General features: G+C 72.4%; 39 protein-coding genes and 1 pseudogene. 35 read left to right on the top strand and 5 right to left on the bottom strand.

The window, feature by feature from the left end; translation table 11 throughout:
* Both IE321_RS26950 and IE321_RS26945 read left to right on the top strand, forming a co-directional pair.
* A partial coding sequence (locus IE321_RS26950) for an AAA family ATPase (RefSeq protein WP_190224851.1) occupies positions 1 to 957 on the top strand: 957 nt, incomplete at its 5' end.
* 106 nt (positions 958 to 1,063) lie between these two features.
* On the top strand, positions 1,064 to 2,497 hold the full coding sequence (locus IE321_RS26945; protein ID WP_043229356.1) for a sugar porter family MFS transporter: 1,434 nt from the start codon (positions 1,064 to 1,066) through the stop codon (positions 2,495 to 2,497).
* Between the two features lie 12 nt (positions 2,498 to 2,509).
* On the opposite strand, the gene IE321_RS26940 is transcribed toward IE321_RS26945, so the two are convergent.
* Positions 2,510 to 3,481 (bottom strand): LLM class flavin-dependent oxidoreductase, encoded by a 972-nt coding sequence (locus tag IE321_RS26940; protein WP_043229358.1) that lies wholly within the window; start codon positions 3,479 to 3,481, stop codon positions 2,510 to 2,512.
* A gap of 150 nt (positions 3,482 to 3,631) precedes the next feature.
* Here IE321_RS26940 and ftsY point away from each other — a divergent pair, with 150 nt between their 5' ends.
* Positions 3,632 to 4,858 (top strand): signal recognition particle-docking protein FtsY, encoded by a 1,227-nt coding sequence (ftsY, locus tag IE321_RS26935; protein ID WP_043229359.1) that lies wholly within the window; start codon positions 3,632 to 3,634, stop codon positions 4,856 to 4,858.
* A gap of 72 nt (positions 4,859 to 4,930) precedes the next feature.
* On the opposite strand, the gene IE321_RS26930 is transcribed toward ftsY, so the two are convergent.
* Complete coding sequence (locus IE321_RS26930; RefSeq protein WP_043229360.1) at positions 4,931 to 5,584, bottom strand: bifunctional DNA primase/polymerase; 654 nt, start codon at positions 5,582 to 5,584, stop codon at positions 4,931 to 4,933.
* A gap of 438 nt (positions 5,585 to 6,022) precedes the next feature.
* On the opposite strand from IE321_RS26930, the gene nsdA reads away from it, so the two are divergent.
* From nsdA to ftsH, 6 genes are all read left to right on the top strand, one after another.
* Positions 6,023 to 7,492, top strand: a complete 1,470-nt coding sequence (gene nsdA, locus IE321_RS26925) for a transcriptional repressor NsdA (protein WP_043229362.1) — start codon at positions 6,023 to 6,025, stop codon at positions 7,490 to 7,492.
* Positions 7,493 to 7,850: 358 nt separating this feature from the next.
* On the top strand, positions 7,851 to 9,197 hold the full coding sequence (locus tag IE321_RS26920; protein WP_043229363.1) for an ammonium transporter: 1,347 nt from the start codon (positions 7,851 to 7,853) through the stop codon (positions 9,195 to 9,197).
* Entirely contained in the window at positions 9,194 to 9,532 is a 339-nt protein-coding gene (locus IE321_RS26915) for a P-II family nitrogen regulator (protein ID WP_015036464.1), read from the top strand. Before IE321_RS26920 ends, IE321_RS26915 begins: the two co-directional genes overlap by 4 nt.
* 174 nt (positions 9,533 to 9,706) lie before the next feature.
* Positions 9,707 to 12,097 carry a [protein-PII] uridylyltransferase gene (locus IE321_RS26910; RefSeq protein WP_051842640.1) on the top strand — a complete coding sequence of 797 codons (2,391 nt, stop codon included), beginning with the start codon at positions 9,707 to 9,709 and terminating at the stop codon, positions 12,095 to 12,097.
* A gap of 102 nt (positions 12,098 to 12,199) precedes the next feature.
* Complete coding sequence (gene ffh / locus IE321_RS26905) at positions 12,200 to 13,753, top strand: signal recognition particle protein (protein WP_043229395.1); 1,554 nt, start codon at positions 12,200 to 12,202, stop codon at positions 13,751 to 13,753.
* Positions 13,754 to 13,922: 169 nt separating this feature from the next.
* A complete protein-coding gene (gene ftsH / locus IE321_RS26900) occupies positions 13,923 to 15,881 on the top strand; it encodes an ATP-dependent zinc metalloprotease FtsH (RefSeq protein ID WP_051842639.1) in 1,959 nt (652 codons plus the stop codon).
* A gap of 237 nt (positions 15,882 to 16,118) precedes the next feature.
* Here the strand turns inward: ftsH and IE321_RS26895 are convergent, their stop codons facing one another.
* The gene (locus IE321_RS26895; protein ID WP_190224850.1) at positions 16,119 to 16,844 is read right to left on the bottom strand and encodes a class I SAM-dependent methyltransferase; all 726 of its coding nucleotides are present in this window, start codon (positions 16,842 to 16,844) and stop codon (positions 16,119 to 16,121) included.
* 364 nt (positions 16,845 to 17,208) lie between these two features.
* Between IE321_RS26895 and IE321_RS26890 the strand changes: the two genes are divergently transcribed.
* The 17 genes from IE321_RS26890 to IE321_RS26810 all read left to right on the top strand — a co-directional run bounded on the left by IE321_RS26890 (position 17,209) and on the right by IE321_RS26810 (position 30,202).
* Positions 17,209 to 17,802 (top strand): hypothetical protein, encoded by a 594-nt coding sequence (locus tag IE321_RS26890; RefSeq protein WP_043229367.1) that lies wholly within the window; start codon positions 17,209 to 17,211, stop codon positions 17,800 to 17,802.
* Between the two features lie 154 nt (positions 17,803 to 17,956).
* Complete coding sequence (rpsP, locus tag IE321_RS26885; protein WP_043229369.1) at positions 17,957 to 18,388, top strand: 30S ribosomal protein S16; 432 nt, start codon at positions 17,957 to 17,959, stop codon at positions 18,386 to 18,388.
* A 2-nt stretch (positions 18,389 to 18,390) separates the two neighbouring features.
* Positions 18,391 to 18,630, top strand: coding sequence for an RNA-binding protein (locus IE321_RS26880; RefSeq protein ID WP_005311361.1), 240 nt, complete (start codon positions 18,391 to 18,393; stop codon positions 18,628 to 18,630).
* A gap of 77 nt (positions 18,631 to 18,707) precedes the next feature.
* On the top strand, positions 18,708 to 19,265 hold the full coding sequence (rimM, locus tag IE321_RS26875; RefSeq protein ID WP_190224849.1) for a ribosome maturation factor RimM: 558 nt from the start codon (positions 18,708 to 18,710) through the stop codon (positions 19,263 to 19,265).
* Positions 19,262 to 20,083: a tRNA (guanosine(37)-N1)-methyltransferase TrmD gene (trmD, locus tag IE321_RS26870; protein ID WP_190224848.1), complete on the top strand. Its 822-nt coding sequence runs from the start codon at positions 19,262 to 19,264 to the stop codon at positions 20,081 to 20,083. Before rimM ends, trmD begins: the two co-directional genes overlap by 4 nt.
* A 127-nt stretch (positions 20,084 to 20,210) precedes the next feature.
* The gene (gene rplS, locus IE321_RS26865) at positions 20,211 to 20,561 is read left to right on the top strand and encodes a 50S ribosomal protein L19 (protein WP_043229374.1); all 351 of its coding nucleotides are present in this window, start codon (positions 20,211 to 20,213) and stop codon (positions 20,559 to 20,561) included.
* A gap of 69 nt (positions 20,562 to 20,630) precedes the next feature.
* Complete coding sequence (gene lepB, locus IE321_RS26860; protein ID WP_190224847.1) at positions 20,631 to 21,506, top strand: signal peptidase I; 876 nt, start codon at positions 20,631 to 20,633, stop codon at positions 21,504 to 21,506.
* Complete coding sequence (gene lepB, locus IE321_RS26855) at positions 21,499 to 22,509, top strand: signal peptidase I (protein WP_043229377.1); 1,011 nt, start codon at positions 21,499 to 21,501, stop codon at positions 22,507 to 22,509. The genes lepB (IE321_RS26860) and lepB (IE321_RS26855) overlap by 8 nt, the downstream gene beginning before the upstream one ends.
* Complete coding sequence (lepB, locus tag IE321_RS26850) at positions 22,445 to 23,434, top strand: signal peptidase I (RefSeq protein ID WP_190224853.1); 990 nt, start codon at positions 22,445 to 22,447, stop codon at positions 23,432 to 23,434. The genes lepB (IE321_RS26855) and lepB (IE321_RS26850) overlap by 65 nt, the downstream gene beginning before the upstream one ends.
* 53 nt (positions 23,435 to 23,487) lie before the next feature.
* Positions 23,488 to 24,243 carry a signal peptidase I gene (gene lepB / locus IE321_RS26845; RefSeq protein ID WP_190224846.1) on the top strand — a complete coding sequence of 252 codons (756 nt, stop codon included), beginning with the start codon at positions 23,488 to 23,490 and terminating at the stop codon, positions 24,241 to 24,243.
* A gap of 116 nt (positions 24,244 to 24,359) precedes the next feature.
* Positions 24,360 to 24,872 (top strand): NUDIX hydrolase, encoded by a 513-nt coding sequence (locus IE321_RS26840; protein ID WP_226651384.1) that lies wholly within the window; start codon positions 24,360 to 24,362, stop codon positions 24,870 to 24,872.
* A gap of 55 nt (positions 24,873 to 24,927) precedes the next feature.
* Positions 24,928 to 25,236: a DUF2469 domain-containing protein gene (locus IE321_RS26835; protein ID WP_005311352.1), complete on the top strand. Its 309-nt coding sequence runs from the start codon at positions 24,928 to 24,930 to the stop codon at positions 25,234 to 25,236.
* A gap of 114 nt (positions 25,237 to 25,350) precedes the next feature.
* Positions 25,351 to 25,716 carry a YraN family protein gene (locus IE321_RS26830; protein ID WP_043229399.1) on the top strand — a complete coding sequence of 122 codons (366 nt, stop codon included), beginning with the start codon at positions 25,351 to 25,353 and terminating at the stop codon, positions 25,714 to 25,716.
* A gap of 1 nt (position 25,717) precedes the next feature.
* Positions 25,718 to 27,331, top strand: a complete 1,614-nt coding sequence (locus IE321_RS26825; protein ID WP_190224844.1) for a YifB family Mg chelatase-like AAA ATPase — start codon at positions 25,718 to 25,720, stop codon at positions 27,329 to 27,331.
* Positions 27,328 to 28,506, top strand: a complete 1,179-nt coding sequence (gene dprA / locus IE321_RS26820; protein WP_190224843.1) for a DNA-processing protein DprA — start codon at positions 27,328 to 27,330, stop codon at positions 28,504 to 28,506. The genes IE321_RS26825 and dprA overlap by 4 nt, the downstream gene beginning before the upstream one ends.
* 239 nt (positions 28,507 to 28,745) lie before the next feature.
* Positions 28,746 to 29,582 (top strand): RNA polymerase sigma factor WhiG, encoded by an 837-nt coding sequence (gene whiG / locus IE321_RS26815; RefSeq protein ID WP_043232705.1) that lies wholly within the window; start codon positions 28,746 to 28,748, stop codon positions 29,580 to 29,582.
* A 53-nt stretch (positions 29,583 to 29,635) separates the two neighbouring features.
* On the top strand, positions 29,636 to 30,202 hold the full coding sequence (locus IE321_RS26810) for a TetR/AcrR family transcriptional regulator (RefSeq protein ID WP_043232703.1): 567 nt from the start codon (positions 29,636 to 29,638) through the stop codon (positions 30,200 to 30,202).
* Positions 30,203 to 30,312: 110 nt separating this feature from the next.
* Here IE321_RS26810 and IE321_RS26805 read toward each other — a convergent pair whose 3' ends face one another.
* Entirely contained in the window at positions 30,313 to 30,780 is a 468-nt protein-coding gene (locus IE321_RS26805; RefSeq protein WP_190224842.1) for a M23 family metallopeptidase, read from the bottom strand.
* Between the two features lie 257 nt (positions 30,781 to 31,037).
* Between IE321_RS26805 and rpsB the strand changes: the two genes are divergently transcribed.
* From rpsB to IE321_RS26760, 9 genes are all read left to right on the top strand, one after another.
* On the top strand, positions 31,038 to 31,946 hold the full coding sequence (gene rpsB / locus IE321_RS26800) for a 30S ribosomal protein S2 (RefSeq protein ID WP_043226948.1): 909 nt from the start codon (positions 31,038 to 31,040) through the stop codon (positions 31,944 to 31,946).
* A gap of 111 nt (positions 31,947 to 32,057) precedes the next feature.
* Positions 32,058 to 32,894, top strand: a complete 837-nt coding sequence (tsf, locus tag IE321_RS26795) for a translation elongation factor Ts (protein WP_043226949.1) — start codon at positions 32,058 to 32,060, stop codon at positions 32,892 to 32,894.
* Between the two features lie 165 nt (positions 32,895 to 33,059).
* Positions 33,060 to 33,827, top strand: a complete 768-nt coding sequence (pyrH, locus tag IE321_RS26790) for a UMP kinase (RefSeq protein WP_043227002.1) — start codon at positions 33,060 to 33,062, stop codon at positions 33,825 to 33,827.
* A gap of 46 nt (positions 33,828 to 33,873) precedes the next feature.
* Positions 33,874 to 34,431 carry a ribosome recycling factor gene (frr, locus tag IE321_RS26785; RefSeq protein ID WP_043226950.1) on the top strand — a complete coding sequence of 186 codons (558 nt, stop codon included), beginning with the start codon at positions 33,874 to 33,876 and terminating at the stop codon, positions 34,429 to 34,431.
* Positions 34,431 to 35,540, top strand: coding sequence for a phosphatidate cytidylyltransferase (locus IE321_RS26780; RefSeq protein ID WP_079022233.1), 1,110 nt, complete (start codon positions 34,431 to 34,433; stop codon positions 35,538 to 35,540). Before frr ends, IE321_RS26780 begins: the two co-directional genes overlap by 1 nt.
* 208 nt (positions 35,541 to 35,748) lie before the next feature.
* Complete coding sequence (rlmN, locus tag IE321_RS26775) at positions 35,749 to 36,861, top strand: dual-specificity RNA methyltransferase RlmN (protein WP_190224841.1); 1,113 nt, start codon at positions 35,749 to 35,751, stop codon at positions 36,859 to 36,861.
* A gap of 211 nt (positions 36,862 to 37,072) precedes the next feature.
* Entirely contained in the window at positions 37,073 to 38,158 is a 1,086-nt protein-coding gene (locus tag IE321_RS26770) for a thiamine ABC transporter substrate-binding protein (protein ID WP_190224840.1), read from the top strand.
* Between the two features lie 38 nt (positions 38,159 to 38,196).
* Positions 38,197 to 39,810, top strand: a complete 1,614-nt coding sequence (locus IE321_RS26765) for an ABC transporter permease (RefSeq protein WP_190224852.1) — start codon at positions 38,197 to 38,199, stop codon at positions 39,808 to 39,810.
* Positions 39,810 to 40,847, top strand: a complete 1,038-nt coding sequence (locus tag IE321_RS26760; protein ID WP_190224839.1) for an ABC transporter ATP-binding protein — start codon at positions 39,810 to 39,812, stop codon at positions 40,845 to 40,847. The genes IE321_RS26765 and IE321_RS26760 overlap by 1 nt, the downstream gene beginning before the upstream one ends.
* Here the strand turns inward: IE321_RS26760 and IE321_RS26755 are convergent.
* Positions 40,832 to 41,289, bottom strand: a pseudogene (locus IE321_RS26755) (hypothetical protein); the annotation flags it as partial. The gene IE321_RS26760 and the pseudogene IE321_RS26755 sit on opposite strands and share 16 nt — an antisense overlap.

Raw genomic sequence — 41,289 nt, 5'->3', positions numbered from 1 at the left:
GCCGCCGCCGCCGCCGCCGTCCGGGCCGCCGCCGAGGAGGGCCTCGGCGCCGCCCGCGCCCGGGGCCGCGAACTCAAGGCCGCGCTCGACAAGCTCACCGACTCCGTCCACCGCGGCGAGGTCCTCGGCGCGGAGAAGCGGCTGCGGATCGAGCAGCTGGAGGCGAAGGCCCTGGAGGAGTTCGGGGTCGAGACCGGCGCGCTCACCGCCGAGTACGGCCCCGACCAGCCCGTCCCGCCGTCGCCGCCCGCCGAGGGGGAGACGCTGCCGGAGGACCCGGACGACCCCCGCAACCAGCCGCGCCCGTTCATCCGTTCGGAGCAGGAGAAGCGACTGAAAGCGGCCGAGCGCGCCTTCCAGCAGCTCGGCAAGGTCAACCCGCTCGCCCTGGAGGAGTTCGCGGCCCTGGAGGAGCGGCACCGCTTCCTCTCCGAGCAGCTGGAGGACCTGAAGAAGACCCGCGCCGACCTCCTCCAGGTCGTGAAGGAGGTCGACCAGCGGGTCGAGCAGGTCTTCACGGAGGCGTACCACGACACCGCCCGCGAGTTCGAGGGCGTCTTCTCCCGCCTCTTCCCCGGCGGCGAGGGCCGGCTGGTCCTCACCGACCCGGACTCCATGCTCACCACCGGCGTCGACGTGGAGGCCCGCCCGCCCGGCAAGAAGGTCAAGCGGCTCTCGCTGCTCTCCGGCGGCGAGCGCTCGCTGACCGCCGTGGCCCTGCTGGTCTCGATCTTCAAGGCCCGGCCGAGCCCCTTCTACGTCATGGACGAGGTCGAGGCGGCGCTCGACGACACCAACCTCCAGCGCCTGATCCGGATCATGCGGGAGCTCCAGGAGTCCTCACAGCTCATCGTGATCACCCACCAGAAGCGGACGATGGAGGTCGCGGACGCGCTGTACGGGGTCTCCATGCAGGGCGACGGCGTCTCGAAGGTGATCAGCCAGCGGCTCCGCTGAAGTGGTGGCGGGACCGAAGGTGTGCGCCACTGGGGATCCTGGGTAACCGGAAGCCTCCCGGACATCCGGGAAGAGGACCGAAGGACCGCCACACCGAGGAGTCGATGTGACCGACACCGCGCACGCCCCCACGCCGCCCCCTTCCGAAGGCAGGGCGGCGCACCCGGACCACCTCGGCCACGTCATCTTCATCACCGCCTCCGCCGCGATGGGCGGCTTCCTCTTCGGCTACGACAGCTCCGTCATCAACGGCGCCGTCGAAGCCATCCGCGACCGCTACGACATCGGCTCCGCGACCCTCGCCCAGGTCATCGCCATCGCCCTGATCGGCTGCGCCATCGGCGCCGCGACCGCCGGCCGGATCGCCGACCGCATCGGCCGCATCCGCTGCATGCAGATCTCGGCCGCCCTCTTCACCGTCAGCGCCGTCGGCTCCGCACTGCCCTTCGCCCTCTGGGACCTCGCCTTCTGGCGGATCATCGGCGGCTTCGCCATCGGCATGGCCTCCGTCATCGGCCCCGCCTACATCGCCGAGGTCGCCCCCGCCGCCTACCGGGGCAGGCTCGGCTCCTTCCAGCAGGCCGCGATCGTCATCGGCATCGCCATCTCCCAGCTCGTCAACTACGGCATCCTCCAGCTCGCCGACGGCGACCAGCGCGGGGAGATCGGCGGCCTGGAGGCGTGGCAGTGGATGCTCGGCGTGATGGTCGTCCCCGCCCTCCTCTACGGGCTGCTCTCCTTCGCCATCCCCGAGTCCCCCCGCTTCCTCATCTCCGTGGGGAAGACCGACCGGGCCAAGGAGGTCCTCGCCGAGGTCGAGGGCAAGGGCGTCGACCTCGACCACCGCGTCGCCGAGATCGACCGGGCCATGCGCAGCGAGCACAAGTCCACCTTCAAGGACCTGCTCGCCCCCGGCAGCCGCTTCCGCCTGCTGCCCATCGTCTGGGTCGGCATCGGACTCTCGGTCTTCCAGCAGCTCGTCGGCATCAACGTCGCCTTCTACTACTCCTCGACGCTCTGGCAGTCCGTCGGCATCGACCCGTCGAGCTCGTTCTTCTACTCGTTCACCACGTCGATCATCAACATCATCGGCACCGTGATCGCGATGGTCCTGGTCGACCGGGTCGGCCGCAAGCCGCTCGCCCTCGTCGGCTCCGTCGGCATGGCGATCGCCCTCGCCTTCGAGGCGTGGGCCTTCTCCGCCGACCTCGTCGACGGCAAGCTCCCCGAGACCCAGGGCGTGGTCGCCCTCGTCGCCGCCCACGTCTTCGTGCTCTTCTTCGCCCTCTCCTGGGGCGTGGTGGTCTGGGTCTTCCTCGGCGAGATGTTCCCCAACCGGATCCGCGCCGCCGCCCTCGGCGTCGCCGCCTCCGCCCAGTGGATCGCCAACTGGGCCATCACCGCCAGCTTCCCGTCCCTCTCGGACTGGAACCTCTCCGGCACCTACATCATCTACACCGTCTTCGCCGTGCTCTCCATCCCCTTCGTGCTCAGGTACGTCAAGGAGACCAAGGGCAAGTCGCTGGAGGAGATGGGCTGACCGCCCCGGCGGCTACGCCCCGAGGCGGGGCAGCACCTCGTCGCAGAAGAGGCGCAGGCTCCGCCACCCCTCCTCCACCGGCATCCCGCCGCACAGCGGGTGCAGCACCAGGCTCTCCAGGCCGAGCTCCGCGCACTCCCCGGGCGTCACCACCCGGTACACCCCCTCCGCGCGGAGCTCCGCCACGCTCGTCGCCGCCGACCGCACCGCCGAGCGGATGTCCTTCGACTGCCAGGAGGCGTAGGTCCGCGCCTCGTGCAGGAAGTGCTCCCCGTACTCCGCCCAGGTCCGGTCCGGGTCCTCCGACACGTGCAGCAGCGGGGTCTCCCGCCCCGGCATCATCGTCCAGCCGTCGGTGCCGTACTCCGCGCACCGCTCCCGGTAGTACGCCTCCAGCTCCGGCAGGTGCGCCGACGGGAAGAAGGGCAGCCCCAGCCGGGCCGCCCGCCGCGCCGCCGCCTTCGACGAGCCGCCGACCAGCAGCAGCGGGTGCGGCCGGGTGAAGGGCCGCGGGGTGACCCGTACGGTACGGCCCCGGTAGGTGAAGGGCTCGCCGGTCCAGGCGGCCAGCAGGGTCTCCAGGAGCTCGTCCTGGAGCTTCCCGCGCCGCCCCCAGTCGACGCCGCGCTCCTCGTACTCCTCCGGCCGGTAGCCGATCCCCGCCACCGTCATCAGCCGGCCGCGGCTCAGCAGGTCGAGCACCGCGATGTCCTCCGCCAGCCGCAGCGGGTCGTGCAGCGGGCCGATGATCGCGGAGACCGTGACCGCGATCCGGCGGGTGGCGCCGAAGACCGCGCCCGCGAAGACGAAGGGGGAGGGGAGCCAGTTGTTCTCCACCCCGTGGTGCTCCTCGGTCTGCACGGTGTCCACCCCGTGCCCGTCGGCGTAGGCCGCCATCTCCAGGGCGGCGCGGTAGCGGTCCGCGAGGGACTCGGGGGTGGCGCGCGGGTCGACCAGGTTGAGACGAACGACGCTGAAGGCCATGGGGTCCCCTCCGCGGGTGGGCTGCCGGCGAGGGGCGACCATAGCTGACGGGGCGTCAGATGAGAACGCCCCGGACGGCCCCCGACCCGCGACCCACGCTGCGTGCGTACGGTGTCACCGGGCGGCTCGTGTCCGATACTGGTGGACGTTATGGAACTCATCCTTGCTGTAGTCATCGCTCTGGTCGTCGCGGTCGCCGTGACGAGCGGGCTCGTGATCAGCGGTCGCAAGAAGAAGCAGCTGCCGCCGGCCGAGCCGCCGTCCACCACGCCGACCATCACCGCTCCGCCCGCCGAGCCGCACGTCGGCGACGAGGCGGAGACACCGCGGGAAGAACCACGCCGCACCGTCGAGGAGGTCGACCTCCCGACCGCCGAGGAGGCGGTCGAGACCCCCGCCGCCCTTGAGGACCCGGTCGTCGCCGAGGCCCCGCCCGCACCCGAGATCGAGGTGCCCGAGCCCACCGCCGGACGCCTCGTCCGCCTCCGGGCCCGGCTCGCCCGCTCCCAGAACTCGCTGGGCAAGGGGCTGCTGACCCTGCTCTCCCGCGAGCACCTCGACGAGGACACCTGGGAGGAGATCGAGGAGACCCTCCTCACCGCCGACGTCGGCGTCGCCCCCACCCAGGAGCTGGTCGACCGGCTGCGCGAGCGGGTCAAGGTGCTCGGCACCCGCACCCCCGACGAGCTGCGCGACCTGCTCCGCGAGGAGCTCGTCGCCCTGCTCGGCGACTACGACCGCACCGTCCACACCGAGAGCCCCGAGGACGTCCCCGGCGTCGTCATGGTCGTCGGCGTCAACGGCACCGGCAAGACCACCACCACCGGCAAGCTCGCCCGCGTCCTGGTGGCCGACGGCAAGTCCGTCGTCCTCGGCGCCGCCGACACCTTCCGCGCCGCCGCCGCCGACCAGCTCCAGACCTGGGGCGACCGGGTCGGCGCCCGCACCGTCCGCGGCCCCGAGGGCGGCGACCCCGCCTCGATCGCCTTCGACGCGGTCAAGGAGGGCATCGCCGAGAAGGCCGACGTCGTCCTGATCGACACCGCCGGCCGCCTGCACACCAAGACCGGCCTCATGGACGAGCTCGGCAAGGTCAAGCGCGTCGTCGAGAAGCACGGGCCGCTCGACGAGATCCTCCTCGTCCTCGACGCCACCACCGGGCAGAACGGCCTCATCCAGGCCCGCGTCTTCGCCGAGGTCGTCGACATCACCGGCATCGTCCTGACCAAGCTCGACGGCACCGCCAAGGGCGGCATCGTGGTCGCCGTCCAGCGCGAGCTCGGCGTCCCCGTCAAGCTCGTCGGCCTCGGCGAGGGCCCGGACGACCTGGCCCCCTTCGAGCCGGGCGCCTTCGTCGACGCCCTGATCGGCGACTGACCCCGCGCGACGACACACCGGGAACACGGAAGGGCCCCCGCTCCTCACGAGCGGGGGCCCTTCTCCGTACCGTCAGCCGTGCGTCCGATGGCACATGTACGCCAGCGTGCCGAGCAGCAGCCGGGCCTGCGGCGGCGCTCCCGCCGTGTCCAGCGTCGGCGGCCGCAGCCAGCGCACCGGCCCCAGCCCGCCCAGGTTCGACGGGGGAGCGGTGATGTGGCTGCCCGGCCCCAGGCAGTGCAGGTCCAGATCCGCGTCGTCCCAGCCCATCCGGTACAGCAGCCGCGGCAGCTCCTCCGCCGCGCCCGGCGCCACGAAGAACTGCGCCCGGCCGCTCGGCGTCGCGCACACCGGACCCAGCGGCAGCCCCATCCGCTCCATCCGGACCAGCGCCCGCCGGCCCGCCGCCTCGGCCACGTCGATCACGTCGAAGGCGCGGCCCACCGGCAGCAGCAGCGCCGCCCCGGGGTACTCCGCCCACGCCTTGGTCGCGTCGTCGAGCCCCGCGCCGGCCGGTACCGGCGACGCGAAGGAGAGGGGGTGCGCGCCCGGGGCCGCGCAGGCCCGGTCGCCGCAGGAGCACTGGCCGGAGACGGCCCGCGCGCCGGGCTGGACGTCCCAGCCCCAGAGTCCGGTGTACTCGGCCACCGCCGTGCACTCGGTGGTGCGCGCGCGGCGCCGTGTGCCGGCCCGCATCTCACGAATGCCGCCGATCGTGAAGCCCATGCCCCCTCCAACGGGTCGGACGCGCCGGTGGTTACGACCCGAAGCACCCTCGTGACGGACGGTGACGCCTCGCCCGGGGTTCGTCGCCCAGGGTGGCGCACGGTCGTGCGTGGGGTGGTGCGCACGGTGGCGCGCGCCTCTTCGCGCTTCCGTCCGCCGACTCCGGTTCGTCGCATGTCAAGTGAATCGTGTGGAGCGCCCGGCGAGTTCATTCGAAGGGGTGGCGAATGGTGGCGTTTCTTGTCACGCCCTCACGACAGGGGTGATCGTAGGATTACTTTCGGTACCCGGAGCCCGGAGGGGCATGCGCGGGTGGGTATGCCGGAGGCAAGCCGGTTTCCCGTTCGAAGGAGTCGGAACACCGAGCGGGGAGCCGCGGGACGCGGCATTCTGATAGGGGTTCGCACGACAGGCAATCAGGTGGATGGGGGCGTTCCAGTGGGCGGCAGCGGCACAGACGGTACGAATGCCGGCAAGCGCCCCAACGAGCGGCTCGGCTCGTGGTTCGTGCGCAGCGGCTGGTCCAAGGGCGAACTCGCCCGCCAGGTCAACCGCAGGGCACGCCAGATGGGCGCCCACCACATCTCCACCGACACCTCCCGGGTGCGCCGCTGGCTCGACGGCGAACAACCCCGCGAACCCATCCCGAGAATCCTCTCCGAGCTGTTCTCCGAGCGCTTCGGCTCCGTCGTCGCCATCGAGGACCTCGGACTGCGCACCGCCCACCAGACGCCCTCCGTCTCCGGAGTCGACCTGCCCTGGGCCGGACCGCAGACCGTCTCCCTGCTCAGCGAGTTCTCCCGCAGCGACCTCATGCTCGCCCGGCGCGGCTTCCTCGGCTCCTCGCTCCAGCTCGCCGCCGGACCCGCCCTCATCGAGCCCATGCAGCGCTGGCTGGTGCCCACCCCCACCGGCGAACCCGCCGCCGACCCCTCCGACGGCCGCCGCCCGCGCCGGCTCTCCGAGATCGAGCTCGACCTCCTCGAATCCACCACCGCCATGTTCCGCAAGTGGGACGCCCAGTGCGGCGGCGGGCTGCGCCGCAAGGCCGTCGTCGGCCAGCTCCACGAGGTCACCGACCTCCTCCAGGAGGCCCAGCCGGCCCCCACCGCCCGGCGCCTGTTCACCGTCGCCGCCGAACTGGCCGAACTCGCCGGCTGGATGAGCTACGACGTGGGCCTCCAGCCCACCGCCCAGAAGTACTTCGTCCTCGCCCTGCACGCCGCCAAGGAGGCCGGCGACAAGCCGCTGGGCTCGTACATCCTCTCCTCCATGAGCCGGCAGATGATCCACCTCGGCCGCCCCGACGACGCCCTCGAACTCATCCACCTCGCCCAGTACGGCAGTCGGGACTGCGCCACCCCCCGCACCCAGGCCATGCTGTATGCGATGGAGGCCCGCGCCTACGCCAACATGGGCCAGCCCTCCAAGTGCAAGCGGGCCGTCCGGATGGCCGAGGACACCTTCGCCGACGCCACCTTCGAAGGCGGCCCCGAGCCCGACTGGATCCGCTTCTTCACCGAGGCCGAACTCAACGGCGAGAACTCCCACTCCTACCGCGACCTCGCCTACGTCGCCGGCCGCTCCCCGACCTACGCCTCGCTGGCCGAGCCCGTCATGGAGCGGGCCGTCGAGCTCTTCGAGAAGGACCCCGACCACCAGCGGTCGTACGCCCTCAACCTCATCGGCATGGCCACCGTCCACCTGCTCAAGCGCGAGCCCGAGCAGTCCGTCGTCCTCGCCGAGAAGGCCCTCGGGGTCGCCCGCTCGATCCGCTCCGAGCGGGTCAACAACCGGCTCCGCAAGACCGTCGACACCGCCGCCCGCGACTTCGGCGACGTCGCCGAGGTCGTCGACCTCACCGACCGGCTCACCCTGCTCCTGCCCGAGTCCGCCGAGGCCGTCTGACCGCCCCGCCGGCTCCCGCGAGCCCCACGACCCCGGCCGCGCCGGACGTCCCGTACTGCCCGACTCGGCTCCCCCGCCGCACAGGTCACACGGACGCCGGCGCGGCCGGTCCGCGTCCCGGCCCCCGCCCCGCCCCCGGCGGCCCGAGCCGGGAGCGTACGCCCGTTACCTCCCCGTGACCCGGGTGTTCACGGTCACGTAACACGCCCCCTCCCTTCGTCACTGCCCCGAAACATCGAGCGGCATCGTCGGAAACCGCGCTGCGCGAATCTCTGGCCCATAACCGGCCACCCCTCAGGCCGCCGCTCACCGCCGGCCCCGCCCCGCACAGGCCGCATCCGACGACGAGGAGACGCCGATGGCACCAGCCATCACGACCCTGGCAGCAGACGCCCCCGAGCTGTCCGCCGCCAACACCGGGTTCATGCTCATCTGCTCCGCCCTGGTCATGCTGATGACCCCGGCCCTGGCCTTCTTCTACGGAGGCATGGTCCGCGTCAAGTCCACCCTCAACATGCTGATGATGAGCTTCATCAGCCTCGGGATCGTCACGGTCCTGTGGGTGCTCTACGGCTTCAGCCTCGCCTTCGGCACCGACTCCGGCGGCCTCGTCGGCTGGTCCTCCGACTACCTCGGCCTCAGCGGCATCGGCGTCACCGAACTCTGGGACGGCTACACCATCCCGGTGTACGTCTTCGCCGTCTTCCAGCTGATGTTCGCCATCCTCACCCCCGCCCTGATCAGCGGCGCCCTCGCCGACCGGGTCAAGTTCACCGCCTGGGCCCTCTTCATCACCCTCTGGGTCACGGTCGTCTACTTCCCCGTCGCCCACTGGGTCTGGGGCGCCGGCGGCTGGCTCTTCGAGATGGGCGTCATCGACTTCGCCGGCGGCACGGCCGTCCACATCAACGCCGGCGCGGCCGCCCTCGGCGTCATCCTCGTCATCGGCAAGCGCGTCGGCTTCAAGAAGGACCCGATGCGCCCGCACAGCCTCCCGCTGGTCATGCTCGGCGCCGGCCTCCTCTGGTTCGGCTGGTTCGGCTTCAACGCCGGCTCGTGGCTCGGCAACGACGACGGCGTCGGCGCCGTGATGTTCGTCAACACCCAGGTCGCCACCGGCGCCGCCATGCTCGCCTGGCTCGCCTACGAGAAGCTCCGCCACGGCTCCTTCACCACCCTCGGCGCCGCCTCCGGCGCCGTCGCCGGCCTCGTCGCCATCACCCCCTCCGGCGGCTCCTGCTCCCCGCTCGGCGCCATCGCCATCGGCGCCGTCGCCGGCCTCGTCTGCGCCATGGCCGTCGGCCTCAAGTACAAGTTCGGCTACGACGACTCCCTCGACGTCGTCGGCGTCCACCTCGTCGGCGGTGTCATCGGCTCCCTCCTCGTCGGCTTCTTCGCCACCGGCGGCGTCCAGTCCGAGGCCAAGGGCCTCTTCTACGGCGGCGGCCTGGAGCAGCTCGGCAAGCAGGCCGTCGGCGTCTTCGCCGTCCTCGCCTACTCCCTGGTCGTCTCCGCGATCCTCGCCCTCGTCATCGACAAGACCATGGGCATGCGGGTCAGCGAGGACGACGAGGTCTCCGGCATCGACCAGGTCGAGCACGCCGAGACCGCCTACGACTTCAGCGGAGCCGGCGGCGGCGCCTCCGGGCGCAGCACCGCCGTCGCCGCGCCGGTTGTCACGGAGAACAAGAAGGTGGACGCATGAAGCTCATCACCGCGGTCGTGAAGCCGCACCGGCTCGACGAGATCAAGGAGGCCCTCCAGGCCTTCGGGGTCCACGGCCTCACCGTCACCGAGGCCAGCGGGTACGGACGCCAGCGCGGCCACACCGAGGTCTACCGCGGAGCCGAGTACACCGTCGACCTCGTCCCCAAGATCCGCATCGAGGTGCTGGTCGAGGACGAGGACGCCGAACAGCTCATCGACGTCGTCGTGAAGGCCGCCCGCACCGGCAAGATCGGTGACGGAAAGGTCTGGAGCGTCCCGGTCGAGACCGCCGTCCGCGTCCGCACGGGCGAGCGCGGACCGGACGCCCTCTAGGAGCACGGCCCGACGGACCCCACCGGTCCGCCGGGCCGTTTCCGCACCCCCGCCGCACAGAAGGAGCCGCCGGTGACCACCCTCGAACCGCAGGACGCGACCGAAGGCCAGGAGTGGGGCTCCCCCCCGGTCGAGCGGGGCCGAGAGGTCGGGGGAGGCTACGCGGCGGCCCGGCTGCGGCTCCTCCAGGAGAAGCCGCCGTCCGGCCCCGAGCGCCGCACCGCCCTCGCCCGCCTCACCGACGAGTGGCTCGCCGCCCTCTTCGCCGCCGCCGCACCGCCCAAGGGGGTCGCCCTCGTCGCCGTCGGCGGCTACGGCCGCGCCGAGCTCTCCCCGCGCAGCGACCTCGACCTCCTCCTGCTGCACGACGGCAGCGCCCCCCAGGAAGCCGTCGCCGCCCTCGCCGACCGCCTCTGGTACCCCGTCTGGGACCTCGGGATCGCCCTCGACCACTCGGTCCGCACCCCCGCCCAGGCCCGCGCCACCGCCGCCGAGGACCTCAAGGTCCAGCTCGGCCTCCTCGACGCCCGGCCGCTCGCCGGGGACACCGCCCTCGCCGCCGCCCTGCGCTCCACCGTCCTCGCCGACTGGCGCAACCAGGCCGTCCGCCGCCTCCCCGAACTCGCCGAACTCTGCCGCGACCGCGCCGAACGCGCCGGCGAACTCCGCTTCCTCCTCGAACCCGACCTCAAGGAGGCCCGCGGCGGCCTCCGCGACGCCCAGGCCCTGCGCGCCGTCGCCGCCTCCTGGCTCGCCGACGCCCCCCGCGACGGCCTCGACACCGCCCGCCGCCGCCTCCTCGACGCCCGCGACGCCCTCCACCTCGCCACCGGCCGCGCCACCGACCGCCTCGCCCTCCAGGAACAGGACGCCGTCGCCGCCGAACTCGGCCTCCTCGACGCCGACACCCTGCTCCGCGAGGTGTACGAGGCCGCCGGCATCGTCACGTACGCCTCCGACGTCACCTGGCGCGAGGTCGGCCGCGTCCTCAAGGCCCGCTCCGCCCGCCCCCGGCTCCGCACCCTCCTCGGCGGCCGCGCCGGCGAGCGGAAGCAGCCCGTCGAGCGCACCCCGCTCGCCGAGGGCGTCGTCGAGATGGACGGCGAGGCCGTCCTGGCCCTCTCGGCACGGCCCGAACGCGACCCCGCCCTCCCGCTCCGCGCCGCCGCCGCGGCCGCCCAGCACGGCCTGCCGCTCTCCCCGCACGCCGTCCGCCGCCTCGCCGCCACCGCCAAGGCGCTGCCCGTGCCCTGGCCCGCCGAGGCCCGCGAGGCCCTCGTCACCCTCCTCGGCGCCGGCGCCCCCGCCGTCCCCGTCTGGGAGGCCCTGGAGGCCGAGGGACTCGTCACCCGCCTGCTGCCCGACTGGGAGCGCGTCCGCCACCGCCCCCAGCGCAACCCCGTCCACACCTGGACCGTCGACCGCCACCTCGTCGAGACCGCCGTCCGCGCCGCCTCCCTCACCCGCCGCGTCGGCCGCCCCGACCTCCTCCTCGTCGCCGCCCTCCTCCACGACATCGGCAAGGGCTGGCCCGGCGACCACTCCGTCGCCGGCGAGACCATCGCCCGCGACCTCGCCGCCCGCATCGGCTTCGACCGCACCGACACCGCCACCGTCGCCACCGTCGTCCGCCACCACCTGCTCCTCGTCGAGACCGCCACCCGCCGCGACCTCGACGACCCCGCCACGGTCGAGTCCGTCGCCGCCGCCGTCGGCACCGTCGGCACCCTCGAACTCCTCCACGCCCTCACCGAGGCCGACGCCCTGGCCACCGGACCCGCCGCCTGGTCCGCCTGGCGCGCCTCCCTCGTCGCCGACCTCGTCAAACGCGTCACCGGCGTCCTCGCCGGAGAGCCGCTGCCCGACCCGGAGGCCGCCGCCCCCAGCGCCGAACAGGAACGCCTCGCCGTCGAGGCCCTGCGCACCGGCGAACCCGTCCTCGCCCTCCACACCCAGGGCGAACAGCCCCTCGACCCGGACGAGCCCGAACCCGTCGGCGTCGAACTCGTCATCGCCCTGCCCGACCAGCCCGGCGTGCTGCCCGCCGTCGCCGGCGTCCTCGCCCTCCACCGGCTCACCGTCCGCGCCGCCGACCTGCGCGCCGTGGAACTCCCCGCCGAACTGGGCCCCGGCCCCGGCTCCGTCCTCGTCCTCGACTGGCGGGTCGCCGCCGAGTACGGCTCCCTGCCCCAGGGCCACCGGCTCCGTGCCGACCTGCTGCGCGCCCTCGACGGCACCCTCGACATCCCCGCCCGCCTCGCCGAACGCGAGGCCGCCTACCCGCGCCGCCGCGGCGTCCAGGCCCCGCCGCCCCGCGTCACCGTCGCCCCCGCCGAATCCCGCCTCGCCACCGTCCTGGAGGTCCGCGCCCAGGACGCCCCCGGCCTGCTGCACCGGATCGGCCGCGCCCTGGAGGGAGCGGCCGTACGCGTCCGCAGCGCCCACGTCTCCACCCTCGGCGCCAACGCCGTCGACACCCTCTACGTGACCCGTCCGGACGGCTCCCTCCTCCCGGACGAGGAGGCCGTCGACCTGGCCCGGACGCTGGAGGCGGCGCTGGGGTGAGCAGGGCCTCTCCGGCCGATCCGACCGGAGAGGACAGGGCCCGCCCGGCTCCGGATACCCTGGGTGGCGACCATCCGCCCCGACCCGAGGATCGCGACCACCGTGTTCGATACGCTTTCCGACCGCCTCAGCGCGACTTTCAAGTCCCTCCGGGGCAAAGGCCGCCTCTCCGAGCAGGACATCGACAGCGCGGCCCGGGAAATCCGTATCGCCCTCCTCGAGGCCGACGTCGCCCTGCCCGTCGTCCGCGCGTTCATCAAGAACGTCAAGGAGCGGGCCCTCGGCGCCGAGGTCTCCAAGGCGCTGAACCCCTCCCAGCAGGTCATCAAGATCGTCAACGACGAGCTGGTGTCGATCCTCGGCGGCGAGACCCGGCGGCTGCGGTTCGCCAAGACCGCGCCGACCGTGATCATGCTCGCCGGTCTCCAGGGTGCCGGTAAGACCACCCTCGCCGGAAAGCTCGGCCTCTGGCTGAAGGGTCAGGGGCACTCGCCGCTGCTCGTCGCCTGTGACCTCCAGCGCCCCAACGCCGTCAACCAGCTCTCGGTCGTCGCCGACCGCGCGGGCGTCGCCTTCTACGGCCCGCAGCCGGGCAACGGCGTCGGCGACCCGGTCCAGGTCGCCAAGGACTCGATCGAGTACGCGCGCTCCAAGGTCTTCGACGTCGTCATCGTCGACACCGCCGGCCGCCTCGGCATCGACCAGGAGCTGATGCAGCAGGCCGCGGACATCCGCGACGCCGTCAGCCCCGACGAGATCCTCTTCGTCGTCGACGCCATGATCGGTCAGGACGCGGTCAACACCGCCGAGGCCTTCCGCGACGGCGTCGGCTTCGACGGCGTCGTGCTCTCCAAGCTCGACGGCGACGCCCGCGGTGGTGCCGCGCTCTCCATCGCGCACGTCACCGGCAAGCAGATCATGTTCGCCTCCAACGGCGAGAAGCTGGACGACTTCGACGCGTTCCACCCGGACCGCATGGCGTCCCGCATCCTCGGCATGGGCGACATGCTGTCGCTCATCGAGAAGGCCCAGCAGACCTTCGACGAGGAAGAGGCCGCCAAGATGGCCTCGAAGCTCGCGTCGAAGAAGGGCCAGGACTTCACCCTGGACGACTTCCTCGCCCAGATGGAGCAGGTCCGCAAGATGGGCTCCATCTCCAAGCTCCTCGGCATGCTGCCCGGCATGGGCCAGATGAAGGAGCAGATCGCCAACATCGACGAGCGCGAGGTGGACCGCACCGCCGCCGTCATCAAGTCGATGACCCCGGCCGAGCGCCAGGACCCGACGATCATCAACGGCTCCCGTCGCGCCCGCATCGCCAAGGGCTCCGGCGTCGAGGTCAGCGCGGTGAAGAGCCTGGTCGAGCGGTTCTTCGAGGCCCGCAAGATGATGTCCCGGATGGCCCAGGGCGGCGGCCTGCCCGGCATGCCCGGGATGCCGGGCATGGGCGGCGGTCCCGGTCGGCAGAAGAAGCAGGTCAAGCAGGCCAAGGGCAAGCGCAAGAGCGGCAACCCGATGAAGCGGAAGGCCGACGAGCAGGCCGCCCAGGAGAAGCGGGAGCAGGCCCAGCAGGGCGGCGCCTTCGGTCTGCCGGGCGCCGGCCAGGGCCCGCAGGACTTCGAGCTGCCCGACGAGTTCAAGAAGTTCATGGGCTGACACCCGCTCGCGCGTCCCCGCGCGGACCGGGTGCAGACCGGAGGGGCCCGGGTCGGTTTCGCAGCGGCGAAACCGGCCCGGGCCCTTTCTCGTCCGCACGGCCCACCCGTAGTGCCGCATTTGTCATGATCTTCGATACTGAGGCCACTGCCGCCCCGAGGAGAGCCCAGTGGCCAACCCCGTACCCCCGCGCGACCGGACCGACCAGCCCTGGCGCTCGGAAGGGGCACCGCCGCCCCCCTCGCCGAAGAAGCGGATGCCGGGGGGCTGGGGCAGCCTCATCCTCACCGCCCTCATCGTGTACCTGATCGCCAACGTCGTGCTGTCGTTCTTCAACGACGGCGACGGGCCGACGATCTCGTACACCGAGTTCGACAAACAGGTCGCCGCCGGGAACGTCACCAAGATCTACTCCAAGGGCGACGCCATCCAGGGCCAGCTGAAGGAGAAGCAGCCGGTCCCCGACGGCGACGGCGACTACACCAAGTTCCAGACCCAGCGGCCCGCCTTCGCCGACGACGACCTGTGGGCGCAGCTGACCAAGCAGAAGGTGACCGTCACCGCCGAGCCCGTCGTACAGGAACGCTCCTTCCTCGCCAACCTCCTCCTCTCGCTCGCCCCGATGCTGCTCCTCGTCCTCCTCTGGGTCTTCATCGCCCGCCGGATGAGCGCCGGCATGGGCGGGGCCGGCGGCATGCTGGGCCGCAAGCAGCCGCCCAAACCCGTCGAGGTGGAGGGCGGCAAGCGCACCACCTTCGCCGACGTCGCCGGCATCGACGAGGTCGAGGGCGAGCTCAACGACGTCGTCGACTTCCTGAAGAACCCGCAGGCCTACCGCGAGATGGGAGCCAAGATGCCCCGCGGCGTCCTCCTCGCCGGACCTCCCGGCACCGGCAAGACGCTCCTCGCCCGGGCCGTCGCCGGCGAGGCCGGGGTGCCCTTCTTCTCCGCCTCCGCCTCCGAGTTCATCGAGATGATCGTCGGCGTCGGCGCCTCCCGGGTCCGCGAACTCTTCGCCGAGGCCCGCAAGGTCGCCCCCGCGATCATCTTCATCGACGAGATCGACACCATCGGCCGGGCCCGCGGCGGCGGCTCCGGCATGGGCGGCCACGACGAACGCGAGCAGACGCTCAACCAGATCCTCACCGAGATGGACGGCTTCACCGGCTCCGAGGGCGTCATCGTCCTCGCCGCCACCAACCGCGCCGACGTCCTCGACCCCGCCCTCACCCGCCCCGGCCGCTTCGACCGGATCGTCCACGTCAACCCCCCCGACCGGGGCGGCCGCGAGGCCATCCTCAGGATCCACACCCGGCAGATCCCGCTCGCCAAGGACGTCGACCTGGAGCAGGTCGCCCGCACCACTCCCGGCATGACCGGCGCCGAACTCGCCAACCTCGCCAACGAGGCCGCCCTCCTCGCCGTCAAGCGCGAGCAGCGGGCCGTCACCCAGTCCGACCTCTCCGACGCCCTGGAGAAGGTCCAGCTCGGCGCCGAGCGCCCGCTCGTCATGCCCGAGGAGGAACGCCGCCGCACCGCCTACCACGAGAGCGGCCACGCCCTCCTCGGCATGCTCCAGCCCGGCGCCGACCCCGTCCGCAAGATCACCATCGTGCCCCGCGGCCGCGCCCTCGGCGTCACGCTGTCCACACCCGACGCCGACAAGTACGCCTACACCGAGGAGTACCTGCGGGGCCGGATCATCGGCGCCCTCGGCGGCATGGCGGCCGAGCAGGTCGTCTTCGGCGTCATCACCACCGGCGCCGAGAGCGACCTCGAACAGGTCACCAACATCGCCCGCGGCATGGTCGGCCGCTGGGGCATGAGCGAGACCGTCGGCCGGCTCACCGCCATCCCGAGCGACGCCCAGCAGGCGTACGGCCTCTCCGCCGCCCCCGCGACCCTCGACACCGTCGACGCCGAGATGCGCCGGATCGTCGACGAGTGCTACGAGGACGCCCTCCGGCTCCTGCGCGAGCACCGCGACAAGCTCGACGCCCTCAGCGCCGCGCTGCTCAGCAACGAGACGCTGGAGGAGGCGGCCGCCTACCGCGCGGCGGGCATCGAACGCCCCGACCCGAACGCCCCCGAGCCGGGAGTCGGCCCCAACCCGGAGACGCCCGCCTGAGCGGTACGGACGCGGCCCGAGCGGGTACGGACGCGGCCCGAGCGGGTACGGACGCGGCCCGAGCGGCAAGGGCGCGGCCTGAGCCGTACGGACGCCGGCCGGGAGGCCGTGTCCCCGGGCCGGGGCCCGTGGGCACGGGCCGGGGAGCGGACGTCTCCCGGGGGAGCGGGGACGCCCGTACGGCCCCGGCCCGCGTCCGTACGGCAGTCGCCGGAGCCGTACGGCTCCCGCGTTCTCCTACGCGACGCGCGCGACGACGTACCGGAAGACGTTCGGCATCCACACCGTGCCGTCGGGGCGCCGGTACGGGGCCAGGGCCTCCTCGATCTCCTTCTCCACCTGCGCCGGGTCGGTGGCCCGCACGGCCGCGTCGAAGACGCCGGTGGACAGCAGCCCGCGCACCGCGCTGGCCTCGTCCGCGTAGCCGAAGGGGCAGGCCACCCGCCCCGCGCCGACCGGCCGCAGCCCGGCCCGCACCGCCAGCGCGCCCAGGTCGGTGCCGGGGGAGGGGCGCCGGTCCGCGAGCCGGTCCGCGAGCCGCAGCAGCGGTTCCGTCGCGCACCGCTCCGGCGGCCCCCAGCCGGCCAGCACGACCGCCGCGCCCGATTGGGCCACCCGGGTGAGGTCGGCCGGCCCGAAGGAGGTGCGGTCGGCCGCGTGGAAGGCGGTGACCACGTCGTAGGAACCGTCCGCCGGCACGTCCGGGGTGACCGTCACGGCGTCGGGGAGGCGGGTCCTGGCCAGCTCCACGCGCGCGTGGTCCCCCTCCGCCCCGGCGACCGAGGCGCCGCGGGCCGCCGCCATCAGCAGGGCCAGGCCGGTGCCGCAGTCCAGGCCCAGCAGGCGGGTGCCGGGGCCCACGCCGAGGCGCGCGTAGGCCGCCTCGTAGAGCGGGACGAGCATCCGTTCCTGGATCTCGGCCCAGTCGCGCGCGGGGTGGTGCGGGACGAGCGTAGGTGTCATGGATCAGGCCCCATTCCGTGCCGGACGACAGCCCCCCGTAGTCAGGGAACTGCGCTTCGCGCCCGGCGTCCAGTGCTCGCGCCGGACGACTCCGGACGAGTTCGGGCCACCCCGCGCGAGCCCCGGCGCGCAGGGGGCGCGAGCGCCGGTCCGTCGAGGAGGGGGCCGGTGCCCGAACTCGGGCACCGGCCCGGTAGTGTCCCCTCCCACACCGCTCCGGCGCGCGTGACATGACCGCGCGCCGGGGCGTATGCGCCGCTGTGCACCAGCTCCGGACGCCTGGGTACCGACTGACGGGTACGTGCAAAATATTTGAGTTGCCCCGGAATGGAACCCGGAGGGGATCCGGCTCGTTGTACCCGACGTGAGCACGACACCACCTGTCCTCGCCGCAGAGCTGGCGCAGGCGTGGGCCGACATTCAGCGGCACCACCCCGAGCTGCCGGACCTCGCCGCGCCCGAGTCCCTGATCGGAGAGTCCTCGTCCGCCTGCGGCGCCGAGCTCTCCTTCGAGCGACTGCTCCACGAGGCAGTCCACGGCATCGCCGCCGCCCGGGGTGTCCGTGACACCTCCCGCGCCGGCCGCTACCACAACCGCAGATTCCTCGCGATCGCCGAGGAGATGGGCCTCGACCATCCCGAGGAGCCGCACGCCAGCAGCGGCTTCTCCCTGGTCACGCTCAACCCCGAGGCGAAGCGCCGGTACCGGCCCACCATCGAGCGGCTCCAGCGCGCCCTCAAGGCGCACACGGTCGCCACGGCCTCCGACACCAAGCGCTCCTTCCGCGGACCGGCCGCCCGGCACGGCTCCTCGGGCGGCGGCGTCCGCGTCAAGGCCGTCTGCGACTGCGGGCGCAACGTGCGCGTGGTGCCCTCGGTGCTCGCGCAGGCCCCGATCGTGTGCGGCGGATGCGGCAAGCCCTTCCGGATCCCCGAGACGGTGGGCGCCGCCGGTTGACCTGGCGGGGTGTGGCACAATGGTCAGCTGTACTCGACAGTCGCACAGGACCCCTCTCTCCTCCGGCTGACGCGTCCATCGGGCACCCGAGTACCGCAACCCCACGTGGCATCTCAAGTGCCCCACCACGTCAAGACCAGGAGACACCACTCCAGTGGCAGTCAAGATCAAGCTCAAGCGCCTCGGCAAGATTCGCCAGCCGCACTACCGCATCGTCGTCGCCGACTCGCGCACCCGCCGTGACGGCCGCGCGATCGAGGAGATCGGCCTCTACCACCCGACGTACAACCCGTCGCGTATCGAGGTCGACTCCGAGCGTGCGCAGTACTGGCTCTCCGTCGGCGCCCAGCCGACCGAGCCCGTCCTCGCCATCCTGAAGCTCACCGGCGACTGGCAGAAGCACAAGGGCCTCCCGGCCCCGGAGAAGGCCCTGCTCTCCCCGGTGACCAAGGAAGAGAAGCGCGCTTCCTTCGACGAGTTCGCCAAGGCGCTTGAGGGCGCCGAGGACAAGGGCGAGGCCATCACCCCGAAGGCCAAGAAGGCGAAGGCGGACGAGGCCGAGGCCGAGTCCACCACCGAGGCCTGATCATGCTCGAGGAGGCTCTCGAGCACCTCGTGAAGGGCATCGTCGACAACCCCGACGACGTGCAGGTCGCCTCGCGCAACCTGCGTCGCGGCCGCGTGCTGGAGGTCCGGGTCCACCCCGACGACCTCGGCAAGGTGATCGGCCGCAACGGCCGCACCGCGCGTGCGCTGCGCACCGTCGTGGGCGCCATCGGCGGCCGTGGCATCCGCGTCGACCTCGTCGACGTGGACCAGGTCCGCTGAAAGTTTGACACCGGCACGGGCCGGGGAGGGCAGCCGCCCACCCCGGCCCGTTGCCGTACGACAGGAAGAGTTCACCAGTGCAGTTGGTAGTCGCGCGGATCGGCCGCGCCCACGGGATCAAGGGCGACGTCACCGTGGAGGTGCGCACCGACGAGCCCGAACTGCGGCTCGGCCCCGGCGCCGTCCTGCTCACCGACCCGGCCTCCGCCGGTCCGCTGACCATCGAGTCCGGCAAGGTGCACAGCGGCCGGCTGCTCCTCCGCTTCGAGGGCGTCCGCGACCGCAACGCCGCCGAAGCCCTCCGCAACACCCTCCTCATCGCCGAGATCGACCCCGAGGAACTCCCCGAGGAGGAGGACGAGTACTACGACCACCAGCTCGTCGACCTCGACGTGGTCCTCGCCGACGGCACCCTCGTCGGCGCGATCACCGAGATCTCCCACCTGCCCTCGCAGGACCTGTTCATCGTCGAGCGCCCCGACGGCACCGAGCTGATGATCCCCTTCGTCGAGCAGATCGTCACCGAGATCGACCTGGAGAACCAGCGGGCCGTCATCGACCCGCCGCCCGGCCTCATCGACGACCGCGCCGAGATCGCCTCCGCCCGCGACGCCGAAGAGGACGACCAGGTATGAGGCTCGACGTCGTCACGATCTTCCCCGAGTACCTCGAACCGCTGAACGTCTCCCTCGTCGGCAAGGCACGCGCGCGCGGCCAGCTCGACGTCCACGTCCACGACCTGCGGCAGTGGACGCACGACCGGCACAACACCGTCGACGACACCCCGTACGGCGGCGGCCCCGGCATGGTCATGAAGACCGGGCCCTGGGGCGAAGCCCTCGACCAGACCCTCGCCGACGGCTACGACGCCGGAGCCCACGGCCCCGTCCTCGTCGTCCCCACCCCCAGCGGCCGGCCCTTCACCCAGGAACTCGCCGTCGAACTCTCCGAGCGACCCTGGCTGATCTTCACCCCGGCCCGCTACGAGGGCATCGACCGCCGCGTCATGGACGAGTACGCCACCCGCATGCCCGTCTACGAGGTCTCCATCGGCGACTACGTGCTCGCCGGCGGCGAGGCCGCCGTCCTGGTGATCACCGAGGCCGTCGCCCGCCTCCTCCCCGGCGTCCTCGGCAACGCCGAGTCGCACCGCGACGACTCCTTCGCCCCCGGCGCCATGGCCAACCTCCTCGAAGGCCCCGTCTACACCAAGCCCCCCGAGTGGCGCGGTCACGCGATCCCCGACGTGCTGGTCAGCGGCCACCACGGCAAGATCGCCCGCTGGCGCCGCGACGAGGCCTTCCGCCGCACCGCCGCCCACCGGCCCGACCTCATCGAGCGCTGCGACCCCGCCGCCTTCGACAAGAAGGACCGCGAGACCCTTTCCATCCTCGGCTGGGCCCCCGAGCCCGGCGGCCGATTTTGGCGCAGGGTCGAGGGCGTGGAAGAATAGGCGACTGCCGTACGTCCGGCGCGCGCCCCTGCCACAGGGGGAGCCGCCCGCCAACGACCGTACGGCGCTCCCATGATTCGTACGTCACCGCTGATGACCTGTGGCATCGGCGAGGAAAGAGACCTCCATGGCCTCCCTGCTCGACCAGGTGAACGCGGCTTCCCTCCGCTCCGACCTGCCCGCCTTCCGTCCCGGCGACACCGTGAACGTCCACGTGCGCGTCATCGAGGGCAACCGCTCGCGTATCCAGCAGTTCAAGGGCGTCGTCATCCGCCGCCAGGGCTCCGGCGTCTCCGAGACCTTCACCGTCCGCAAGGTCTCGTTCTCCGTCGGCGTCGAGCGCACCTTCCCGGTGAACAGCCCGATCTTCGAGAAGATCGAGGTCGTGACCCGCGGTGACGTCCGTCGCGCCAAGCTCTACTACCTCCGTGAGCTCCGCGGCAAGGCCGCGAAGATCAAGGAGAAGCGCGACCGCTGAGCCACGGCTCACCGCTCGCGTGACGCTTCACGCTCCTCGTACAGGCGGGCCGGATAGGCTCACCCCCCGATGGACACCGAAGCACAGCACACGGAGCGCGACCCCTCCTCCCCGGCGGATCCCCAACCGGATCCCGCCTCGGACGACGGGTCGCGCTCCGTGCGCGTTTCCGGGGCACCCGAGGGCCCGGACACCAGCCCGGGACCCGGGACCGACGCCGAACCCGAGGCGGACCCCGACACCGGGCGCGGCCCCTCCTGGCGCAGGACGGGCCTGCTCGGCGCCGTCTGCGTGGTCTTCCTGCTCCTCCTCAGCCACTTCGTGGCCCAGCCGTTCCTGATCCCCAGCGGCTCCATGGAACCGACCCTCCAGGTCGGGGACCGGATCCTGGTCAACAAGCTGGCGTACCGTTTCAGCAGTGAGCCGCGCCGCGGGGACGTCGTCGTCTTCGACGGCACCGGATCCTTCGTCCAGGAGGAGCCCACCGGCGACCCCGTCACCGGCCTGCTGCACGACACCGCCGCCGCCCTCGGGCTCGCCGCCCCCGACGAGACCGACTTCGTGAAGCGCGTCGTCGGCGTCGGCGGCGACCGGGTCGTCTGCTGCGACGCGACCGGTCGGCTCACCGTCAACGGCGCCCGCGTCCAGGAGCCGTACCTCACCCCCGGCGACCGGCCCTCCGACGTGCCCTTCGACATCGTCGTCCCCCCGGGCACCCTCTGGGTGATGGGCGACCACCGCAGCCAGTCCAGCGACTCCCGCGACCACCTGGGCAACCCCGGCGGCGGCGTGGTCCCCGTCGACAAGGTCGTCGGCCGCGCCGACTGGATCGTCTGGCCCTTCGGCCGCTGGACCACCGTGAGCGAGAGCGACGCCTACGACGCCGTACCGCCGCCACCGGCCGGCGGACACCAGGTCGGCCCCCGGGGGAGGGCACATGGGTAGCCGCGGCCGCCGCCCCGGCGGCGAACCGGGCGGCACCGACGCGCCGCCGCCCGGCCGCGCCGAACGCCGCAGGCTCGCCCGCAAGGTCAAGAGGCGCCGGCAGCGCTCCGCGCTCCGCGAGATCCCCATCCTCGTCGGCGTCGCGGTGCTCATCGCGCTCGTCCTCAAGACCTTCCTCGTCCAGGCGTTCGTCATCCCCTCCGGCTCCATGGAGCAGACGATCCGGATCCGCGACCGCGTGGTCGTCGACAAACTCACCCCGTGGTTCGGCTCCGAACCCCGGCGCGGCGACGTCGTGGTCTTCAAGGACCCCGGCAACTGGCTCCACCAGGACACCGCCCCCGCCGCCGACGACCCCATCGGGATCAAGCAGCTCAAGCAGGCGCTGACCTTCATCGGCCTGATGCCCTCCGCCGACGAGCGGGACCTCATCAAGCGGGTTGTCGCGGTCGGCGGCGACACCGTCCGCTGCTGCGGTCAGGACGGCCGGATCACCGTCAACGGCGTGCCCCTGGACGAGCCGTACCTCAACCCCGGCGACAAGCCGTCCACGATCCCCTTCGACGTGAAGGTCCCCGAAGGCCGGATCTTCGTCCTCGGCGACCACCGCTCCGACTCCGCCGACTCCCGCTACCACCTGGACGAGCCGGGCCGGGGCACCGTCGCCCTGGAACAGGTCGTGGGCCGCGCCGTGGCGATCGCCTGGCCGCTCGGCCACTGGCGCGGCCTGGAGGAGCGGGACACCTTCGCCGCCGTGCCGGACGGACGTACGACCTCCGAGACCGCGCTCGGCATGTCGCATAGTGTGTCCTCGCGGAACGCGAACGGAATGCCCTGGCCGCCGACCCCTGCGGAACTCCTGCTCGTTATGGGAGTGGCGGGCCTGTCCCTGTTCCGGGGCGGGCAGTTGCACGGAGTGAGGAGTGGATGTGGGGGAAGTGGCCGTCGGCGCGCGTTCCGGACAGGACGGGCCCGAGGACAGGGCCGACGGGGCCAGAGGTGAGAACGTGACGGAAGAGAACACGAACGGCGACGGGACGTCGTCGTCCGGCGAGCGCCCGGAGCGGACCGGCGGGACCGGCGGTCCCGACGACACCGGTACCGACACCGGCGACGGCGGCGAACACGGCGAGAACGGCGCACCGCCGAGGAAGCAGCGTTCCTTCTGGAAGGAACTGCCCCTCCTCATCGGCATCGCCCTGATCCTCGCCCTGCTGATCAAGACCTTCCTGGTGCAGGCGTTCTCGATTCCCTCGGAATCGATGATGAACACCCTCAAGAAGGGCGACCGGGTCCTCGTCGACAAGCTGACCCCCTGGTTCGGCTCCGAGCCCGAGCGCGGCGAGGTCGTCGTCTTCCACGACCCGGGCGGCTGGCTGGAGACCGCCGAGACCCCCAAGCCCAACGCGATCCAGAAGTTCCTCAGCTTCATCGGCCTCATGCCGTCCGCCGAGGAGAAGGACCTCATCAAGCGGGTCATCGCCGTCGGCGGCGACACCGTCTCCTGCAAGGAGGGCGGCAAGGTCGTCCTCAACGGCAAGGAACTCGACGAGACCGCCTACCTCTACCCCGGCTCCGTCCCCTGCCAGGACTCCTTCGGCCCGATCAAGGTCCCCCAGGACCGCATCTGGGTCATGGGCGACAACCGGCAGAACTCCCTCGACTCCCGCTTCCACCAGGAGCTCCCCGGCGGCGGTACCATCGCCGAGGACCAGGTCGTCGGCCGCGCCGTGGTCGTCGCCTGGCCGATCACCCGCTGGGCCACCCTCCCGGTCCCGGACGTCTTCGACCAGCCCGGCCTCGACCCGGCCTCGGCCGCCGCCCCCGCCGCCCCCGCCGCCCTCCCGGCCGCGGCCGGACTCGCCGGAGCACTCCCGCTCGTGCTCTGGCGCCGCAAGAAGCGAGCCACACGGCATACCGCCGAGTAGCTTCCCGCGGGTAGGGTGCCGTCCCAGATCGTCGACAGACCCCTGGGGTGCGCATGAGCGGAACGACCAAGAAACGTGACGGCCACGGCCGGCTCGGCAGCGCACTGTCCGGGCTGGCCGTGGCCGTCGGCTGTCTGCTCTTCCTCGGCGGCTTCGTCGCCGGAGCGCTGCTCTACCAGCCGTACACCGTGCCCACCGGCTCCATGGCCCCCACCCTCGCCGTCGGCTCCAAGGTCCTCGCCCAGCGGATCGACGGCGACGAGGTCCGACGCGGCGACATCGTCGTCTTCAAGGACCCCCTGTGGGGCGACGCCACCATGGTCAAACGCGTCGTCGGCATCGGCGGCGACACTGTCGCCTGCTGCGGCACCGGCGGCCGCCTCACCGTCAACGGCACCCCGCTCGACGAGCCCTACCTCGGGACCGGCGCGGGCGGCCCGGGCGGCGTCGTCCCCGAGGAGTTCAGCGCCACCGTCCCCGAGGGCAGCCTCTTCCTCCTCGGCGACGACCGCACCACCTCCCTCGACTCCCGCAGCCACCTCGAGGACACCGCCCAGGGCTCCGTCCCCCGCTCCACCGTCGTCGCTCGCGTCGACTCCGTCGTCTGGCCGCTCGACGGCGGACTCGTGGACCGCCCCGCCGCCTTCGCCGCCCTCCCCGGCGGCGTCTCCACCCCCGGCCCCGTCGGCCTCCTGCTCACCGCCATCGCCGCCGGCGCCTTCCTCATCCTCGCCGGAGCCGCCTACGGCCCCGTCGCCAAGCTCCTGGGCGGGCGCGCCAAGCCCGCGAGGGAGAAGGTGAAGGCATGACGAGCGCTACGGGCTCGGTTCCTGGCGGTACGGGCTCTGTTCCTGGGGGTACGGGCGCTGCCGGTGGCGGTACGGGCTCCGTTCCTGGCGGTACGGGCTCCGCCGCGGAGGGCGACGTGGGCGGCGCAGCCGAGGCCGGCGACGTGGTCCGGCAGGTAGCGCGGGTCATCTTGCTCGACCCCGAGAACCGCGTCCTGCTCATGCACGGCCACGAACCCGACGACCCCACCGACACCTGGTGGTTCACCCCCGGCGGCGGACTGGAGGGCGACGAGACCCGCGCCCAGGCCGCCCTGCGCGAACTCGCCGAGGAGACCGGCCTCACCGACGTCGAACTCGGCCCCGTCCTCTGGCGCCGCCACTGCTCCTTCCCCTTCGCCGGCCGCCGCTGGGACCAGGACGAGTGGTACTACCTCGCCCGCACCCGCCACACCGGCCCCGTACCCGGCCCCCAGGCCCTCACCCCGCTGGAGACCCGCAGTCTCTCCGGCCTGAGATGGTGGACCTCCGCCGAACTGTCGGCGGCCCATGAGACCGTGTACCCCATCAGGCTCGCCGAGCTGCTGCGCACGCTGCTCGACGAGGGACCCCCGAGCACGCCCGTCGTTCTCGCCCCGGAAATCGTTTAGGGGCGCGCCCGGCTGGCGCACAATAGGGGGACGCACGGCTGAAGGGGAACATGCCATGAGCGCCGAGGACCTCGAGAAGTACGAGACCGAGATGGAGCTGAAGCTCTACCGGGAGTACCGCGACGTCGTCGGGCTGTTCAAATACGTGATCGAGACCGAGCGGCGCTTCTACCTCACCAACGACTACGAGATGCAGGTGCACTCGGTCCAGGGCGAGGTCTTCTTCGAAGTCAGCATGGCCGACGCCTGGGTCTGGGACATGTACCGGCCCGCCAGGTTCGTCAAGCAGGTCCGCGTCCTCACCTTCAAGGACGTCAACATCGAGGAGCTCAACAAGAGCGACCTCGAACTGCCCGGCAGCTGAACCCCCTCCTCTCACCCGTGTGAGTGAGCCGGTCTCCCACGACCGCCCACTCGTCCACAGCCCCGCACACGCACAGGACCACCTCCGTCACAGTCGGTGACGGAGGTGGTCCTCATGAACGCGACCCAAGCACTCGGACGGTACGGAGAAGAGCTGGCGGCCCGCCGGCTCACCGAGACCGGCCTGCACATCCTCGCCCGCAACTGGCGCCACGGCCGGACCGGAGAGATCGACATCGTCGCCCGGGACGGCGACACCCTCGTCATCTGCGAGGTCAAGACCCGACGGATCGGCGCCTTCGAACACCCCATGGCCGCCGTCACCCCCCACAAGACCGCCCGGCTCCTGCACCTCGCCGCCTGCTGGCTCGACCACACCGGCACCCCGCCACCCGCCGGCGGCGTCCGCGTCGACCTCATCGGCATTGTCCTGCCCCGACGCGGCGCCCCCGTCCTCACCCACGCACGAGGGGTGGCCTGAGATGGGATTCGCCCGCACCTGCTCCGTCGCCCTCGTCGGCGTCGAAGGCGTCGTCGTCGAGGTCCAGGCCGACCTCGAACCGGGCGTCGCCGCCTTCACCCTCGTCGGCCTCCCCGACAAGAGCCTCAGCGAGAGCCGCGACCGCGTCCGCGCCTCCGTCGTCAACTCCGGCGCCGAATGGCCCCAGAAGAAACTCACCGTCGGACTCAGCCCCGCCTCCGTCCCCAAATCAGGCAGCGGATTCGACCTCGCCGTCGCCGCCGCCGTCCTCGGCGCCGCCGAACGCATCGACCCCCGCTCCATCGCCGACCTCGTCCTCATCGGCGAACTCGGCCTCGACGGACGCGTCCGCCCCGTCCGCGGCATCCTCCCCGCCGTCCTCGCCGCCGCCGACGCCGGCTACCACCAGGTCGTCGTCCCCGAACAGACCGCCGGAGAAGCCTCCCTCGTCCCCGGCGTCTCCGTCCTCGGCGTCCACACCCTCCGCCAGCTCATCGCCGTCCTCACCGGCGAACCCGTCCCCGACGAGGACCCCGCCGACCACGGCCGGCCCGACGCCATGCTCGCCGGCCTCCTCGTCCCCGGCGCCGGCATCGGCACCGGACTCGCCCCCGACCCCGGTGAAGGCCCCGACCTCGCCGACGTCGCCGGACAGCACACCGCCCGCCGCGCCCTGGAGATCGCCGCCGCAGGCGGCCACCACCTGCTCCTCACCGGACCACCCGGCGCCGGCAAGACCATGCTCGCCGAACGCCTCCCCGGCATCCTCCCGCCCCTCACCCGACAGGAATCCCTCGAAGTCACCGCCGTCCACTCCGTCGCCGGCATCCTCCCGCCCGGCGAACCCCTCGTCCGCCGCGCCCCCTACTGCGCCCCCCACCACTCCGCCACCATGCAGTCCCTCGTCGGCGGCGGAAACGGCATCCCCCGCCCCGGCGCCGTCTCCCTCGCCCACCGGGGCGTCCTCTTCATGGACGAGGCCCCCGAGTTCTCGACCAAAGCCCTCGACGCCCTCCGCCAGCCCCTCGAATCCGGACACGTCGTCATCGCCCGCGCCGCGGGCGTCGTCCGCCTCCCCGCCCGCTTCCTCCTCACCCTCGCCGCCAACCCCTGCCCCTGCGGCCGCCACACCCTCCACGGCGCCGGCTGCGACTGCCCGCCCTCCGCCGTCCGCCGCTACCAGGCCCGCCTCTCCGGCCCCCTCCTCGACCGCGTCGACCTCCGCGTCGAAGCCGAACCCGTCACCCGCGACGACCTCCTCGGCCGCAGCGGCCGCGGCGAACCCACCACCACCGTCGCCGACCGCGTCCGCGAAGCCCGCGCCCGCACCACCGCCCGCCTCACCGGCACCCCCTGGACCCTCAACAGCGAGATCCCCGGCCACGAACTCCGCACCCGCTACCTCGCCGCCCCCGGCGCCCTCGCCCACGCCGAACGCGACATCGAACGAGGACTCCTCACCGCCCGCGGCCTCGACCGCGTCCTCCGCGTCGCCTGGACCATCGCCGACCTCTCCGGACACGACCGCCCCGACCACGCCGACATCGCCCACGCCCTCGAACTCCGCACCGGCATCGCCCGAGGCGTCCCCCTCACCACCGGAGACCGACCGTGACCGACCACCACCCCACCCCCACCCCGACCCCCGACGCCGAACGACTCGCCCGCGCCGCCCTCACCCGCATCCTCGAACCCGGCGACGAACAAGCCGGCCACGCCCTCCGCACCCACGGCGCCACCCGGCTCCTCACCCTCCTGCGCGACCCCCGCGAACCCCCACTCCCCGGCACCGGCCCCCGCCGCCTCGCCGGCTGGCGCCACCGCGCCCGCACCACCACACCCGAGGCCGACCTCGACCACATCACCCGACTCGACGGCCGCTTCCTCGTCCCCGGCGACCCAGACTGGCCCACCCAGCTCGACGACCTCGGCGACGCCCGGCCCGTCGGCCTCTGGACCCGCGGCCCCGCCCCCCTGCGCACCTGGGCCCTGCGCTCCGTCGCCCTCGTCGGCGCCCGCGCCTGCACCCCCTACGGCGCCCACACCGCCGCCGAACTCGCCACCGGACTCAGCCGCCACGGCTGGATCGTCGTCTCCGGCGCCGCCTACGGCATCGACGGCGCCGCCCACCGCGGCGCCCTCGCCGCCGGCGGAGCCACCGCCGCCGTCCTCGCCAGCGGCGTCGACACCCCCTACCCCCGCGGCCACACCGCGCTCCTCGACCGCATCGCCCACCAAGGACTCCTCATCGGCGAACTCCCACCCGGAAGCCACCCCACCCCCAGCCGCTTCATCCTCCGCAACCGCGTCATCGCCGCCCTCACCCGAGGCACCGTCGTCGTCGAGGCCCGGCACCGCAGCGGCTCCCTCGTCACCGCCCGCGCCGCCCTCCGCCTCGGCCGCCACACCATGGGCGTCCCCGGCCCCGTCACCAGCGCCCTCTCCGCGGGCGTCCACGAGCTGCTGCGCGGCGGCGCCACCCTCGTCACCGACGCGGACGAGGTCGTCGAACTCGTCGGCGCCATCGGCGACCTCGCCCCCGCCCGACGCGGCCCCGTCCTGCCCCGGGACCTCCTCGACCCCGCCGCCGCCCAGGTCCTCGAAGCCCTCCCCGTCCACCCGCCCGCACCCACCGCGGAGATCGCCCGCCGCGCCGGGGCCGGCCCCGACGACACCCTCGCCCGGCTGTACGAACTCCACGCCCTCGGTCACGCCGAGCGGGACGGCGACGGATGGAGGTTGACGAACACCGGCAAGCCGGGGTCGAACGCGCGGCGAGGCGGTCCTTGACCTGGCGCATTCGGGTGAAAAGGTGAAGCCGATGAACAACCGAGTTCTCTCGGCCGCACCGGCGGGGCCGACACGCGCCACGACCCCGGTTCGAAGATGTGGCCGACCGCGTCCCCCGGGACCGACGCGATCCGCTCCCGTTCGCTCACCGCGACACCGCACTCACGCTACGCTCACCAGGATTCCCCACAGGACACCCAGACCGACACACCCGACAGCAGAACGGCTCAAGGCAACGCATGCCCCAGCACACCTCCGGGTCTGACCGCGCTGCGGTGCCCCCCGCAGCCCGGGGCACCGTGCGGCCGGCCGCGCCGACCTCGCTCGACGAGCTGTGGCGCTCGTACAAGTCCTCCGGCGACGAGCGCCTGCGGGAGCAGCTGATCCTGCACTACTCGCCCCTCGTCAAGTACGTCGCCGGACGCGTCAGCGTCGGCCTGCCGTCCAACGTCGAACAGGCGGACTTCGTCTCCTCCGGGGTGTTCGGCCTCATCGACGCCATCGAGAAGTTCGACGTCGAGCGCGCCATCAAGTTCGAGACCTACGCCATCACCCGCATCCGCGGCGCGATGATCGACGAACTCCGCGCCCTCGACTGGATCCCCCGCTCCGTGCGCCAGAAGGCCCGCAACGTCGAGCGCGCCTACGCCACCCTCGAAGCCCAGCTCCGCCGCACCCCCAGCGAGAGCGAGGTCGCCGCCGAACTCGGCATCCAGCTGGAGGAACTGCACGCGGTCTTCAGCCAGTTGTCCCTGGCCAACGTCGTCGCCCTGGAAGAGCTCCTGCACGTCGGCGGCGAGGGCGGCGACCGGCTCTCGCTCATGGACACCCTGGAGGACACGGCCGCCGACAACCCCGTCGAGGTCGCCGAGGACCGCGAACTGCGCCGACTGCTCGCCCGCGCCATCAACACCCTCCCCGAGCGCGAGAAGACCGTCGTCACGCTCTACTACTACGAGGGCCTGACCCTCGCCGAGATCGGCAACGTCCTCGGCGTCACCGAGAGCCGCGTCAGCCAGATCCACACCAAGTCCGTCCTGCAGCTCCGCGCCAAGCTGGCCGATGTAGGGCGCTGACCCGCCCCCGCCGGTCGTACAGTGGAGCCGTGCCCAGGATTCGAGCGGCCTCCGTGGCCGAGCACCGGACCATGCAGCGCGGCGCCCTCCTGGACGCCGCGCGTTCCCTGCTGTCCGAGGGCGGGACGGAGGCGCTGACCTTCCCCGCGCTCGCCGAGCGCACCGGCCTCGCCCGCTCGTCGGTGTACGAGTACTTCCGCTCCCGCGCCGCCGTCGTCGAGGAACTGTGCGCGGTCGACTTCCCCGTCTGGGCCGCCGAGGTCGAACTCGCGATGGCCGACGCCGACACCCCCGACGCCAAGGTCGCCGCCTACGTCCGCACCCAGCTGGACCTGGTCGGCGACCGCCGCCACCGCGCCGTCGTCGCCATCTCGGCCGGCGAGCTCGACGACGGCGCCCGCGAGAAGATCCGCGCCGCCCACGGCGGCCTCGTCGCCATGGTCGTCGAAGCCCTCGCCGACCTCGGCGTCCCCGAGCCCCGCCTCGGCGCCATGCTCCTCCAGGGCGTCGTCGACGCCGCCGTCCGCCGCATCGAACTCGGCGCCGCCGAGGACCCGACCGTCGTCGCCGACGCGGCGGTCTCCATGGCCCTCCACGGCGTCACCGGCCCCACCTCCTGAACCAGGGGGCCCTCCCTCCCCCCCCGCCCCCCACCCCCTCCCTCCCCCCCCCCGCGCCCCATGCCTCAGGCCTCAGGCCCCATGCCCCAGGCCACCCCGCTCCCCCCCCGCTACCCGTCGACCGGGAGCAGCCGGGAGTGTGGTCGGGGTGTCAGGAGGAGGGGGTTCAGGTAGTCCTTGCCGCGGAGCAGGCCCCAGTGGAGGCAGCTCGTGGGGCAGTGGGTGCCGGGGGTGAGTGTGGCGATCGGGGTTCCGGCGGAGACGTGGGTGCCTCGGGGGGTGAGGGGGGTGACGGGGGAGAAGGTGGTGCGGAGCGGGGGAGTGCCGGTACCCGTGAGGGTGAGGGTGACGACGCCGCGGCCGCCGACGGGGCCGGCGAAGGTGACCGTTCCGTCGGCGGGGGCCAGGACGGGGGTGCCGGGGGGTGCGGCGAGGTCGATGCCGCGGTGGCCGGCGGCGTAGGGGCCCGGTGGTGGGCGCCAGCCGCGGAGGATCTCGGGCGGGGGCGGGGGCGGGGGCGGGGGCGGGGCCACGGGCCAGAGCAGGGCGAGGGCGAGGATCACGGTGGTGAGCTGCATGGGGAGAGCCTCCCCGGGCGGGGAGGCCACCGGTGGGGAAGGCCGATTTCTGTGGACGAGCGGCGGCCTGTGGACAGTGCCGTCACCCGCCGCTCCCGGGGTCCCGTACACTTCCTATGGCGACCCGGGTCACCGGGTCGACTTCGCACGCCCCGCCACTCGTCTCTCAGAGCGCGGTGGCAGCGCCTTTCGGTCCTTCGTGGCACGGCGCGCCGGGGCGTCAGGAACACAACCGAGAAACCCAAGGAGATACGGCCATGGCCGTCGTCACGATGCGGGAGCTGCTGGAGAGCGGCGTCCACTTCGGTCACCAGACCCGTCGCTGGAACCCGAAGATGAAGCGCTTCATCTTCACCGAGCGCAACGGCATCTACATCATCGACCTGCTCCAGTCGCTGTCGTACATCGACCGCGCCTTCGAGTTCGTCAAGGAGACCGTCGCCCACGGTGGCTCCGTGATGTTCGTCGGTACGAAGAAGCAGGCCCAGGAGGCCATCGCCGAGCAGGCGACGCGCGTCGGCATGCCCTACGTGAACCAGCGCTGGCTGGGCGGCATGCTCACCAACTTCTCGACCGTCTACAAGCGTCTGCAGCGCCTCAAGGAGCTCGAGCAGATCGACTTCGAGGACGTCGCGGCGTCGGGTCTCACCAAGAAGGAGCTCCTGGTCCTCTCGCGCGAGAAGGCCAAGCTGGAGAAGACCCTCGGTGGTATCCGCGAGATGCAGAAGGTGCCGAGCGCCGTCTGGATCGTCGACACCAAGAAGGAGCACATCGCCGTCGGCGAGGCTCGCAAGCTCAACATCCCGGTCGTCGCGATCCTCGACACCAACTGTGACCCCGACGAGGTCGACTACAAGATCCCGGGCAACGACGACGCGATCCGCTCCGTCACCCTGCTCACCCGCGTGATCGCCGACGCCGTCGCCGAGGGCCTCATCGCCCGTTCCGGCGCCGCGACCGGCGACTCGAAGCCGGGCGAGAAGGCCGCCGGCGAGCCGCTCGCCGAGTGGGAGCGCGACCTGCTCGAGGGCGAGAAGAAGGACGAGGCCGCCGAGGTCCAGTCCTCCGCCGAGACCGAGAAGGCCGTCGAGGCCGAGGCCCAGGTCGAGACCCCGGCCGCCGAGGTCGAGGCCGCCGAGGCCGAGGCTCCGGCCGAGCAGGCCTGACCCTTCCGCACTCCGGAACACCACGGAGGTGACGGCGGGGGCCCAAGAAGCCCCCGCCGTCCCGCCGTAGATCTTCGTAGATCTTTCTGACTTCGAGAGAGAAACAGACTCATGGCGAACTACACCGCCGCTGACGTCAAGAAGCTCCGTGAGCTCACCGGCGCCGGCATGATGGACTGCAAGAAGGCCCTCGAAGAGGCCGACGGCAACGTCGACAAGGCCGTCGAGGCCCTGCGCATCAAGGGCCAGAAGGGTGTCGCCAAGCGCGAGGGCCGCTCCGCCGAGAACGGCGCCGTGGTCTCCCTCATCGCCGACGACAACACCTCCGGCGTCCTCGTCGAGCTGAAGTGCGAGACGGACTTCGTCGCCAAGGGTGACAAGTTCCTCGCCGTCGCCAACGCCCTCGCCGCGCACGTCGCCGCCACCAAGCCGGCCGACATCGAGGCCCTGCTCGCCTCCGAGATCGAGGCCGGCAAGACCGTGCAGGCCTTCGTGGACGAGGCCAACGCCAACCTCGGCGAGAAGATCGTCCTGGACCGCTTCGCTGCCTACGCCGACGGCTACGTCTCCGCGTACATGCACCGCACCATGCCGGACCTCCCGCCGCAGATCGGTGTCCTCGTCGAGCTCGACAAGGAGAACGCCGAGGTCGCCAAGGGCGTCGCGCAGCACATCGCCGCCTTCGCGCCGAAGTACCTCACCCGTGAGGAGATCCCGGCCGAGGTCGTCGAGTCCGAGCGTCGCATCGCCGAGGAGACCACCCGCGCCGAGGGCAAGCCCGAGGCCGCGATCGCCAAGATCGTCGAGGGTCGCGTCAACGGCTTCTTCAAGGACGCCACGCTGCTCGGCCAGCCGTACGCCCTGGACAACAAGAAGTCTGTCCAGCAGGTCCTCAACGAGGCCGGTGTCACCCTGAAGCGCTTCACCCGCATCAAGGTCGGCATCTGAGTCCGTTCGCCACACGCGACGGACACCGGACCCGGGTAGGGTCTGAGACAGTCGTCCCGCCCCGGGCGGGACGACCGCAGATGTGACGAGGAGGCCATTGCCGTACGGGAAACCCACGAGGACCCAAGGCAATGGCCTTCTTCGTATGTGTACGAGGAGATCTCCATGAATCAGGGCGCCGAACAGGGCCACGACGACAACAGCGGCAAGAAGCTCGGCCGCTACATGCTGAAGCTGTCCGGGGAAGCCTTCTCCGGCGGTACCGGTCTCGGTGTCGACCCGGACGTCGTGCACGCCATCGCGCGTGAGATCGCGGCCGTGGTCCGCGACGGCGCTCAGATCGCGATCGTGATCGGCGGCGGCAACTTCTTCCGCGGTGCCGAACTCCAGCAGCGCGGCATGGACCGGGCCCGCTCCGACTACATGGGCATGCTCGGCACCGTGATGAACTGCCTCGCCCTCCAGGACTTCCTGGAGAAGGAGGGCATCGACTCGCGCGTCCAGACCGCCATCACCATGGGCCAGGTCGCCGAGCCGTACATCCCGCTGCGGGCCGTGCGCCACCTGGAGAAGGGCCGCGTGGTCATCTTCGGTGCGGGCATGGGCATGCCGTACTTCTCCACGGACACCACCGCCGCCCAGCGCGCGCTGGAGATCGACGCCGAGGCCCTCCTCATGGGCAAGAACGGCGTGGACGGTGTCTACGACTCCGACCCGCGGACCAACCCCGGCGCGGTCAAGTTCGACGCCCTGGAGTACAGCGAGGTCATCACGCGTGACCTCAAGGTCGCCGACGCCACCGCCATCACCCTGTGCCGCGACAACAAGCTCCCGATCCTCGTCTTCGAACTGCTCGCCGAGGGCAATATCGCGCGCGCCGTCACGGGTGAGAAGATCGGCACGCTCGTGAGCGACCAGGGCACCCGGGCCTGAGGCCCGCTCTCAACCGACACAACGCGACGACACGCAGGAGCATGTGGTGATCGAAGAGACCCTCCTCGAGGCCGAGGAGAAGATGGAGAAGGCGGTCGTGGTCGCCAAGGAGGACTTCGCCGCGATCCGCACCGGCCGTGCGCACCCGGCGATGTTCAACAAGATCGTGGCCGACTACTACGGCGCCCTCACGCCCATCAACCAGCTGGCGTCGTTCTCGGTGCCGGAGCCGCGCATGGCCGTGGTGACCCCGTTCGACAAGAGCGCGCTGCGCAACATCGAGCAGGCCATCCGCGACTCGGACCTCGGCGTCAACCCGAGCAACGACGGCAACATCATCCGAGTGACCTTCCCGGAGCTGACCGAGGAGCGTCGCCGGGACTACATCAAGGTCGCCAAGGGCAAGGCCGAGGACTCCAAGATCTCGATCCGCTCCGTGCGGCGCAAGGCCAAGGAGACCATCGACAAGTTCGTCAAGGACGGCGAGGTCGGTGAGGACGAGGGCCGCCGCGCGGAGAAGGAGCTCGACGACACCACCGCGAAGTACGTCGCGCAGGTGGACGAGCTGCTGAAGCACAAGGAAGCCGAGCTCCTCGAGGTCTGATGAACGACTCATCCTGGGGGGCGCCGGCGGCCGGTTCAGGTCTCGGCGGACCCGACCAGGGGCCTGCCCCGGCGGGTCCCGCCCACGATCGGCACCGGGCGGCGCAGACTCGCCCCATGCCCATCGTGCCCGACGTACCCGCCGGCGGATTCCAGGACGGACACGGACGGGGGGCCGCCCACCCGGGCGGTCCCCTGTTCCGTGACGAGACCCCGCACGAGCACCCGCAGGAGCCCATGCCCAGCCCCGTCCCGCCTCCTCCGCCGTCCGCGGCCCCCGCGCCGCGGCAGAAGAAGAGCGCGGGCCGGGACCTGGGCGCGGCCATAGGGGTCGGCGTCGGTCTCGGGGCCGTGATCATCGCGTCGCTGTTCATCTGGAAGCCGGCGTTCGTCGGCGTGGTGGCGGTGGCCGTGGTCGTCGGCCTGTGGGAGCTGACCTCCCGGCTCCAGGAGCGCAAGGCGATCAAGGCGCCGCTGGTGCCGCTCGCCGTCGGCGGCGCGGCGATGGTCGTCGCCGGGTACGTGCGGGGCCCCGAGGGCGCCTGGGTCGCGATGGCCCTGACGGCGCTCGCGGTGCTCGTCTGGCGGATGACGGAACCCCCCGAGGGGTACCTGAAGGACGTCACGGCGGGCGTCTTCGCCGCGTTCTACGTGCCGTTCCTGGCGACGTTCGTGGCGATGCTGCTCACCGCCGACGACGGGCCGTGGCGGGTGCTGACCTTCCTGCTGCTCACCGTGGTCAGCGACACCGGGGCGTACGCGGTGGGCTGGCGCTTCGGCAAGCACAAGCTGGCGCCGCGGATCAGCCCCGGCAAGACCCGCGAGGGACTGTTCGGCGCGGTGGCCTTCGCGATGGCGGCCGGCGCGCTGTGCATGCAGTTCCTGATCGACGACGGGACCTGGTGGCAGGGCCTGATCCTCGGCCTGGCGGTGGCGGCGAGCGCGACGCTCGGCGACCTCGGCGAGTCGATGATCAAGCGGGACCTGGGCATCAAGGACATGGGCACGCTCCTCCCCGGCCACGGCGGCATCATGGACCGGCTGGACTCGCTCCTGCCGACCGCGCCGGTGGTGTGGCTGCTGCTGGCACTGTTCGTGGGCACGGGCTGAGCGGGCGGTCGCCCGCGCCGCTCGTCGGAACGGGTTGACGGGCAGCGGGTACTCTGGAAGGGCTCGGGACGTGTGTTCCGGGCCCTTTCGTCGTCCTCGCCACCGCGGGGACGGTCCAGTGAGGTCTCCTGGCTTCGGCACCGTGTTGCCGTGCTTCCGCCGCCGCGCGGGTGCCAGACCTCGTGCCTGTTTGAGGAGAGACGCCGCCGTGGCCCGTCCGCTGCCCGGAGAACTCACTTTCGTCGCCCCGCGCGGAGCCAAGAAGCCGCCGCGGCACCTCGCCGACCTCTCGCCCGCCGAGCGGAAGGAGGCCGTCGCCGCGATCGGCGAGAAGCCCTTCCGCGCCAAGCAGCTGTCGACGCACTACTTCGCGCGGTACGCGCACGACCCCGCCGAGTGGACGGACATCCCGGCCGCCTCGCGGGAGAAGCTGGCCGGGGAGCTGCTGCCCGACCTGATGTCGGTGGTCCGGCACATCTCGTGCGACGAGGACACCACCCGCAAGACCCTGTGGCGGCTGCACGACGGAACGCTCGTCGAGTCGGTGCTGATGCGCTACCCGGACCGGGTGACGATGTGCATCTCCTCGCAGGCCGGCTGCGGCATGAACTGCCCGTTCTGCGCGACCGGCCAGGCCGGTCTCGACCGGAACCTGTCGACCGCCGAGATCGTGCACCAGATCGTCGACGGCATGCGCGCGCTGCGTGACGGCGAGGTGCCCGGCGGGCCCGCGCGGCTGTCGAACATCGTCTTCATGGGCATGGGCGAGCCGCTCGCCAACTACAAGCGGGTCGTCGGCGCCATCCGCCGGCTCACCGACCCCGAGCCCGACGGCCTCGGCCTGTCGCAGCGCGGGATCACCGTCTCCACGGTCGGGCTCGTCCCGGCGATGCTGCGCTTCGCCGACGAGGGCTTCAAGTGCCGGCTCGCCGTCTCGCTGCACGCCCCCGACGACGAGCTGCGCGACACCCTGGTGCCGGTGAACACCCGCTGGAAGGTGCGGGAGGTGCTGGACGCCGCCTGGGAGTACGCGGAGAAGTCCGGCCGCCGGATCTCCATCGAGTACGCCCTCATCCGGGACATCAACGACCAGGCGTGGCGCGGTGACCTGCTCGGCAAGCTGCTCAAGGGCAAGCGCGTGCACGTCAACCTCATCCCGCTGAACCCGACGCCGGGCTCGAAGTGGACCGCCTCCCGCCCGGAGGACGAGAAGGCGTTCGTCGACGCGATCGCCCGGCACGGCGTGCCGGTCACCGTCCGCGACACCCGCGGCCAGGAGATCGACGGCGCCTGTGGACAGCTCGCGGCCTCCGAACGCTGACCTTGTACCCTGTGCTCGAACACACCTGCATATTCCGACAGGGGAGCGCCACAGCGCTGAGAGTGCGGTAACCGTAGACCGCAGACCCTCTGAACCTCGCCCAGGTCATTCTGGGTAGGAAGTTCGGTCGTAACTCGAGCTGTTGCGCCCTGCCCACCTCCGGGTGGGCGGGGCCGCGTCTCCTTCTGGTCCCACCCAGGAGGACAACCACATGCACACCAAGAAGGCCGCCGCCGTCGCGCTCGCCGCGGCGCTCGGCGTCACGAGCCTCGCCGCCTGCTCCACGGAGGACGTCCGGGACGCCGCGGGCAAGTCCGGGTCGCCCGCGCCGAAGACCGTGACCCTCGTGAGCCACGACTCCTTCAACGCCTCCAAGGAGGTGCTGGCCGAGTTCACGAAGCAGACCGGTTTCACGGTCAAGGTCCTCAAGGCCGGCGACGCCGGCGAGGCCGTCAACAAGGAGATCCTGACCAAGGGCTCCCCGCAGGGCGACGTCTTCTTCGGCGTCGACAACACCCTCCTCTCCCGCGCGGTCGAGAACGGCATCTTCGAGACGTACGAGGCGAAGGGCGCGGACCGGATCCCGGCCGGCTTCAAGCTCGACAAGCGGGTCACCCCGATCGACACCGGCGACATCTGCGTCAACTACGACAAGAAGTACTTCGCCGACAAGAAGCTGGCGCCGCCGCAGTCCTTCGACGACCTGGCGAAGCCGGAGTACAAGGACCTCCTCGTGGTGGAGAACCCCGAGCGGTCCTCCCCGGGCCTCGGCTTCCTCCTCGGCACCGTCGCGAAGTACGGCGACGCGGGCTGGCAGGACTACTGGTCGAAGCTGAAGGCGAACGGCGTGAAGACCGTCGACAGCTGGGAGCTCGCCTACAACCAGGAGTTCTCCGGCTCGGCCGGCGGCAAGGAGGCCAAGGGCGACCGCCCGCTGGTCGTCTCCTACGCCTCCAGCCCGCCGGTCGAGGTGCTGTACGCCGAGCCGCAGCCGAAGGAGGCCCCCACCGGGGTGTCCACCGGCACCTGCTTCCGGCAGATCGAGTTCGCCGGTCTGCTGAGCGGGGCGAAGAACCCCGAGGGCGGCAAGGCGCTGATCGACTTCCTGATCTCGAAGAAGTTCCAGGACGACATGCCGCTCCAGATGTTCGTGAACCCGGTGGCGAAGGACGCGACCCTGCCGGAGCTGTTCACGAAGCACGGCGTGGTCGTCGAGAAGCCGGAGACGATGGAGCCGGAGAAGATCGCCGAGAAGCGCGAGGCGTGGATCCAGCAGTGGTCGTCGCTCCTCAAGTGAGGTCCGGCCGCGGGGGGAGCGCGGCGCGGCTGGGGCTGATGGTCCTGCCCGTCGCGTTCTTCGCCGTCTTCTTCGCCTGGCCCGTCGTGTCGATCGTCGAGCGCGGGCTGCGGCCCGACGGCGCCTGGGACCTCGGCGCGATCGGGCGGACCCTGGGCCGTTCCGACATCCTCGACGTGCTCGGCTTCACCGTCTGGCAGGCGGCCGCCTCCACCGGGCTGACGCTGGTGGTGGCGCTGCCGGGCGCGTACGTCTTCGCCCGCTTCGCCTTCCCCGGCAAGGGCGTGCTGCGGGCGGTGGTGACCGTGCCGTTCGTGCTGCCCACGGTGCTGGTCGGCACCGCGTTCCTGGCCCTGCTGGGCCGGGGCGGGTTCACCGACGAGCTGTGGGGGCTGCGGCTCGACACCGGTGTGGGGGCGATCCTCCTCGCGCACGTCTTCTTCAACTACGCGGTCGTCGTCCGGACCGTCGGCGGGCTGTGGGCGCAGCTCGATCCGCGCCAGGAGGAGGCGGCCCGGGTGCTCGGCGCCTCCCGGTGGACGGCGTGGCGGGCGGTGACGCTGCCGGCGCTGGTGCCGGCGGTGTCGGCAGCGGCGCTGATGGTCTTCCTCTTCACGTTCACGTCGTTCGGCGTCGTGCAGATCCTCGGCGGGGACGCGTACACGACGCTGGAGGCGGAGATCTACCGGCAGACGGCCCGGCTGCTCGACCTGCGGACGGCGGCCGTGCTCACGCTGACGCAGTTCGTGGCGGTCGGCGCGATCCTGGCCGTGCACGCCCGGACGGTGCGGCGGCGGGAGACGGCGCTGCGGCTCGTCCCGCCGGAGCTGACCGCACGCCGGCCGCGCGGCGTCGGGCAGTGGGCGCTGCTCGGCGGGGTGCTGGCCTCGGTGGCGGTGCTGATCCTGCTGCCGCTCGGGGTGCTGGTGGAGCGTTCCTTCGCCACGCCGGAGGGGTACGGGCTCCGCTACTACCGGGCGCTGGGTTCGCTGGACGAGGCCGGGACGTTCCTGGTGCCGCCGCTGGAGGCGGTCGGGAACTCGCTGCGGTACGCGGTCGCGGCCACGGCCATCGCGGTGGTGATCGGCGGGCTCGCGGCGGCGGCGCTCACGAGGCGGGCCGGACGCCTGGTGCGGGGCTTCGACGCGCTGCTGATGCTGCCGCTCGGGGTGTCGGCCGTGACGGTCGGCTTCGGGTTCCTGATCACGCTGGACGAGCCGCCGTTCGACCTGCGGGCCAGCTGGATCCTGGTGCCGCTCGCGCAGGCGCTGGTCGGCGTGCCCTTCGTGGTGCGGACGATGCTGCCGGTGCTGCGGGCGGTGGACCAGCGGCTGCGGGAGGCGGCGGCGGTGCTCGGCGCGTCGCCGTGGCGGGCCTGGCGGGAGGTGGACCTGCCGCTGGTGCGGCGGGCGCTGCTGATCGCGGCCGGGTTCGCCTTCGCGGTGTCGCTCGGCGAGTTCGGCGCGACCGTCTTCATCGCCCGGCCCGACAACCCGACGCTGCCGGTCGCGGTGGCGCGGCTGCTGGGCCGGCCGGGCGAGCTCAACTACGGGCAGGCGATGGCCCTGTCGACGATTCTGATGGTGGTGTGCGCGGTGTCCCTGCTGCTGCTCGAACGGCTGCGGACCGACCGGACCACCGGGGAGTTCTGATGCTGACCCTTGAGGGAGCGACCGTACGGTTCGGGGCGCGGGCGGTCCTCGACGCGGTGGACCTGGCGGTCGCCGAGCACGAGATCGTCTGTGTGCTGGGCCCGAGCGGGTCCGGCAAGTCGACGCTGCTGCGGGCGGTCGCCGGGCTCCAGGCGCTGGACGCGGGCCGGGTGCTGCTCGCGGGCGCGGACCAGGCGGGGGTGCCGGTGCACCGGCGCGGGGTGGGCCTGATGTTCCAGGACCACCAGCTCTTCCCGCAGAGGGACGTCGCCGGGAACGTGGCCTTCGGGCCGCGGATGCACGGCGTGCCGAAGGACGAGCGGGCCGGGCGGGTCGAGGAGCTGCTGGACCTGGTCGGGCTGCCGGGCGCGGGCCGGCGCGCGGTCGCCTCGCTGTCCGGCGGCGAGCAGCAGCGGGTGGCGCTGGCGAGGGCGCTGGCGCCGCGGCCCCGGCTGCTGATGCTGGACGAGCCGCTGGGGCAGCTGGACCGGGGGCTGCGGGAGCGGCTCGTGGTGGAGCTGCGGGCACTGTTCGGGCGGCTCGGGACGACGGTCCTGGCGGTCACCCACGACCAGGGGGAGGCGTTCGCGCTCGCGGACCGGGTGGTGGTGATGCGGGACGGACGGATCGTGCGGTCGGGCACGCCGGTGGAGGTGTGGCAGCGGCCGGGTTCGGAGTTCGTGGCCCGCTTCCTGGGGTTCGAGAACGTCGTCCCGGCGACGGTGTCCGGGGCGGTGGCGGAGACGGCGTGGGGCCGGATCCCGGTCCCGGAGGGCTCCGCCCAGGGGGAGCGGACGCTGCTGGTCCGTCCGGCGGGGGTCCGGGTGGGCGCCGCGGGCGGGGGGCTGGCCTGCCGGGTGGAGTCCCGCACCTTCCGCGGCCACCACGTGACGGTCGTGCTGCGTCCGGCGGACGGGCCGCCGCTGGAGGCGGAGTGCGCGCCGCGCGAGGTGCCGGAGGAGGGCGCGGAGGTGGCGGTGGCCTTCCGCGCGGAGGACGTGGTGGTGCTGGACGGGGCCGGTCAGAGCCGGTCGTAGAGGGCGCGTAGCCAGGGGCGGCGGACCTCGGGCATGCGGGCGAGGGTCCTGCGGAGCGTGCGGTGGTCGGGCGGGAAGGGGTGCCCCGGGCGTTCCGGGTGGGGGTAGTCGTCGCGGACGACCTGGGCCGGCAGGGTTCCGGACACCGGCGTCGGAGAGGTCTCCCCGGGTCCCGTCAGGTAGGCCCAGACGGGGGCGGGGAGCGGGACGGCGATCGCGTCCCCGGGCGGCCGCCAGGGCTCTCCGGTCCGTCGGTCGGCGGGGACGAGGACGATGCCGGCGTCCGTCCCGGGCAGGCCGGGGCCGGCCAGGCCGACGCTCGGGCCGGGCGCCCCGGCCGGGAGCCGCCGCTCGACGGCCCGGCCGAACATCGCGGTCGGGAGGCCGGCGGGGAGGACCGGGGCCCGGCCGCCGGTGGCGGCCCGCAGCCGGGCGAGGGCGG

Source organism: Streptomyces hydrogenans (assembly GCF_014656075.1).
Classification (GTDB): domain Bacteria; phylum Actinomycetota; class Actinomycetes; order Streptomycetales; family Streptomycetaceae; genus Streptomyces; species Streptomyces hydrogenans.
The sequence above is the reverse complement of the archived record's forward strand: the minus strand, read 5'-3'. Positions and strand labels throughout refer to the sequence as shown.

What these genes read in the sequence shown, in the direction of transcription:
- IE321_RS26940 (WP_043229358.1), bottom strand. Translation starts at nt 3,481, where the DNA reads ATGGCCTTCAGCGTCGTTCGTCTCAACCTGGTCGACCCGCGCGCCACC.
- ftsY (WP_043229359.1), top strand. Translation starts at nt 3,632, where the DNA reads ATGGAACTCATCCTTGCTGTAGTCATCGCTCTGGTCGTCGCGGTCGCC.
- IE321_RS26930 (WP_043229360.1), bottom strand. Translation starts at nt 5,584, where the DNA reads ATGGGCTTCACGATCGGCGGCATTCGTGAGATGCGGGCCGGCACACGG.
- IE321_RS26920 (WP_043229363.1), top strand. Translation starts at nt 7,851, where the DNA reads ATGGCACCAGCCATCACGACCCTGGCAGCAGACGCCCCCGAGCTGTCC.
- IE321_RS26915 (WP_015036464.1), top strand. Translation starts at nt 9,194, where the DNA reads ATGAAGCTCATCACCGCGGTCGTGAAGCCGCACCGGCTCGACGAGATC.
- IE321_RS26895 (WP_190224850.1), bottom strand. Translation starts at nt 16,844, where the DNA reads ATGACACCTACGCTCGTCCCGCACCACCCCGCGCGCGACTGGGCCGAG.
- IE321_RS26880 (WP_005311361.1), top strand. Translation starts at nt 18,391, where the DNA reads ATGCTCGAGGAGGCTCTCGAGCACCTCGTGAAGGGCATCGTCGACAAC.
- trmD (WP_190224848.1), top strand. Translation starts at nt 19,262, where the DNA reads ATGAGGCTCGACGTCGTCACGATCTTCCCCGAGTACCTCGAACCGCTG.
- rplS (WP_043229374.1), top strand. Translation starts at nt 20,211, where the DNA reads ATGGCCTCCCTGCTCGACCAGGTGAACGCGGCTTCCCTCCGCTCCGAC.
- lepB (WP_190224847.1), top strand. Translation starts at nt 20,631, where the DNA reads ATGGACACCGAAGCACAGCACACGGAGCGCGACCCCTCCTCCCCGGCG.
- lepB (WP_043229377.1), top strand. Translation starts at nt 21,499, where the DNA reads ATGGGTAGCCGCGGCCGCCGCCCCGGCGGCGAACCGGGCGGCACCGAC.
- lepB (WP_190224846.1), top strand. Translation starts at nt 23,488, where the DNA reads ATGAGCGGAACGACCAAGAAACGTGACGGCCACGGCCGGCTCGGCAGC.
- IE321_RS26835 (WP_005311352.1), top strand. Translation starts at nt 24,928, where the DNA reads ATGAGCGCCGAGGACCTCGAGAAGTACGAGACCGAGATGGAGCTGAAG.
- IE321_RS26830 (WP_043229399.1), top strand. Translation starts at nt 25,351, where the DNA reads ATGAACGCGACCCAAGCACTCGGACGGTACGGAGAAGAGCTGGCGGCC.
- IE321_RS26825 (WP_190224844.1), top strand. Translation starts at nt 25,718, where the DNA reads ATGGGATTCGCCCGCACCTGCTCCGTCGCCCTCGTCGGCGTCGAAGGC.
- whiG (WP_043232705.1), top strand. Translation starts at nt 28,746, where the DNA reads ATGCCCCAGCACACCTCCGGGTCTGACCGCGCTGCGGTGCCCCCCGCA.
- IE321_RS26805 (WP_190224842.1), bottom strand. Translation starts at nt 30,780, where the DNA reads ATGCAGCTCACCACCGTGATCCTCGCCCTCGCCCTGCTCTGGCCCGTG.
- rpsB (WP_043226948.1), top strand. Translation starts at nt 31,038, where the DNA reads ATGGCCGTCGTCACGATGCGGGAGCTGCTGGAGAGCGGCGTCCACTTC.
- tsf (WP_043226949.1), top strand. Translation starts at nt 32,058, where the DNA reads ATGGCGAACTACACCGCCGCTGACGTCAAGAAGCTCCGTGAGCTCACC.
- pyrH (WP_043227002.1), top strand. Translation starts at nt 33,060, where the DNA reads ATGAATCAGGGCGCCGAACAGGGCCACGACGACAACAGCGGCAAGAAG.
- IE321_RS26780 (WP_079022233.1), top strand. Translation starts at nt 34,431, where the DNA reads ATGAACGACTCATCCTGGGGGGCGCCGGCGGCCGGTTCAGGTCTCGGC.
- IE321_RS26770 (WP_190224840.1), top strand. Translation starts at nt 37,073, where the DNA reads ATGCACACCAAGAAGGCCGCCGCCGTCGCGCTCGCCGCGGCGCTCGGC.
- IE321_RS26765 (WP_190224852.1), top strand. Translation starts at nt 38,197, where the DNA reads ATGGTCCTGCCCGTCGCGTTCTTCGCCGTCTTCTTCGCCTGGCCCGTC.
- IE321_RS26760 (WP_190224839.1), top strand. Translation starts at nt 39,810, where the DNA reads ATGCTGACCCTTGAGGGAGCGACCGTACGGTTCGGGGCGCGGGCGGTC.